The 57,671-nt window shown below is 43.0% G+C and carries 39 protein-coding genes (2 of these 39 cut by a window edge); 21 read left to right on the top strand and 18 right to left on the bottom strand.

What is annotated here, in order from left to right:
* The 3 genes from J4N45_RS24430 to J4N45_RS24420 all read left to right on the top strand — a co-directional run.
* A protein-coding gene (locus tag J4N45_RS24430; RefSeq protein WP_252015081.1) for a beta-galactosidase crosses the window boundary here: on the top strand, window positions 1–1,096 show its final stretch. The gene continues 1,166 nt to the left of window position 1, outside the view; 1,096 of the gene's 2,262 nt are visible here — the last part of the coding sequence; the start codon falls outside the window, past its left edge; it ends in the stop codon at window positions 1,094–1,096.
* A gap of 63 nt (window positions 1,097–1,159) precedes the next feature.
* Window positions 1,160–1,648 (top strand): hypothetical protein, encoded by a 489-nt coding sequence (locus tag J4N45_RS24425; protein WP_252015079.1) that lies wholly within the window; start codon window positions 1,160–1,162, stop codon window positions 1,646–1,648.
* A gap of 347 nt (window positions 1,649–1,995) precedes the next feature.
* On the top strand, window positions 1,996–5,100 hold the full coding sequence (locus J4N45_RS24420) for an FG-GAP-like repeat-containing protein (RefSeq protein WP_252015077.1): 3,105 nt from the start codon (window positions 1,996–1,998) through the stop codon (window positions 5,098–5,100).
* A 160-nt stretch (window positions 5,101–5,260) separates the two neighbouring features.
* On the opposite strand, the gene J4N45_RS24415 is transcribed toward J4N45_RS24420, so the two are convergent.
* The 6 genes from J4N45_RS24415 to J4N45_RS24390 all read right to left on the bottom strand — a co-directional run bounded on the left by J4N45_RS24415 (window position 5,261) and on the right by J4N45_RS24390 (window position 12,890).
* Entirely contained in the window at window positions 5,261–6,505 is a 1,245-nt protein-coding gene (locus J4N45_RS24415; protein ID WP_252015076.1) for a LamG domain-containing protein, read from the bottom strand.
* 92 nt (window positions 6,506–6,597) lie between these two features.
* A complete protein-coding gene (locus J4N45_RS24410; RefSeq protein WP_252015074.1) occupies window positions 6,598–7,863 on the bottom strand; it encodes a LamG domain-containing protein in 1,266 nt (421 codons plus the stop codon).
* Between the two features lie 192 nt (window positions 7,864–8,055).
* Window positions 8,056–9,645, bottom strand: coding sequence for a sugar porter family MFS transporter (locus J4N45_RS24405; protein WP_252015072.1), 1,590 nt, complete (start codon window positions 9,643–9,645; stop codon window positions 8,056–8,058).
* Window positions 9,646–9,812: 167 nt separating this feature from the next.
* Complete coding sequence (locus J4N45_RS24400; RefSeq protein ID WP_252015070.1) at window positions 9,813–10,712, bottom strand: carbohydrate ABC transporter permease; 900 nt, start codon at window positions 10,710–10,712, stop codon at window positions 9,813–9,815.
* Window positions 10,712–11,578, bottom strand: a complete 867-nt coding sequence (locus tag J4N45_RS24395; protein ID WP_252015068.1) for a carbohydrate ABC transporter permease — start codon at window positions 11,576–11,578, stop codon at window positions 10,712–10,714. The genes J4N45_RS24400 and J4N45_RS24395 overlap by 1 nt, the downstream gene beginning before the upstream one ends.
* A 49-nt stretch (window positions 11,579–11,627) precedes the next feature.
* Window positions 11,628–12,890 (bottom strand): ABC transporter substrate-binding protein, encoded by a 1,263-nt coding sequence (locus J4N45_RS24390; protein ID WP_252015067.1) that lies wholly within the window; start codon window positions 12,888–12,890, stop codon window positions 11,628–11,630.
* A gap of 300 nt (window positions 12,891–13,190) precedes the next feature.
* On the opposite strand from J4N45_RS24390, the gene J4N45_RS24385 reads away from it, so the two are divergent.
* Window positions 13,191–14,282: an ABC transporter ATP-binding protein gene (locus J4N45_RS24385; RefSeq protein ID WP_252015065.1), complete on the top strand. Its 1,092-nt coding sequence runs from the start codon at window positions 13,191–13,193 to the stop codon at window positions 14,280–14,282.
* 63 nt (window positions 14,283–14,345) lie between these two features.
* On the opposite strand, the gene aldA (J4N45_RS24380) is transcribed toward J4N45_RS24385, so the two are convergent.
* A complete protein-coding gene (gene aldA / locus J4N45_RS24380) occupies window positions 14,346–15,794 on the bottom strand; it encodes an aldehyde dehydrogenase (protein ID WP_252015063.1) in 1,449 nt (482 codons plus the stop codon).
* A gap of 311 nt (window positions 15,795–16,105) precedes the next feature.
* Here aldA (J4N45_RS24380) and J4N45_RS24375 point away from each other — a divergent pair, with 311 nt between their 5' ends.
* Complete coding sequence (locus J4N45_RS24375) at window positions 16,106–16,879, top strand: FCD domain-containing protein (protein ID WP_252015061.1); 774 nt, start codon at window positions 16,106–16,108, stop codon at window positions 16,877–16,879.
* 238 nt (window positions 16,880–17,117) lie between these two features.
* Here the strand turns inward: J4N45_RS24375 and J4N45_RS24370 are convergent, their stop codons facing one another.
* Window positions 17,118–20,390: an FG-GAP-like repeat-containing protein gene (locus J4N45_RS24370; RefSeq protein WP_252015059.1), complete on the bottom strand. Its 3,273-nt coding sequence runs from the start codon at window positions 20,388–20,390 to the stop codon at window positions 17,118–17,120.
* A 260-nt stretch (window positions 20,391–20,650) separates the two neighbouring features.
* Between J4N45_RS24370 and aldA (J4N45_RS24365) the strand changes: the two genes are divergently transcribed.
* The 6 genes from aldA (J4N45_RS24365) (at window position 20,651) to J4N45_RS24340 (ending at window position 30,710) form a co-directional block, all read left to right on the top strand.
* On the top strand, window positions 20,651–22,093 hold the full coding sequence (gene aldA / locus J4N45_RS24365) for an aldehyde dehydrogenase (RefSeq protein WP_252015057.1): 1,443 nt from the start codon (window positions 20,651–20,653) through the stop codon (window positions 22,091–22,093).
* 514 nt (window positions 22,094–22,607) lie between these two features.
* Window positions 22,608–24,059 (top strand): carbohydrate porin, encoded by a 1,452-nt coding sequence (locus tag J4N45_RS24360; RefSeq protein ID WP_252015055.1) that lies wholly within the window; start codon window positions 22,608–22,610, stop codon window positions 24,057–24,059.
* Between the two features lie 57 nt (window positions 24,060–24,116).
* Window positions 24,117–26,981 carry a beta-galactosidase gene (locus J4N45_RS24355; RefSeq protein ID WP_252015053.1) on the top strand — a complete coding sequence of 955 codons (2,865 nt, stop codon included), beginning with the start codon at window positions 24,117–24,119 and terminating at the stop codon, window positions 26,979–26,981.
* 59 nt (window positions 26,982–27,040) lie between these two features.
* Window positions 27,041–28,216, top strand: a complete 1,176-nt coding sequence (locus J4N45_RS24350; protein WP_252015051.1) for a hypothetical protein — start codon at window positions 27,041–27,043, stop codon at window positions 28,214–28,216.
* Between the two features lie 148 nt (window positions 28,217–28,364).
* Entirely contained in the window at window positions 28,365–29,216 is an 852-nt protein-coding gene (locus tag J4N45_RS24345; RefSeq protein ID WP_252015048.1) for a transporter substrate-binding domain-containing protein, read from the top strand.
* Between the two features lie 15 nt (window positions 29,217–29,231).
* Window positions 29,232–30,710, top strand: coding sequence for a methyl-accepting chemotaxis protein (locus tag J4N45_RS24340; protein WP_252015046.1), 1,479 nt, complete (start codon window positions 29,232–29,234; stop codon window positions 30,708–30,710).
* Between the two features lie 177 nt (window positions 30,711–30,887).
* Here the strand turns inward: J4N45_RS24340 and J4N45_RS24335 are convergent, their stop codons facing one another.
* The 5 genes from J4N45_RS24335 to J4N45_RS24315 form a co-directional block, all read right to left on the bottom strand.
* The gene (locus J4N45_RS24335) at window positions 30,888–32,231 is read right to left on the bottom strand and encodes an RICIN domain-containing protein (protein WP_252015045.1); all 1,344 of its coding nucleotides are present in this window, start codon (window positions 32,229–32,231) and stop codon (window positions 30,888–30,890) included.
* Window positions 32,232–32,588: 357 nt separating this feature from the next.
* Window positions 32,589–34,964, bottom strand: a complete 2,376-nt coding sequence (locus J4N45_RS24330; RefSeq protein WP_252015043.1) for an alkaline phosphatase D family protein — start codon at window positions 34,962–34,964, stop codon at window positions 32,589–32,591.
* Window positions 34,965–35,273: 309 nt separating this feature from the next.
* Window positions 35,274–36,362, bottom strand: coding sequence for a 3,6-anhydro-alpha-L-galactonate cycloisomerase (locus tag J4N45_RS24325; protein ID WP_252015041.1), 1,089 nt, complete (start codon window positions 36,360–36,362; stop codon window positions 35,274–35,276).
* Window positions 36,363–36,386: 24 nt separating this feature from the next.
* Window positions 36,387–37,013: a bifunctional 4-hydroxy-2-oxoglutarate aldolase/2-dehydro-3-deoxy-phosphogluconate aldolase gene (locus J4N45_RS24320; protein WP_252015039.1), complete on the bottom strand. Its 627-nt coding sequence runs from the start codon at window positions 37,011–37,013 to the stop codon at window positions 36,387–36,389.
* Between the two features lie 12 nt (window positions 37,014–37,025).
* On the bottom strand, window positions 37,026–37,973 hold the full coding sequence (locus J4N45_RS24315) for a sugar kinase (RefSeq protein ID WP_252015037.1): 948 nt from the start codon (window positions 37,971–37,973) through the stop codon (window positions 37,026–37,028).
* 369 nt (window positions 37,974–38,342) lie between these two features.
* Between J4N45_RS24315 and J4N45_RS24310 the strand changes: the two genes are divergently transcribed.
* Genes J4N45_RS24310 through J4N45_RS24300 form a run of 3 tightly spaced genes read left to right on the top strand, consistent with a single transcriptional unit; the run spans window position 38,343 to window position 41,855 of the window.
* Window positions 38,343–39,809, top strand: a complete 1,467-nt coding sequence (locus tag J4N45_RS24310; protein WP_252015034.1) for a mannitol dehydrogenase family protein — start codon at window positions 38,343–38,345, stop codon at window positions 39,807–39,809.
* Window positions 39,810–39,819: 10 nt separating this feature from the next.
* Window positions 39,820–40,836 (top strand): zinc-binding alcohol dehydrogenase family protein, encoded by a 1,017-nt coding sequence (locus tag J4N45_RS24305; RefSeq protein WP_252015032.1) that lies wholly within the window; start codon window positions 39,820–39,822, stop codon window positions 40,834–40,836.
* Between the two features lie 11 nt (window positions 40,837–40,847).
* A complete protein-coding gene (locus J4N45_RS24300; protein WP_252015030.1) occupies window positions 40,848–41,855 on the top strand; it encodes an Ldh family oxidoreductase in 1,008 nt (335 codons plus the stop codon).
* A gap of 115 nt (window positions 41,856–41,970) precedes the next feature.
* On the opposite strand, the gene J4N45_RS24295 is transcribed toward J4N45_RS24300, so the two are convergent.
* The 5 genes from J4N45_RS24295 to J4N45_RS24275 form a co-directional block, all read right to left on the bottom strand.
* Window positions 41,971–42,729 (bottom strand): IclR family transcriptional regulator, encoded by a 759-nt coding sequence (locus tag J4N45_RS24295; RefSeq protein WP_252015028.1) that lies wholly within the window; start codon window positions 42,727–42,729, stop codon window positions 41,971–41,973.
* Between the two features lie 102 nt (window positions 42,730–42,831).
* Window positions 42,832–45,201, bottom strand: a complete 2,370-nt coding sequence (locus J4N45_RS24290; RefSeq protein WP_252015026.1) for a glycoside hydrolase family 2 protein — start codon at window positions 45,199–45,201, stop codon at window positions 42,832–42,834.
* Window positions 45,202–45,498: 297 nt separating this feature from the next.
* Complete coding sequence (locus tag J4N45_RS24285; protein ID WP_252015023.1) at window positions 45,499–45,789, bottom strand: DUF2799 domain-containing protein; 291 nt, start codon at window positions 45,787–45,789, stop codon at window positions 45,499–45,501.
* A 425-nt stretch (window positions 45,790–46,214) separates the two neighbouring features.
* A complete protein-coding gene (locus tag J4N45_RS24280) occupies window positions 46,215–48,665 on the bottom strand; it encodes a glycoside hydrolase family 2 TIM barrel-domain containing protein (protein WP_252015022.1) in 2,451 nt (816 codons plus the stop codon).
* 142 nt (window positions 48,666–48,807) lie between these two features.
* Complete coding sequence (locus J4N45_RS24275; RefSeq protein WP_252015020.1) at window positions 48,808–49,890, bottom strand: glycoside hydrolase family 117 protein; 1,083 nt, start codon at window positions 49,888–49,890, stop codon at window positions 48,808–48,810.
* A 450-nt stretch (window positions 49,891–50,340) separates the two neighbouring features.
* Between J4N45_RS24275 and J4N45_RS24270 the strand changes: the two genes are divergently transcribed.
* The 7 genes from J4N45_RS24270 to galM form a co-directional block, all read left to right on the top strand.
* Window positions 50,341–51,348 (top strand): Ldh family oxidoreductase, encoded by a 1,008-nt coding sequence (locus J4N45_RS24270; protein ID WP_252015018.1) that lies wholly within the window; start codon window positions 50,341–50,343, stop codon window positions 51,346–51,348.
* Window positions 51,349–51,698: 350 nt separating this feature from the next.
* Window positions 51,699–52,970 (top strand): oligosaccharide MFS transporter, encoded by a 1,272-nt coding sequence (locus tag J4N45_RS24265; RefSeq protein WP_252015017.1) that lies wholly within the window; start codon window positions 51,699–51,701, stop codon window positions 52,968–52,970.
* A 23-nt stretch (window positions 52,971–52,993) separates the two neighbouring features.
* The gene (locus tag J4N45_RS24260) at window positions 52,994–53,395 is read left to right on the top strand and encodes a hypothetical protein (RefSeq protein ID WP_252015015.1); all 402 of its coding nucleotides are present in this window, start codon (window positions 52,994–52,996) and stop codon (window positions 53,393–53,395) included.
* Window positions 53,396–54,023: 628 nt separating this feature from the next.
* A complete protein-coding gene (gene galE / locus J4N45_RS24255) occupies window positions 54,024–55,034 on the top strand; it encodes a UDP-glucose 4-epimerase GalE (RefSeq protein WP_252015013.1) in 1,011 nt (336 codons plus the stop codon).
* Between the two features lie 49 nt (window positions 55,035–55,083).
* On the top strand, window positions 55,084–56,139 hold the full coding sequence (locus J4N45_RS24250) for a UDP-glucose--hexose-1-phosphate uridylyltransferase (protein WP_252015011.1): 1,056 nt from the start codon (window positions 55,084–55,086) through the stop codon (window positions 56,137–56,139).
* Window positions 56,140–56,198: 59 nt separating this feature from the next.
* On the top strand, window positions 56,199–57,359 hold the full coding sequence (gene galK / locus J4N45_RS24245; RefSeq protein ID WP_252015009.1) for a galactokinase: 1,161 nt from the start codon (window positions 56,199–56,201) through the stop codon (window positions 57,357–57,359).
* An 18-nt stretch (window positions 57,360–57,377) separates the two neighbouring features.
* Window positions 57,378–57,671 carry the start of a galactose-1-epimerase gene (gene galM, locus J4N45_RS24240; RefSeq protein WP_252015007.1) on the top strand. It continues 759 nt past the right edge of the window, so 294 of the gene's 1,053 nt are visible here — the first part of the coding sequence; it begins with the start codon at window positions 57,378–57,380; its stop codon lies beyond the right edge, outside the window.

Below are 57,671 nucleotides of genomic sequence, written 5' to 3'. Positions count from 1 at the left end.
TGCGGCAAACTTGCAGCGTAAATATGGCGAAAATTATTTGCAAAAATGGCGTGAAGTTACCGTCGACAGAATGTTGAACTGGGGCTTTACTTCGTTAGGTAATTGGACAAACCCAGAGTTTTATAGCAATGAAAAAATCCCTTTCTTTGCTAATGGATGGATTATTGGTGACTTTAAGACGGTAAGTAGTGGTGACGATTTCTGGTCAGCACTGCCTGATCCATTTGACCCAGTATTTCGAGAACGAGCTAGGGCCACAGTAACGCAAGTTCGACAAGAGATAAAAGATACACCATGGTGTGTAGGTATTTTCATTGACAATGAGAAGAGCTGGGGACGAATGGGTACGATTGAGGGGCACCATGGGATCGCCATTCACACCTTAGGCCGTGATGTGACCGATTGCCCAACCAAAGCTGTATTCGTTGATACCTTGAAAGAAAAGTATGCCACCATTGATGCGTTGAATGCATGTTGGGGGACTGAGATTGGTTCTTGGGACGTATTGGCTTCAGGTGTTAAGTCACTTGAGCACAATGAAGCGCAACTAGAAGACTATGGAATGTTGCTTGAAGTGTTCGCCTCTGAGTACTTCCGTGTGGTTAACGAAGAGTTAAAAGCACAATTGCCAAATCATTTATATCTAGGTGTGCGATTTGCTGATTGGGGAATGACGCCAGACGTTGTTCGCGCAGCGGCCAAGCATTGTGACGTCATTAGCTACAACTATTACAAGGAAGGCTTACACCCAGAACCATGGTCATTCCTACCGGAAATTGATATGCCAAGTATCATTGGCGAATACCATGTTGGTTCGAGGGATGTTGGTTTCTACCATCCAGGCTTGGTATGTGCGGCGAACCAGCAAGAGCGCAGTGAGATGTATGAGAGCTACATGCATACCGTTATTGATAACCCATATTTTGTTGGGGCACATTGGTTTCAATATATTGATTCGCCAATCGCTGGTCGCTCGTTCGATGGAGAAAACTACAACGTAGGGTTTGTGTCTACTGCTGATGTGCCGTATGAGCCAATGGTTGAAGCTGCACAGAGACTGCATAGTCAAATGTATAAGCGCCGTTATCAAAAATAAACCATACATTTGGTCATAACGATAGGGCTGATAGATTTATCGGCCCTTTATTTGGGGAACACCATGTCATTGATTCGGAAAGCTCTTGTATTTTCATTGGTTAATATGATGCTGTCGCCATCGTTGTTAGCTTGTGCATTCCATGATCTCGATACAGACAACCTAACACAAGAATTGTCGTATACCGTGGGTTACTACATTAAGGCAGGGCGTACCCAAGGCAAGATAGAGCAGCCAAGCAACGACAGTATGGCCATGTACTTATTTTTGAATTCACTGAATACAAGCGCTGTGCAATCCACGACTTTCGACTTTCGCCAACCCATCGATGGCCATATGTCGACGATTGATGTCACGCAGAAAGCAAGGTTACTTGACTATGTTCCCGGGCGCGAGTTGCCAATGTTAATAACTGAAATGGACATATTATTGGGATTAGCGCAGGGACGGTTTTCTTGGAAGTGGGTGAAATCGGAAGGTTTGGCCACGATTAACGGCACAGCTGAGCAACGCTCTGCATTGGATCAAGTATTAAGTGATAAATATATTTAGTCCATCGCGTACATGATGGAAGGTGTTTATCGAAGCAAGTAGCGTAGCAACACTATTTATCGATATATATTTAAGTAAGGATATTATAAGGAACTGCATTGTTATGATTGAGTTCCTTTTTTTGATCCAGAAAGGAGAGTTGATTTTAGATTCATAATCTAGATGATGTGAAGTCGAATGGTTTTATGTCATGGATCCCTATCATTTAGTGGATTGCCTTTTATACGTCGCGACTTCTTTTTCGCAACTTTCACTATTGTTGAATATATATTTTTAGATTGATTTTTCTTATTTTTATAAGAAGAGTTGTTTGTATGTTTTGTCAGTATTTACATATAGGAAGAGTAATGAAGGAAAATAGAATAAGGCCCCGAACTTTACTGGCGCTCAGTTTGGCGTGTGTATTACCCACCGCGTCCCTTGCAAGTGATGATACTGTGCTTGTCGACCCGGCAACGCCAGCATTTTTTAAAGAGAATGTGGATCATACAATTAAACGCATAGTTCTGGACCTTGATAACATCGGTGAGTATGCAACAGTTAGTATCTTTTCTGGTGAAGAGCTAATTGTTGATAATATGAATGTGCCATCAAAAGGAAGACAAACAATATCAGCGTTGGTTAGGTTTTCCGAACTTGGCCCCGTCACATTAAAAGTGAAGTCATCAACATCATCATTAATCATTAATGGTTTAGAGTTAGAAACGGTGGATGACTTGATTGTCCCATATTATGAAGATATTTCAGTAAAAGCTGGGCTTGATAAAGTCAATTCTCTTAAATATGGCGGACCCACGGTTGCTGATATTAATAATGATGGTTTCTACGACTTTGTAGTTAATAACCACAATGAGGAGAGTAGTAAACTCTATTGGAACAATGGTGATGGCACTGTCACAAAGCATCATAAAGATCTATCACGTTGGCATATGCATGATCTACATGGCACGTCGTTTGCGGATTACGATAATGACGGTCAATTAGATATGATATTAGCGCAAGGCGGTGGTAACGGGCGAAATCCATCGAGAAATAACTTTTACCGTAATAATAATGGTGAGTTTGTACTTTATACAGGTGATGTCGGTATTGAGCGAGGGGCTCGCGGTCGAGGTTCTAAATGGGCGGACTTTAATGGTGACGGCAAGCTAGACTTCGTAATGATAAACGAGCGCGGCCTATATAAAGAAACACCGCAACATCATTTCTATGAAAATTTGGGTGATGGTAAGTTTAAACTACGCTCAGTAGAGGGTATCGAAAATGAAGCACCGGAAAGAGCTCTAATTACTGACTTAAATAATGATGGTATTGATGACATCATTCTTTATGGTCATCGCGATACAATGTCGGTATGGCAGGGAAATGGTGATTTTACATTTACAAATATTACTTCAAAGTTTCCAAAAGAACTGCGTGATGCAAAGCAGATTTCCGCCGTTGTAGATCTGGATATAAATAATAATGGAAAAACCGATTTGTACTTTGCTCGTGGCAAGGAGTTCGAGCATGGGCGAGGGGAAGCTCCTTCCGTAGACTTCGATCCAGAAACTAAGCAATTCTCTATTAAACCTCGGCCTTACTTTGGTAAAGAACAGTGGCAATTTACCGCTGATGGTCCTTTAAAACTCGATAACTATTACTTCCTTGGCCAAAATGGATTCAGAAACAAAGATTATCCAATATTTCTAGGCAAAGACAAAAATGCCACAGCAGTGCCTTCTGGTGGCGAATTTGAGTTTTCTGCCGAGGACGCGCAGGGTTGGCCTGATGATATTAGTAAGAGTGGTGTTTACTTCGGGCATGTGGGTAACGGTCAATGGAAGGCCGCACTGGTGCGCAAGGGAGACATATTCTGGGCGTATAAATTCAATCTCACAGGTGTTACTTCATATGAGTTAGATTTTATACCAGAGAACAGAAATCTGAGAGACTTCTTGCTCCGAAATGATGGTGATAAGTTTGTCGATGTTTCGGAAGAATGGCGAATTCCACGCGGGGGTAATGCACAGGGTGTTACTACGGGCGATTTCAACAACAATGGTAGACAAGATCTTTTGGTCTACCGGTGGGGGAATGTGAATCATCGTATTTCTGATTTGATGCTGCTTAATAATAATGGTCATTTCGAAACATTAACCATGCATGGTGCGTCGGATGTCGGTGGTCCAGGCTATGGAGACATGGGGCAAGCATTTGACTTCGATATGAATGGTCGTACCGATATACTTAGTGGTAGTGAGTTTGGTGAGTGGTATTTGTACAGCAATCAAACGAAGGATATTGGTAATTATGTATCCGTTAGAGTGGGTTATTCGCCAAAAGAAAATATTGATCCTATTTCAGCTAGAGTCACGGTGAAAACGTCAGATAAAGCATGGCATAAACGAGTGGGCTCGGCGGGCGAAATCTTCTCTCAAAGCTTATTAAATATTGTTCACTTTGGTGTGGGTGATGCGACAGAAATTGAATCAGTCGTCGTTACATGGCGCAATGGTGAGTCTGTAGAGTTTAATAATAAAGCAGTAAATCAACAGTTATATACTGAACAATTAGACCCGACCCTTTTATCGATTGAGTCTGACTATGAAGCAATTAGGAAAGGTACCGATGCTGCTCTCTCCTTGAAGTTTTTGCCATCTAATTCAAACCAAGCAGTGGTTTGGTCAAGTAGCAACAACAAGGTATTGACCGTCGATCAAGCCGGGTTGGTCTCTGCTGTCGGAGAGGTCGGACAATCAGCAGTGATTACGGCTACTAGTAAAGTGACGGACTTAAGTGCTGATCGTTCATTTGAACTGGTGGACTGGTATCCTAATCCTCTAAAATCATTAGAAATATCAATGCCGAAGCCGTCGTTAATCGTTGGTGATAGCAAGAAACTAGATATCGTAATGGACCCTGCGAGACCGGATGATGCGACACTGACTTGGTCGAGTAGTGACAGTCGGGTAGCCACGGTTACATCAGACGGCGTTGTTAATGCCATCAAAGAGGGTACTGTGGTCATTACGGCAAAATCTGAAGCTAATGAGGCTGTAGAAAGTCGCACAACATTCACAATCGAGCCGAATGTTGCAGGGTTTGTTCGCATCCTCGACAGCGATACTTTTGCGAACAAGCCGATAGTCATTGGTGACAAATTGACGGTCCACATTGATTATCATGCAGGGACCAACAATAAAGTGATCTCCGCAGATGAGGGTGGACTAAGGATCTGGCTTCGCCACTTTCAACGCAAGTGGCTCCCACAGCGTGATATCGTCTTAGTCGAAGAGGAAGCAGTGAACACAGAAGCGGGAGGCTTTAGTTTTTCTGTTCCTTTAGAGGGAGTCATTCCTACAGAAGAATTGCCAGAGGGGCACTTCTACTCATTACGCGCAACATTTACGGCAAGTGACGGTACGATGCACGACCATGAGATCTATCCACTGAACTTTGTTTCAGAGTAAAGGTAGTAAGCACGAGCTAATCAGCTTTATATAGAAAACTGCGTTAAACGAAAGGCCCAAACTGAATATCCAGTTTGGGCCTTTATTTATACTTACTTGATAGCTGGGTGCTTCTTTTCGATGGGCATCTCAAGAATACCCAAGAGGGTTGAAAGGAAAACTAGTTTGCAACAGGTTTAAATACGCGAATCCAATCGACCAGCATAGTTGTTCGACCGGACGTATCGGCTAACTCTTTATCGGTTGGATCGGATGTCCACCAGCTTTGTAGTTCATTGTTAATAATAATGTCCATCGGTTTGTCGAACCCGTTACCATCCTGATAGTTGTATGGGTCGATCACTGACGCGGGTGAACGTTCGCTTGCTTGCTTTAAGAGAGCAAAATCAAAGTCACCTTGCTCTTTTTTGTAGATATCTACCGCTTGGTAACCACTGCCATCGTCCGATAGCTTCTTATTTCCATTTACTTTTGGATAGCTATAAGTCCAAGTCCACTCACCGCGATTGAACATTTTAGTCGCAAACGCATTATTGTATACAACGCGAACTAACTCGCCATTGATATAGTATTCAAAATGAAAAGGGTTGACCCAGTTCACGCCAATCTGAATATATTGTCGCTCACCATTGTTCCATGTGTAGTCACCCCAACTAGCGTGTCCTTCACGGTCACCAAGCCACCAGCTGTTTGTGTCTCTAGGCTGGTAATCAGTAAATGGGTCTCGAATAAATGAATGATGGCTAAGGTGAATATATTGGGAAAAGTGACCGTTATTATTGTCTTTACCAGGATAAGCTTCAAGGATATCAATTTCTTGCGTATCATCAGGGCTCAGCAACCAGACAGCGGTTGCTAAAGAAATATCAGCAAGACTTACGCTCGCTTCAACAAAAACAGGGTATTCAACTTGGGTATTCGATGTAATACAGCCTGCATTTACGCCAGGCTTCCCCTGTTTCTCTGTGCTTGGATTACGTGATAGGTAAAATTCAAGGTTATTGTTCTGTACACCGACATGGTCGTGCTTCCAATATGTTGCTCCGGGACCATCCCAGCTATTATGATAAAAGTTATACCATTTCCCGTCTCCGAAGTCAGAGCGCTCAGAGGTACGATTGAACGTGTACTTAAAGTCATCTGAAACATGTGTTTGCGCTTGCCATTTTTGGCTATCTCCGGCTGATGCTGGTACATCAAGCGCTAAGTAGTCACCTTTTGTAGGGTCAAGTCCAATGGACTTGTAGCCGCCTTTAGAGACTGCTGTTAGATCCGTTTTGCTGTCTGGACCAGGTTTTGGAGCAACAACGCGCTCATAGCCAGTTAATTGAGGTTTGGTCGTTGTCGACGCGCACCCAATTAGAGCGAAAGCGAACGACGTAACTATTAAAGTGTTCTTATTCATTGAAATAACATCTCTATAAATAGGTCATAAATAAAAACGCCAAAGCTTGTTATTTCTTGAACAAAGCTTCGGCGTTTAGTCGTAATAAGTTGTTATTGATTTACTGGTTTGAATACACGAACCCAGTCAACCAGCATAACGTTCTTTCCTGATTCATCAGCCAGATCAGCGTCGGTTGGATCATGAGTCCACCAGCTTTGGAGTTCATTGTTAATGATAATATCCATTGGCTTGTAGAAGCCTTTTCCTTGCTGATAGTTGTAAGGATCAATCACTGAAGCCGGAGACAGTTCGCTCGCCTTTTTCAGGTAGGCGAAGTCGAAATCATCACTGTTTTTCTCGTAGATTTCTACCGCCTGGTAACCTGTGTTGTCATTCACTAAGTCGTTATTACTATCAACTTTTGGATAGCTGTAAGACCAAGTTGGTGAGGTGCCAGAGTACATTTTTGTTGCAAATGCGTTGTTGTATAGCACTCGCACTAACTCGCCATTAATATAGTATTCAAAATGATAAGGGTTTACCCAGTGGACACCAATTTGAATATACTGTCGATCACCATCATTCCAAGTATATTCCCCCCAGCTGTTACGGCCACCCATGTGATGGTCGTCGCTTGACCCTTGCCACCAACTGTTTCTATCGCGAGGTTGATAGTCAGTAAATGGCTGTCGAATAAACGAGTGATGGCTTAGGTGAATAAATTTTGAAAAATACGTATTACCATTCCCACTACCTGCGTATGACTCAAGAATATCAATTTCTTGTGTATCATCCGGGCTGAGTAGCCAGACAGCAGCAGCTAAAGATATATCTGACATGCTAACGCTAGCTTCAACAAAAACAGGGTATTGCACTTGATTATTGGAAGAAATACACGCAGCATTCACGCCCGGTTTATCTTGCTTGTCTGTTCGGTCACTCCGAGAAACGTGAAACTCTGCTTTACCGTTCTTAACCGTGACATGGTCATGTTGCCAATAAGTCGCGCCTGGACCGTCCCAGCTGGATGAATGATAGAAGTTGTACCAACGCCCGTCACCAAAATCCTGTCTTTCTGATGTCGCTTCAAACTCATATTGAAAGTCATCAGACATATCAGTCCGTTCTTGCCATTTTTTTCCAACACCTGCAAATGCGGGCACGCTTAGTCGATGGACGTCTTCAGGGTCTTCGGAAACAGAACCGTAACCAAGAGTGGAAATATCAGTCAATGTGGTTGAACTGTCAGGACCAGCCTGAGGAGGTGCTACGCCATTTTGTCCGCCTGGGTCTGTGGGGCCGTCACCTGAACCACCGCCGCAACCAGCCAAAACAAGAGCTGTCGCTATCGTCGCCAGAGTAAATGTATGTTTCATTCCTTTAATCCCTTCAAAGTACGCTGCTAAACAAAAAGAAGCATACACATTTCAACCAATAGGTTTTGTGATCAACCAATTATATTTAACTGGCAGCCCAATAATTAATGTTATTCGTATCATTAATGTGATTTATGCGACAATTTGTACAGAAAGAAGTAAGGCCAACAATGTGTTGTTGGCCTTAAGTTCCTAATAGCTATTGCTTTGTTCTAATCTCTTTTGGGGTTTTCGATTGGCTGACAACAACACCTCTATCTGTTCAATCGATTTGTCTTTAGTTTCAGGTAGTAGTTTGCCAATCAGCACTAATCCGAGGCCACTGAACACTGCATACATTAAGAACGTGTTTGCTGCGCCAAAGTTGGCCAATTGCCATGGGAAGAATTGTTGAATTAGGTAACTCGCAATACTAGTAACGATGGCACATATAGGGATAGCAGCACTACGGACTGAGTTAGGGAATATTTCTGAAAACAGAACCCACATGATCGGTCCAATGGAAATATGAAACGCTGCGATAAATCCGAGAATACCAAACAGGACTAAGTACGGATTAACTACAATCGTTTTTTCGATAATGGTCGCTTCATATTGAATCAATTCGCTTGTTGAATAGACGGTTGACAGTGCCTCTTTAAACGCTACATCACTTTCAAATACTTTACCCTCGAGTCCTTGGAGAGGCGCGACATTTATGGTTTCCGCGAGTTGCTCAACATTGGCGCTACTCAGTTCATATTTAGCGCTTTGGAAGCCATACCAACAGGCGACATGGCTAAGAACAGCAAATGATAAACCGATTAGTAATAATGGACGACGACCCAATTTGTCGATAAACATAATGGCTAAAACGGTAAAGACCACACTCGTCAAGCCAATGTAGATAGCTTGTTGAAAGGCTGCGTTACCACCGAACCCAACCTGCTCAAAAACAGTAGGTGCGTAAAATAGGATGGCATTCATCCCGGTAATTCCCTGCACTATCGCGATCGTTACTCCAATAATCAATGCGGTACTGTGTTTTGACGTAATAAGACTTTTTAATTGATGACTAAAGGCTGGCTGTTTGTCCTCTTGCATCGTTGCATTAACTTCTTTTACCGTGTCGAGGAGTTCATCAGGGGCATACAATTTGCTGAGTACGTCTTTTGCTTCCTGAACTTTGCCTCTTGTGATCAACCAGCGAGGTGATTCTGGAACGGAAAATAACAGCGCAAACCAAAGAATGGCAGGAACAAGCTCGGAGGCTAGCATGGTTCTCCATACTCCCTCTGATGAGAGTAGGTAGATGCTATCGGAGATGTTGATGACGAGATAGTAGTTGATAAAGTAGGCCATTGATAGGCCAATAACGATATTAAACTGATTACAGGAAACCAACTTACCCCGCAGTTTCGAAGGCGCTACTTCGCCAATGTACATTGATGCCAGAGACAAGGAGCTAAAGGCAAGACCGCCAATAAAGCGAGCACCTACTAACATCTCGTAACTGGTAGCTAACGCAGAGGCGATAGCGGAAAAAATATACAGCCCTGCAATAAGAATGAGTGCTTTTTTGCGCCCCCAAGCGTCGGCAATTTTTCCAGCGAAGAACAAAGCGATTATTGCGCCAAGGCTCGGAGCTCCAACAATAGTGCCTATCTGTAAGTCGGATAGACCGAACTCTAGACTGATAAAACGAATAGTTCCGGATATGATCGCGGCATCGAGGCCGAAGACAAATCCACCGAGCGCGACGATTAGCGCGTATCGAATGGCATTTTTAGTGTGATGGTTCATTGGATAGTACCTACTTCATAAAGATTATCCAATACTTGCCTATAGGTGAGCCAAAGTATGCATAATCGATCACAATTGGATGATCAATTATGTATTTTTAGGTTTTTTAGTTAACCAATTTGAGGTGCCTCGCAAAAATCGCCACTAGGGCGATTTTTGCGAGGGGGTTATTTTACTGCTCCGGCGGTCATGCCAGAAACGATTTGCTTGGAAAGTGCAAAAAAGACGCAGAGTAGAGGAAGTGACGCTAGAACTGCAGCGGGGAATAGTTGAGTCGGATCGACGGAGTAAGTACCCAGAAATCTGAGTACTGCGGGCATAATCGTCAGTTTGCTTTCTGTTGTGATGAATAGAAGTGGATTCACAACGTCATTCCAGACGGATAATGTAACGAAAATAGCAAGTGTACCTGTGATGGGTTTAAGCATAGGAAAAATGATATACCAATAGGTTTTTAGAAACGATGCACCATCGAGCCTAGCCGCTTCTTCGAGTTCTTTGGGTATCGCTTTCATAAAGCTCGTGTAAAAAAATACGCCAAGCGGAAGGTTGCCCACAGTGTAGACCAAAATAAGACCAATATAAGAATCAAGCAACCCCAAGTCTCGCATAAATAGATAAAGAGGTGTGAGTGCTGCAAAGGGCGGAATTATCATACCGATAACAAAAAAGATATAGACTATGCTGGTTATTCGATTTCGTATCCTAGCAAGTGGATAGGCAGCCAGGGATGAAATTAATGACACACATAAGATAGAGGCGATAGTTATCCCTATCGTGTTCAGAACAGTACCATAATAATTCATGTCTTCGATAACACCCGCGTAATTGGACAGGTGCAAGGTGGTTGGGAGCCCAAGTGGGTCGAGCATGATTTCTTTTCGAGAGCGAAAGGACATCGCTATCATATAAAATACAGGTGATAGTATTAGGACGACGACGGCAATCATAAAACTACTGAGAAGTGTTTTATTGAGCTTTCGCATCGGGAATCGTCTCAATTGTCTATGTTTTTGAGAACGATTCATTTGTGGACTATTGGCGTCATTTACGATCAACTTTTCCATTATATCCGGTCCTCCCTAGACCTTAAGTAACTGTTTTGAATGATTGTGATGAGTGCTACCAAGATGATCATCACAACGGAAAGAGCCGCTGCCATACCGTATTTAAAATCCTGAAAAATAAGCGTAAATATTTTCAAACCTAGCGTCATCGTCGCATAGTCTGGACCGCCTAAGGTCATGATGTAAGGGAATTCAAATGACTTAAGAGTCCCTATGGTTGCGAGAGTCATATTCACGGTAATGGCTGGTGCGAGTAATGGAATATCGATGTAGAAGAAAGACTTAATTGGTGACACGCCATCCACACGTGCCGCATCTTTGATCTCTGAAGAAATGCCGGCATAGCCCGCTAGAAATATTGCAGTAGAGTACCCAACAAACATCCAAACATGCACAGCTGCAACTGAAAAAAGGGCAATGTTTGAATCCCCTAACCATACCTGTTGTAAGTTTGATAGCCCTAACAAAGACAATAGTTCGTTAAGTCCGCCGCCCATTGGAGCATAGAGGTATTGCCACACATATCCCGCTATGACCAGAGATAGCATTGAAGGAACGAGAAGAGCAGTTCGCAACATGTTTCGTATTTGTGGCAAGCTATTGAGCAGCGCAGCAAATATTAAGCCAATACCATTTTGAAAGATGACTACGAATAAACCGTACATCAAGGTATTTTTAAGTACCTTTAAATAACGATGATCAGAAAAAATCTCATGATAGTTATCAAAACCAACCCATGAACTCTCGCCAACTCCTGCATACTCAGTCAAAGACAAGGAGATGCCTTTAAATAGTGGATAGATTGAAAAAAGAATGTATATGATTAGTGCAGGTAAAATAAAATACAAGCGTCTATCTAGTCTCATTATAGTACTCCAATAAAGGTCCACTTAAGACAAGTGGACCTTGGTCTTGTTACTTTTTAGCTCTTTCTTTTTCCATAATCGCATCCCAGCTTGCCAGTATAGGAGCGTAGTCTTGATCCGAATTTAACATGAATGCGGTAATATCATTTCGCATGTCTGGCGTTAGACTGACAGGAAAAGAACCGTCTGGGTAGGTGACAAAGTGGCCACTTTCTCTTGCCTCAATATAGCTAGATGCAATGTTGAGCGGCAATCCTGAATCACCGTTGACAAGTGGTGAAATCGCAGTGTCTGCTTCAAGAAATAGCTTCAAGTTTTCATTTACCGTCCAGAAATCGATCCACTTCATTGCCGCTTCTTTGTGAGTGGCATCGTTAGGAATCGCCCACCCTGGGCCAATATAATCAACAACGACACCATGATTGCCGTTCGCAGACGGAAAAGGATGCAGAGTGAACTTTTCTGGTAGTTCGTCGTTCACGAAGGGGGTGATATTCCACAGACCCTGTGGAAGCATTGCTATTCGTCCAGACTGGAATGTTGTTAATGCGACAGACCAAGGGTCGGTACCGGCACTAATTTTAGGGTTGAAGCAGTTTGCATCGATCATCTTGCGGAATGATTCAAATGCGTTCTTAACATATTTATCATCGCTAAATTTCAATTCGCCGGAGTTAAACTTCGAAATCCTATCTTGGCTAGGTTTGTCACCATCGGTAAGAGCCAAACTGATAAAGAAAAGATATGGGCCCCAGTCACCGTTATTCCCTGGTAATACCGTTGGAATAATGCCCTGTTCATTTAGGGTACGGCATGTTTCAGTGAACTCTTCTAGCGTATTTGGAAAGTCAGTGATACCAGCCTTGGCAAGTAGGGCGTCATTCGCATACATGCCCATCCCCGAGACTTGAAGCATCGAGTAATACACATCATCACCTAGGCCTAAATAGGGTTGCAAAGCAGGCTGGAATTGATTGATAAATGGTTGTTCGTTCAGTTTCATTAACTGACCATTTTCGCCCCAATGGGTCATAAACTCACGGTCAACCATAACAACATCGGGTGGAGAGCCTGCTTGAAATCGAGCTGGAATACTCGTCACCATGTCATTCCTTGCCATAAAGTTCAGTTTAACTTTAATGTTTGGGTTCTCTTTTTCAAATCGCTCGATGATGGTGGGGAAGTTAGCTATTTCAGTTCCGGAACCTTTCCAGCTTGCGACTTCGAGCTCGACAATATTATCTGCGAGCGCACTACCGAAAGTGAGAGACATTGCTAGCCCGGTACAGAGTGATAGTGTTGTTTTTTTCATAACTCGGATCTCTTTGTATTTTTATTTTTACACATGTTGATCAATTCCGATGTAAAGAAGCACCACTTAGAAGACTTGAAACAGAATTGGACAACCAGGATGATTAAAAATGTAGCAACTGGTTTGCTGAATGTATGTGATTGGCCTCAAATACAAACAATGATACATAATTGTTAATGGTGTTAATGCTATTTTTTAGACAATGGTCACATACCCGTGTAAACCTCTGAATTTTTGATTAACCAATGGTGTGGAATTGAGTTACTTTGGTTGATAAATGTCCAATGGGGATGGAATGGCATGTCGGCGATTAAATTAAAAGGTGTGAAAAAAAGGTTTGGTAAGGTTCAGACAATCCATGGGGTAGATTTAGACATTGCACACGGTGAGTTTGTTGTTTTTGTTGGCCCTTCTGGGTGCGGAAAGTCGACGCTACTTCGGCTAATTGCTGGACTTGAGGATATTTCTGAGGGTGATATTTACATTGACCAACAGCAAGTCAATGATGTTGAGCCAGCGGAGCGGGGAATATCCATGGTCTTTCAGTCTTATGCTCTCTATCCGCATATGACGGTTGAACAAAACATGGGATTTAGCCTCAAGATGAGTGGTGTTGGTAAGTCCGAAGTCAGCCGGCTCGTGAGCCTAGCGGCGAAGAGCTTACAACTCGAGCACTTATTAAAAAGAAGGCCAAAAGAGCTGTCTGGTGGTCAGCGACAGCGGGTGGCGATTGGTCGCGCGATTGTTCGTAACCCAAATGCATTCTTATTTGATGAACCACTTTCTAACCTTGATGCTGAACTTCGCGTTGAAATGCGACTGCAAATCGCAAAGCTGCACCAAGAAATTGACACCACGATGATCTATGTTACGCATGACCAAGTTGAAGCAATGACACTGGCAGATAAAATCGTAGTACTTAAAGATGGAAGCATTGAACAAGTTGGAACGCCATTGGATCTCTATAACAAACCCGCGAATATGTTTGTGGCTGGGTTTATTGGTTCGCCAAAAATGAATTTTTTTGATGTCGACGTCGTCGAGTGCAAAGAAGATACCTTGAGAATAAGATTGGCCGATAACCAAGAGATTCAACTACAATGCCAAAATGATAGTTCGGTTAGGGTGGGACAAACCCTTAAACTAGGAGTGCGGCCTGAGCATTTGTATATGGAAAAGGGAGTCGGTGATATTACTTTTAGCTTTCAAAGCGAAGTTGTTGAGCGACTTGGTAATAGTACATATATGTTTGGCCAAGTGTCGGGACAAGATAGAGTCGTTGTTCATTGTCCTGGCGACAAAGAGGTTGGGCCGTTTGAAAAAATCGCTGTGACCGCGAACTTGAATGACTGTCACCTTTTCGGTGAAAATGGCACCAGAATTAGTCACTAAAAAAATAGCATCGCAGTAGCGATGCTATTGAATTAATGCTTGGCTTAATGGCCGACCCAATATTTATTGGTAATTAACGTACACGGTCTTTTTCTGAAGGTAACCTTCTAGGCCGTGTTTGCCATCTTCTCCACCGATTCCCGAACGTTTAAAACCAGTGTGGAAGCCGTTGAATAACTCACCATTCGGACGGTTGACATATATTTCGCCGACTTCAAGCTCGTTGACCGCCTGCATGATCTTGCGCATATCGTTGGTATAAACGTAACCAGAAAGGCCCAGGTCGATATCATTGGCGTACTCAAGTGCTTGCTCAAAGCTCTTAACTGGCATCGCTGCGACAATCGGTCCAAATGTTTCTTCTTTCATGATGTCCATGTCATTGGTTACATTCGTGATGACCGTAGGTGCAAACCAAAAACCTTGGTCAAACTCTTCCCCATCAGGTCTTCCGCCGCCAAGTTCAATCACCGCGCCTTGTTCTTTTGCACGCTCAACCATACGTGTGAGGTTTTGAATCTCTCTTGCGTTAACTTTAGGGCCAATATCGGTGTCATCTAGAAGCGGGTTACCAACTTTTAGTTGCTTTGTTTTCGCAATGAATTTTGTCATAAACTCATCGTAAATTGCTTCATGAATGTACATACGCTCGTTAGATGTACAAATTTGACCGCAATTTCCAAAACCAGACTTCACGGCTAGGTCGACGACATGATCAACATCGACATCGTCAAGCACAATAAATGGCGCCTTACCACCAAGTTCTAAATTCAGCGCGGTGATATTCTCAGAGGCTGAACGATAAAGTATTGAGCCAACCTCAGAGCTTCCTGTTAGCGTTACTAACTTGGTTAATGGGTTTCGAACTAATTCGTCACCGACAACGCCACCTTCACCTGAAATAATGTTAACGACACCTTTAGGGAAATCACACTCAGCGATGAGCTTTGAAAACTCTAAAACCGCTAGTGGCGTATCTGCAGGAGGCATAATCACCATGGTATTGCCCGCAACTAATGCATTGCCGAGTTTTCTCGCTGCAAGTGCTAACGGATAGTTCCATGCAAGTAGACCAACAGTAACACCAAAAGGCACACGTTGAATCCAGATTTGCTCATTTGGGTTTTCGCTTGTCACTATCTCTCCCTCGATACGACGAGCTGATTCAGCTGCGTAACGAAGAAAACCAACTGAACCTGCGACCTCACCACGAGCGTCCGAAAGTGTTTTCCCTTGTTCGGTGGTTAACAGCTTTGCGAATGATTCTGTGTTCGCTTCGAGTTTGTCGGCGAGTTTAGAGACATAGTTAGCACGAGTCTGGGCAGGAAGCTTTGCCCATGCCTTTGACGCTTTATCACTCGACACAAGTGCTTTTTGAGCATCTTCTCTCGTCGCTTTTGGTGCATAACCCACGATGGTTTCATTACTCGGGTTAATAACTTCAATAGTCTCTGAGCTAGAGGCTGTTAGCCATTGACCATCGATGTAAAGATTGCTGTGTAAAGTAGACATAGTTTCCTCAGCGAGTACATATAATATGGCCTTAATATAACCCAATTAGCTTCATTGGCAAACCAAAATGTTGCATTGGTGAATGTATGTGTGATTTGGTCTGCGTATTTGTATTTTTTAATTATCTAATGATACGGCATGATTATTTGTCAGGCTTTTATCACAAACTCTGAATATTCAACACTGTAACCTTATTGTATTGCAAAAATCGTGATACTGATAGCATAGCTATGCTGTATTTGGTGGTAAAATTGGTTACATTAAAGTAAAATCGGTTGACCGAATTATGCCGACCACCTCTGGAAGACTGAATGATTGAATCAAATAACACTAAACGACGATACTATGACATTGGGCTTCAAATCGAAGAGCTGCTCCACTCTGGAGTATTTAAAGCTGGCGAACGGTTACCCTCTGAACGCGAACTGAGTGACCGCTTTGAGACGAGTCGCGCGACGATCCGTGAAGCTATCATCATGCTTGAGCTCAAAGGTCTAGTGATTGTACGACAAGGCGCAGGTATCTATTTCATTGATTCTCCTGATAAAGCGTCTAGTAGTGCATTTATCCCTAAAAGTGATATTGGTCCTTTTGAGCTTCTTCAGGCTAGACAGATCATTGAAAGTAACATCGCAGGGTTCGCCGCGACGCAGATCAAGTTCAATGAACTTAGAGACCTTAAAAAGGTGCTTATCCAGCAAGAGAATGAAATTAACGGTGATAGTGAAAAGTTCGAACAACTTGATGAGCAGTTTCACCACTTGATCTCTGAGTCGACCCAAAATCGTGTATTGATTCGTCAAGCGGCAGAGATGTGGAACACGGTACGTATTAAAAACCCTCTTTGGCGTGAGTTAAACCACAAGTATCTTCATGAAGAGCGACTACAAACTCAGTGGATTAACGACCACAAACGTATTTTGATGGCTTTACAAAAACGCTCTGCGGAAGAAGCGAAGCAGGCCGTTTGGCAGCACATTGAGAACAGTAAGGTCGAGTTGTTAAAGATAGCATCGTCAGAAGGGGTTGATGAGGAACTCGATGACTTTTTCTTCGCTCTTGATTTAGATATCGAGAACAGTTGATATAAGGCTAGTCCAAATAGCTTATTGTCATTAAAAATAAGTATGAATGAGACATTTCCTGACTCTCTAGAAAAAATCGGATACCTGTTTTAGGTTCCGATTTTTTCGTTTTGAACGCTTTCATTTTGAACGCTATTGTCTAGCCAAACCAATGTCGCGCCAAACCAAGTTCATCAAAAAAAAACCGGAAACCTATGGGTAGGTTTCCGGTTGCTTGGTACTACGATTTAATTACTATTTAGCATGGATTATTATCGCCAGCTTCTGTAATACAGACTGGTTGAGTCCCCCAATCACTCTTCTCACCTCGATCATTTAAGAACTCTACGTACAAGTAGTAGAAATCACCATTTTCCAAGTGTTTCGTTGGTACCAATCCATTATCTTGGTAAGACGGAAGATCAAGAGAGTAAGTTGCCGTTCCACTTTGACTACCTACTGTTCCAGGTACGATATCGTACTGATTACCTGTTCCCTGACCAGCAAAATCATAGACAAGGCCCCAGCTTGGGCTTTGGAGACGACGCAAGTAAATTTTCACGCCTTCGGGTATAACGCTATTAGAACCAGCGTGATAGTCGAATGTAACCTCCATTGGGGTGTCGATTGGGTTTGCACGAGTTTTGTATTTCCAATCGTTGTCAAACTTAATGCTATTTCCTACAAAATCCTCGGAGTCAAAAGTAATCGAGTCTTGAACAGCATCTGGTGTTTCACTTCCATTTGCAGTCGCGGTAATCGTGACTTCACCAACGCCAGTACCTGATACGACACCCATCTCAGTTACGGTTGCGACGGCTGAGTCAGAAGTCGTCCACGTGATGGATACATCGTCGGGTTTTTCAGTTGGGTCGCTTGATTCCAATGTGGTGTCTAGCGTTACCTCCTGACCAACGTATAGGGGAGTACCATCATGTTCTATCGTGATATCAGTGACATAGATTGGGTCAAAGTCTCCTACTGAAATATCGATTGTTTGGCTTACGCTACTTGCTATTGAAGAAGTCACGGTAATGACGGCATCACCGTTTGCTTCAGCAGTGATAACACCAGAGGTATTGACACTGGCAACCGCTTCATTGCTACTGGTGTATACAACATCCGGTGTAGCGTTTAATGGAGTGAAGGTAGGTGTCAACTCATAGGTCTCATCAACACGAAGCTTTTTATCTTCACGATCCAATGTAATGCCAGTTGGTGTTGGCGCCATGCCGTCTTCAGAGTCCAAAGTGCCATTAAGCGCTGGTTTATCAAACGAGACCGTTTCACCATTTCGCCAGATGATGGTTGCTTTGTTTACTTGCTCACTGTTACCCAAACCGAAATGGGTTAGGTTCATGACGCCTTGGGAAAACGCTTCACCACGAGAACCAACTCGGTGCGAAGGTTTGGTACCGGACGCTGTTTCTAAAACAATGCGAGCGCCCAGTGGATCAATGTTTGCAAATGGGCTGTAGCCAACATCGACATTGAGGTAGTTGTTCGAACTCGTGGTTGTGTTTTTATACAAGTACCACTTACCTTCTTCATTACTACCATTGAGCAAGTCAACTTGACCGTTGCGGTCAAAGTCGAATGCTTGTCCCATATCCCCGTGTCCCGGGTCCGTTACATCGTGTGCACCATGAATCGTAGTGGTTTCAAATTGCCCTTTGCCGTTGTTAACCAACAAAAGGTCAGAAACACGTTCTGTTAAGAAGCCATAACGATGGATAAATAGATCATTCCAACCGCTGTTGTTAAAGTCTCCAAACGTAACACCCCAGTGGTTACCACCTGCAGGTACATTCCACTCTTGTGTTGCATCAACAAACTTATCGCCCTCGTTGATAAGAAGCATATCACTAACGTTGCGGTTCGTTGGCGGCCAATCCGTTTCAACCCCTGAAACGTTTTCTAGAGAGAACGAAACGTTCCAGTAAACATCTTGAGTTCTTACCCACTCAACTTTCCATTTTCCGTTGCCAGTGTAGCCAATATAAATACCATTTTGATCTCGGTTTTCTGGGAAACCAGTGGCATCTTCTGGCTTAATATCAAGCTCGTGTGGTGCATCTTTCATATCTGGGTGAAGTTGGCTGTCTTGGAAGCCTGTGGCATAAACCCATTTTTTCTCTTTTGCATCACCAAGGTAAATTGGATAACCATCATCATACTGACGATAGGTAAGGTTTAGTTCATTGAGTGTTAACGTTGCCCCTTCTTCTGTCATAATATCGACGAGTGTCTCACCTTTCTCACCATCATCACGGACATCAAATTTTTCTGTGACCGGGTTGTAATCGTAAGACTTACGAGACATCTGATATTCAGGGAGGCCACGTGATAGGTAGATATCGAATAGCCCATCATTGTTTAAGTCCACCTCTGCAGCTGCTTGAACCTGGTATAGGTTTTGAGCGCTGGCAGGCAAACGTTCACTCGTCACGTTGGTAAAAGAGAAGTTACCATTGTTTTTCCATAGAGAAAGAGGGGAAAACAACAGCAGATCTTGTTGGCCATCGTTGTCAAAATCAACAATCAACACGCGTTCAGATGGCGTCGACTCAATGCCAGGGATACGCACTTGCTCGAAGGTACCATCGCCATTATTGCGATAAAACAGCTGAATAGGACCATCGTAATTAGGTGTCGTCGCGTTAATGAGTACCAGATCTAATAGACCGTTATTGTTTAGGTCAACCCAACGTGGAGCACGTCCGCGAGCGGGGGTATTGATACCACCGTTGTTGTCAACTTGAACATATCCACCTTTACCGTCGTTTTTGAAGAGGATGTAGGAAGATGGACTTGTACCGTTAGCTCCACCCATAGCAAGCATAAGATCTAGGTTACCATCGTTGGTGAAATCACCGAGCGCGGTACCGTGATAATCTTGAGCATAAGGGAAAATAGGTTCAACAGTAACGGTTGCACCTGAGGTGTTAGTTACTACTTGCGGAGCGATGAAGTTGTGGTTGTTTAGAATAGCATCGTAGAAGCCATTGCCCTCAATATCACCAATGGAAGGACCACCGTATTTAAACGTGACCTCCGTTTCTAATCCAACGTCTTGAGAGGCATCTGTAAATTGAGGTAAAGCGACATCAACCAGTGGTGCAGCGGTCATCGACTTGACCCTTACCGAACCAGTTCTGACAGCGATGGTAAAAGGTACATCGCTATCAGATTGTGCAGCAGTATCATTTAGCTGAGTAATCAATCGCAAAGAATGTTCGCCGGAACTTGGAATATCGACCTGATCTAAAAGTACTTGTTTTCCCTGCAATACAGAAATAGATGCGTAAGCAGAGTCAATAGTAACTTCTAGCTCAATAGCTTGAAGTGAATCTGGCGAAGTAATATCAACATCAACATCAATATTTTTGCCCACTTCAACAGTAGCGGGTAATGGCGTGGTTGGGTTTTGGCCTCCTGGAGGGATTTCACCGCTATCTGAGCTACTGTTGCATCCGACTGCGGTGGCAATAGCTAAAGCTAAGACGCTGTAGCCTATTTTACTTAATGACATACTGTTTCCTTTTTGGTGTCATACAATTTTCAGCAGATAGATTAGCGCTTAGTTTTAAAACGATTTGTGATCCTTGCTTTTTGGTTGTCCAAATCTTCAATTTACTTTCCAATTTTATGAAATAGATCAACCTATTTGACTCGTGGTTCATTTTTTTTAAGGTATTTTCGGTAATGTGACTTAGATTATTTGGAATTGGCAAAGGTGCTGTTATCTTTTGTTCAACCAATTTTATTATTTAATTTAGAGGTAAGGCCAAGATGAAACGTTATCAAATGTATGTCGGTGGTGAGTGGGTTGATGCGAAAAGCAAGCAAATAGAGAGTGTGATTAGTCCATCAACGGAAGAAGTGATCGCGGAAATCCAAAATGCTGACGAGAGTGATGCTGACTGGGTTTTAGACGTAGCGAAAAAAGCCCAAGCCTCTTGGGCTCGCAAGCCTGCCAGACAACGCGCAGACATCATGCGTACCTTTGCACAACTAATTAGAGACAATAAAGAACACTTAGCCGAGTTAATCGTTAAAGAACAAGGGAAACTGCATCGCGTTGCACTGGGTGAGGTAGAGGTAACCAGTTCATTTATCGAATATGCATGTGATTGGGCGAGGCAGATGGATGGCGATATCGTTCAGTCTGATAATGAGAATGAACAAATTATGATCCATAAAGTGCCGCGCGGCGTCGTAGTTGCGATAACCGCATGGAACTTTCCACTCGCGTTAGCAGGTCGCAAAATTGGGCCTGCGTTGGTTGCTGGTAATGCCATCGTGGTAAAACCGACGTCAGAAACGCCTTTAGCAACACTTGAGTTAGGTTATCTAGCCGAGCAGGCGGGTATTCCCGCGGGCATATTGAACATTGTAACGGGTGGGGGAAGAACACTCGGGAATGCGTTAGTTGGACATAGATCAACCAATATGGTCTCGATGACAGGAAGTACTCCAGCAGGCCAGTCGATTATTAAAGCGTCTGCCAATAATATGGCGCACGTTCAGCTTGAATTAGGCGGTAAGGCACCTTTTATTGTTATGGAAGATGCAGATCTTAACCAGGCAGCAGCGGCTGCCTTGCATTCTCGTTTCGATAACTGTGGGCAAGTATGTACTTGTAACGAAAGGATGTATGTACACAGTAAGGTTTATGACGACTTTATGCGCATATTCCTAGATAAAGTAGCGTCGATTCGAGTGGGAGACCCTATGGACCCAACGAGTGACATGGGGCCTAAAGTGAACGCACGTGAACTGCTTCATATGGAAGAGCTTGTTCAACAAGCCGTCGAAGAAGGCGCGACTATCGCCTATGGCGGTCAACGTGTTCAAGGGCCAGGGTTTGAAAAAGGCTTTTGGTTCCAACCGACCGTACTGACAGACGTTACACAAACGATGACGATTGTTCATGAAGAGGCGTTTGGACCGATTCTGCCTGTTATTCGATTCGATTCATTTGAGGAAGTCATCGAGTATGCGAATGACAGTGACTATGGCCTCGCTGCGATGATATGCACTAAAAACATGAAATACATTAACAGATTACTTTCTGAATTGGAGTCTGGCGAAATTTACATTAATCGCGGTCATGGCGAGCAACACCAAGGCTTCCACAATGGTTATAAGTTGAGTGGTACCGGTGGAGAAGATGGTAAATATGGCTTTGAGCAATACTTAGAGAAAAAGACGTTCTATGTGAACTTTGATTAACAACACCGTTCCTGCATAACTAATGAACCGATTATGATGATTCAATTGTAATCGGTTCACTCTTCTTAAATCCCCACTCATTTATGGCACAAAAATCACGGTTGCATAAAATTTGGTCTAAACAATCATGGGTTTTGTTACACCTTTGTGCAAACGTGATCCTCTGAGTCATGCTATAACGTGTGCTACAAAACTGTTTAAAATTAAAATACCTAAAATTCAACTAGTTGTATGGTTTTTTTGATTGGTTTGAGTTTCTTTTTTTGTGATTTGTGGCGCTTTTTGTATGGCATTTTTTTATAAAAAACGGCTTTTGATCAAGTTTTTACCTCAAAAATAGATTGTGAAAGCGAAATGCTACATTCATCACGTTAAATTGGGCAACCAATCTTTAAACTTATCAACATCAAAGCTCCATTGGTTAAGCAAAGTTGGGGATTGTTTAACGCAAAGTTCTATTTGTTTCTACTTTCAGTAATTGATGAATTAACGACTTAAACGGGTAAATAAAAAAATGAAAAGGAAAATTCTTTCACTCTCTCTTGTTGCTGCTGCAGTAAGCAGTGTATGCGCACCAGCCATTGCGGCAGATGCTACTTATCTCGATGGTTTCAAGTTTTCGGGTTATGGTCGCGGTGTTGTAGGTGTGACTCAGGACCAGTTAGTGAGTAAAGAGGCAGAGCGTGCTCATAACGGTGTCAACATTATTCAAACAGCAGGTAACCCGTACAAACCAACGGGTAAACTAGGAAACCAAGGCAGTCAGGCCGAGCTCCATTTAGATTATGGTGTGAGCCAGAATGACATGAACTGGGTAACTCACGTTAACTTGTTTACTGGTGCGAGCGATTACAACGATCCATCAAAACCACCTTCAAGTTATGTTTATCTGGACGAATGGTGGGTACATGGTACGGGTATTTTTGATAGCAATCCTAACGCCGCAGTGTGGATGGGTAAGCGCTACTACGGCCGTTATGAAGCGTCACTCAACTCATACCAACACGTAAACCAAGATGGCATTGGTGGTGGTGTTGATAACTATGATGTTGGCTTCGGCATGTTGGACCTTGGTGCGGTGAAAGATGGGTTTGGTGGTACGACGCATGAGTTCTGTGAAAAAGACTCATCAAATCAGTGCAAGCCTGATTCGGTTCAGGGTTACAGCGGCGGTAACGTTTCATTCCACGCTAAATTGCATAGCATGCCAATCGTTGACAACGTGAAGGGCGACGTGTTTGTTAACTATGGCCGTTATTTCGGCTCTGATGCAGATATGAAATCACACATTTCAAATGGTGATTACAGTCGCTCCGCACGTGATGATAACCCAGACTCTTACCAAGTTGGTTTCTCTATTAAGCAAGGTGAGTGGGCTGACTTTAATCGACTACTTGTTCGTTACAGCAGCAAAACCAGTTCTTCAATGACACAATCTTGGCTGCACCGTCCTAGCTACCAGGTAGGTGGTTTCTTTGACGGCATGCAAGAGATTACAGATTCAATCCGTTTAGAGTACTTGCTTTCTCACGAGACCGCGTCTTATGGCGATGATGTTAAAGATCTAGCGATCAACTGGGATCTACCTTACGAAAAAACCACTTGGAACCAAGCAGTGGTTCGAGGCACCTATAAGTGGAACAACAAGTTCTCAACCAAGCTTGAAATGGCTTATGACCAAATGGACTTCGAAGTTAATGGCTTGGGTAGCATGAGCGGTTCAGATGGCACGAACTCTTCTGCAAAAATCACTCTTGCTCAAGACATCCATCTAGGTAGTGGTTACTGGGACCGTCCTACTATTCGTTTGTTTGTTACCTACGGTCAGCTAGACACCAATACACTAGCATTCCAAAGCTTTGACAATGGTTACAGTGACTGGCAGGCAGGTTACAACCCATACATTACTGAACTGGGCAAGAAGAATGCGACAACCTTTGGTCTGATGTTTGAAACTTGGTGGTAATTTTTTGTGTGGCAGTCTCTTTAGATTGCCACCATTTTTCTTTTTAGGATTATAACGATGAATACAAATAAAACGAAAATAGCAGTATTGCTATCTACGGTTTTAATTGCGGGTTACGGTTGTAAATCAACACCAACCGGCGATGTCAATACGGGTGACAATGCCGCAGAAGTCGCGGCGGTTTATCCTGATTTTGAATCGGATAGTTTCTTTAACTCTGCACGTGCAGAGCATGCCAAAACAAAAATCACCAGCGAAAGCGGTGTAACAGCTGGAAGCAAGGCATTACAAATCGACTTTGATGCCGTTTCAGATGCCAACAAATACAAGTACTGGCCAAACGTGAAATTCTTCCCTGCATCCGGTGAGTGGAACTGGAATGCAAAAGGTAGTTTTAAGGTTGATGTAACTAACCCTCTAGACACGCCAGCGAACGTGATTTTTAAATTGGTTGATAACGTCGGTCAAATGGGCGCGGAAACTAATCAGTTAAATTACGCGGTCAATATTGGTGCGGGCGAAACTCAAACTATTGAAATGTTATTTAATGGTGGTGTCCGTAAGCTAGATGGTTACTGGAATGGTGATAACCTTAACCTAAGAAAATTAGTTGAACTTCAAGTGTTTGTTCAAGGGCCAGCAGATGCCCAAAGCATTATTTTAGACAATTTAGAGTTGGTGAATTCCACCGGTGATTTTGTTGCAGCTGAAGAAAAAATTGTTGCAGCTGGTCCGGTACCAACCGTTGCTGCTATCACCAGTTTCGAAAGTGGTGAAGAGACGTTTGTGAGTGCAGAGCGCAGTAACTCGACTCAAACGCGCGTTGTTGACACCGCTGATGGAAAGGGTTTGGAGGTTAAGTTCTCGGCGACAAACGCGTACCCAAATGTAACGTTTATGCCGAAAACACCATGGAATTGGTCTGATAAAGGGGACTTTAACTTAGCGTTTGATATTGAGAACCCAACAGACGACGCTATTCAAATGTTTGTCCGTGTCGACCAAGCTGAAAATGCAAACTGGGGCGGTACTGCGGACGGCGTTACTGACAGTATGTCTAGTTATATGACAATCCTTCCTGGCAAGAAGTCTACGTACTACATGTCTTTGCGCGAGCTTGAAGGTCACGTTGTCTCTGGTATGAGAAGTGAACCGCCAAAGTTATCTTATGATGCGCAGGCCATCAGTTATGGTTGGGGTGAAACGGGTCTTGATGTCTCAAACATTGATAATGTTCAGCTGTACCTACAAAACCCGACTAAGGATGCAAAAATCGTTGTCGATTCCATTCGACTAGTTCCAAACCTTGATGCAGATACGTCGCGCTATTCCGGTATCGTTGACCAATATGGTCAGTTCACGGGTGATGAATGGGAAGAAAAAGTCCATACCGATGAAGAGCTAAGAGAGGCCGGTAAAGAAGCGTTAGCCCAACTTGGTAATGTTAAGCCAATGGCAGATCGCTGTAAATTCGGTGGTTGGAAAGACGGTCCACGTCTTGAAGCGACAGGCTTTTTCCGTACAGAAAAAGTGGATGGCAAATGGACGATGGTTGACCCTGAGGGATGTATGTTCTTCATGACAGGGCTTGATAACGTTCGAATGGATGACACAGTAACAATTACCGGTATTGATTTTGCCAATGTTGATACTAAAGAAGGCCGTGTTGTTGCTTCTGAACTGCGCAACTCGATGTTTGAGTGGTTACCAGAAGAAAACGATCCTTTGGCGGTCAATTACGATTATGCGGGATGGATTCACTCTGGCGCATTGAAAAAAGGCGAAGTGTTCAGTTTCTATCGTGCGAACCTAATGCGTAAGTACGATACAGACCAAGCCGAAGCAATGAAGATCTGGAAAGATGTGACGCTTGACAGAATGGTTGACTGGGGTTTCACCACACTTGGAAACTGGATTGATCCAATGTTCTTTGGTTCAGATCGTGTTGCTTATGAAGCGCATGGTTGGATTCATGGTGATCATAAACGAATCAGCACTGGTAACGATTACTGGGGACCGATTCACGACCCATTCGATCCTGAGTTCAAAAACAGCGCTCGTGACATGGCAGACGAAGTCGCTTCACGAGTAAAAGACGATGATCAATGGCTTGTGGGTGTTTTCGTTGATAACGAAATCAGCTGGGGTAATGTCATGAACGAAGCAAATCACTATGGTTTAGTCGTCAATGCACTGGCTTATGACGCGAAAGATAGCCCAGCGAAAAAAGTGTTTGCTGACCATCTAAAAGCGAAATACAAGACAGTAGAAAAGCTTAACTCTGCTTGGGGTAGTAAGGTTGCGTCTTGGGATTCATTCAATCGCTCTTTTGACCACCGTTCAGCATTGACTGCGGGAATGAAAACGGATTACTCCGAGTTGCTGCAAATGCTGTCTGAGAAGTACTTCTCAGTAGTACGTGGAGAAGTGAAACGTGTCCTACCTAACCACCTTTACCTGGGTGCGCGTTTTGCCGATTGGGGTGTTACACCAGAGATCGCACGAGGTGCAGCGAAGTATGTTGACGTAATGAGCTACAACCTGTACGCCAACGATCTTAATGACGGCAAAAAAGCGCATTGGAAGAAACTACTTCCTGAGCTAGATAAGCCAAGTGTCATTGGTGAATTCCATTTCGGCGCGACAGACACTGGCCTGTTCCATGGCGGTATTGTAACGGTATCGAATCAAACTGAGCGTGCAGAAATGTACACCCAATATATGGATAGCATTGTTAAAGACCCATATTTTGTTGGTGCACATTGGTTCCAATATTTGGATTCGCCAGCGACAGGAAGAGCTTGGGATGGTGAGAACTATAACATTGGTTTTGTAACGATTGCCGATGAGCCGTATGTCGAACTTATCGATGCAGCTAAGCAATTCAACGCAGATCTTTACAATAAGAGATTTGGGAAATAATGAGATAGGACCCGCGATGTTGTGTCGCGGGTTCTACTCAAAGTAGAAGGATTTATAGAATGAAAAAACTAGTATTAGCCACATTGGTTGCGAGCGTGTTTTCAGCTCAGGCCCTTGCGGTAGATGTCTTAATTAATGGTTTTGAAGGTACTCTTGAAAACCCAGAAGATTCGGTTGCATATTACGCAAACGAAGGGGCAGTACATGACTTGGTGACGAGTGACTTTGCGTCTTCAGATGGCGGCAAAGTATGGGATATTGCATTCGCACCCAGCGGAGCAGCTGACTACGAGAAAGTATCTTTCGGTGGTCCTGATGGAACTGCACTCGACTTAAGCGATTACCATACTATTAAATATAGCGTTCAAAATACAGGCGATAATGCGGCTGTGTATGCGATGCGCTTAGAAGATAGTACAGGTGCCGCCTGCGATTTCTACCAAGAAGATCTTGCTACAGCAACGGACAGAACCGATACGCTAGATATGACGACGTGTGCTGACAAAATTGATGCGTCCGATGTGATGTATTTTGCGATGTTTGCTCGTCCTTGGGACACAACCAATGCAATCAATGTTCAGGTTGAAGATGTCATAGGTGTAAAAGAAGACACGACTGAGCCGCCGGTTGGTGATGTGACGGTGGTGGAATCTTTCAGTGATATCGATGTTGGTACGGTTATTGACAACGACGCTGCGTCGTTAAGCAATATGGTGTCTAGTGACTATTCCAGTGATGGTGATGGTAAGTCGTGGAAGATTGATTTCGATGCTAGCCATCAAGGTACGAGTCTGTGGGGAGAGTGGGACTGGAGTGCTCGCGACACCTTTGAATTCGATGTTATCAACAACTCTGGACAAGACCTTGCTATTACGGTGAAATTGATCGCTCAGAATACAGATTGGGGCGAGAGCTATAACCTATATGGTGGAGAGACTCTTCCTTCATCTGAAGAGCCTCAGACGATCAAAGTAGACCTAGATTCTTCTGAAGCAGGTGCTAACTTTACCAAAGGCGCAGTTGGCGGAATCCAGTTTATGCTTGATATTAATCCAACGGCTGATGTGGCTGTTTACTTCGATAACATTCTTGTTTCAGGTCAGGATAGCGGAACGACTCCTCCAAACCCAGGTCCAGATCCAGAATACCCAGAGATCATCGGTGAAGGTGGTAGCTTTGGTAGCTTAGGTCTATTCATTGTTTCTGCACTGGCATTCTGGCGTCGCAGAAAGTAGTACTCGATAAGGCAGTCGTACGGCTGCCTTTTTCCAATACGCCAATTCAAAGCGCCAATTGACTCAGTACGTTCGTGTATTAATGACTTTGTTGTTCGTTGGTGTCTAAAAATCGCATTCTTCAAGAAGTATAAAAGCGGTGCGTTACATGAAGATATATCAAAGCAAAAACATATTCTTAATGCTTGTTGCCATCAGTACGACATTCATGGCTCATGCAGAGATAAAAACACCGATGGTATTTCCGGGGCGAGATACTCTCATTCTCGAGTTGATTGATTTAGCGCTTGAAAAAAGTGCAGCATCTCACGATATTACTCATGCCGATGAATATTTATCTGATGCGAGACTTGTAGAAGAAGTCCGAAATGGAAATATCGATGTTATGTGGGCTGGTGCTTCTCAAGATCTACAAAATCAACTTGAAGCAATTAAAATTCCCATTTTTAAAGGCCTTGCCGGTTACCGTACTTTTGTGATTGAAAAAAACAGTCAAAACAAGTTCTTTGGTGTTAAAAATATTGATGATCTTCGGAAACTAAAAGCAGGTCTAGGCCGGTTCTGGTCTGATACAAAGATTCTAGAATCAGCGAATTTAGACGTCGTGAAACCGGTGAAGGCAGAGAGTCTTTTTCATATGGTCGAGGGAGATCGCTTTGACTACTTACCTCTCGGTGTTCATGAATCCCATGGTGTCGTTCGAGACCAGCATGAGCTTGAGCTAGCGGTTGAAGAAAATATTCTTCTTGTTTACCCATCAGCCATGTATTTCTATGTGTCTAAAGAAAATAAGCAGCTGTACCATTCATTGAACTCCGGATTAGAAATGGCGATAGCCGATGGCAGTTTTGATGAGGCTTTCTATAACTCTCAGCTTATTAAAGAGACATTTAAATCAAGCCGAATAGCTGAAAGAAACATCATTAACATTAAAAACCCATATTTACCTCTAGATGCACCAATTAATAGAAAAGAGCTTTGGCTTGATATTAATCGATAGAATAGGTTCGAGAAAATGAATAATAGTTTAAGTAAATCACTCTCAATTTTCCTTATCTTAGTCGGGCTTGTTGGGATCGCTATCGGTGGTGGCGTCAGCTATTTCACGGTTAAAGACCGACTGAACACGGCGTACACGCAAGATCTAGAATCTACAATCGGCTTGGCAGATGCAGCATTAGTAGAGGCAATATTTGCCTATGATTTTGAACAAGCTCAGGCGGTTACGGATGCATTGTTAAACTCTGAAATACTGCATTCTGTCACAGTCGTCGACCAGCGTGGTAAAGCGATAGCGAGTTCGGGTACTCAACACACAGAACTAAGTACAAGAACGCATTCGGTAGAACGCGGTGGTTCTATGATTGGTACGATCACCTTCCAGTTTGACCCTGCAATTATTGCTCAAAGTATGCAAAATGAAATGCTGCTGATGATGTTTGGCATAGTGTTGGTTTTGGTACTCGTTATTGTCAGTGTCTATTTCTTCATGCGCAAACTTGTTATTCAGCCTATCGATGACGTTACGGTGTCACTCTATCGCTTGTCAAAAGGTGATGCAGACTTGTCGCAGCGTATTGCTGTTAAAAGTGAGAATGAAATTGGACGGTTGACCAAGAACTTTAATAACTTGATGGATAACTTAATGGATATGATTGCTGGTGTTGTGAATAATAGCAATCATATAAGAGAGATATCGAATACGCTGACTACTGCGGCACAGCAATCGCAGGATGATTCTCACGCTCAGCAAATTTCAATGCAAACCGCTGCTTCATCGTTAGAGGAGATCAGTGTCTCTGCTGAAGATGTTTACCGAAACGCAGAAACGACATTGGCCAAAACTCAAGATGCAATCGAATGTGTTGAGGAAGGTGGCCGTCTGGTTGAGCAAAACGGGACATTGGCTACGAATCTATCTGACCAAATTAGTGAAACATCCCGAAGAATTGATAATCTGATTCAGTCCTCGTCTGATATAGGTTCAATCGTAGAGGTGATTTTAAATATTGCAGAGCAAACGAATTTATTAGCACTAAATGCAGCGATAGAAGCGGCTAGGGCAGGCGATCAAGGACGCGGTTTTGCGGTGGTCGCTGATGAGGTAAGAGCGCTGGCACAGAAAACCCAGAATTCAACATCGGAAATTGAGAGTATTGTTTCGGGCTTACAAGCAAATGCTAAAAGCGCTGCGGATTCTATGGTGGCGAGTTTAGGGTCATCTCAGGAGGTCACTGCAGCAGCAAATAGCCTATCTCAAAATTTGAAGCAGATTTCTGCGAATATTGATTCAATCAACAGCATGAATAGTGAAGTTGCTGTTTCGACCAAGCAACAAAGTGAAGTGACAAAGACGATTGCAGTGAATATCGATGAGCTAAATCAGTTAGCTGCATCTTTATCAGCAAATGCAACGGAAGTAAATGCCAAAGTAGAAGAGCTTCAGGGAGTGAATCATAGTTTAACGGCGAATGTCGGACGTTTTAATATGTAGCGTTGATAACTGATCGATATAGTTGTTTCTAGAAGGTGGCGTTTACGCCACTTTTTTACTAGGTGTTCTATTGGAGTGGTATATTGAAGCGAAGGAGCCGATGAACAAGAAAGATGTACATTCATTTAATAAAAAGTAATTAAATGAATGTACTAATTAGATTAGGTTGCAAGCTATTTATTTGAACTTAATCCGTTGGTTGTTTCCTCCATCACAAGACGCTTGAACAATGCTACCGCCGTTAGTTGCTTGGTTATTAGCAACCTCAAGACACTTACCCGTCTTCTTATTTCGTAATTCAAAAGTGTTACTACCCTTGTCGAATAACGTCCACAGCTGATTTTCTTCTGCCGAATTACAAATATACTGCTGGATAGTAGCGCCATCTTTCCATTGAGATGCGTCTGGTTTTAACTCAACACAGAGTTGACTTTTATCTGATTGAATTAAATACTCACTGTTTGATACTGGAGTGAAAGTGAAACGTTGATTACTATTTGACGTGTTGCAACTCCATTGTTGATAGGTACTACCATTCCACGTTGCTCCATCTTTTACATCGAGGCATCTATTACTATGAATAAACTGTAAACTAGTTGCATCACTTGGAGGGACAACGCCGTTATTATCGTTGTCTCGAACTGGTTTATAAACACGGATCCAGTCAACGTACATTTTATTTTTCGAGCTATCGGCTAGATCCGCATCAGAAGCAACGATACCAGCCTCTGAGCGCCACGAATGATCTTCAGTGTCAAGTATAATGAACATCTCTTCATCCATGTTAAACTGGCTCTTATCTAGAGTTTGTCCAGTGTAATCCTTGTCTTTCATCAACACTTGTTCCCACGAACCTTTCGGTGTCTTTACACCATCGATATAGAACGTCACTTCTGTAGGACTTTTCCAATAGGCAGCAAAGCGGTGGAAACCATCTCTCCAATACGTCCCCCAACTTGGTTCGTTGTGTGTCTGGTCGTTGAAATCACTTTTAATGGTGTTATCAGAGTTTCTAAAGAAAACATGGAAGTTAGTCGACATGTTTTTCGCAAACCAGGTGTCCTTCGCTCCACCATAAACCTCTAGAATATCAATCTCGCGCTGATCATTTTCACTCAATAACCAAAAATTTGATGAAAGCTCTAGATTACTAACTTTAATTCTAGCTTCCATGAAAATTGGATATTTTACTTTCGTCTTAGAGGTTACAACGCCAGCATTAACTTGTTCTGTACCTTGACGACGAGATGCGCTGATAATTAGGTTTCCATCCGAAACCCATGACTCGTTCGACTGCCAATAAGTTAAACCTGGACCGGTCCATCCATGAAAATAGGTGTCGTTCCACTTGCTCGTGAAAGTGGTACTTTTACCCGAGTAGTTAAAAGAGTCGGAATAAGCTTCTTGTAACTCCCACTGTTGACCGTCGTCTAACTCTGCAGGAATTGGAATAGAATCCCAGTCATTCGCGAAAGCAGGATTTATGGCAATGGTGAGTAGAGAGAGTATTGATGATTTCATTATTTATCCTTAAGTGTGTGGATATTAAAAATAGTTTGGGTGTAGTGCAAGTCTTGTGTTTGCACTGTAATAATATAGTTCAATGAATGTTATTGTTCATTGCTGTTTTAGTGAATTTGGTAAATATTCTGCTATCGATTAGTATTTATTATAAAAGTGAGACATGGCGCTTGTGATATTGTGGTTGTTAATATAGTTCAGGCAATTTACTGGAAGTTGATTTTTGTTGGTTGGCTTATTTTGTTGAAACGGTTATGAGAGGGTTTGTTCGGAGGTGAGAGGTGGTACAAACTATTAAAATAGATATGAGAGCTCATCAACAAGGTGAGCTCTCATATGGTTTTTTATATCCCTTACTTAGCTAATGATATTTTCTCCACGGTTTTCTTTTTGTTCTATTGTTACAGGCCAGCCTTCATAAATATTATCGAGGTTAGGATTATTGACATCAGCCAAGAAACGATAGGCAGTACAACGATAAGTAAGATTATCGGTATCAAACTCGATAACGCCAAATCCACTACCTTTTTCTTGTGCTCTGACATATCGGTTGTCAGATTGGCCTACAACGGGATTTGCGACCGCATAGACGTAGTTTTTTGTTCCAAATGCATCCAGAGATTCTCCTGTATGAGGAAGCCCATGTGAGGGACGGTTATCCGTAGCAATTCCAACAGACTCGGGGATCCAAAATCGTTGCCATCCGGCAGCAATTGCAGGCACTGCGAAAGCCCAGTTTGCATCACGTTGTTTCTCAACACCATATTGAGATATGGAAGCGAGGTGTGTGTCGCCACAAATATGAAGTGCCATGGAGTCTTTGATAATGTTGACGGCTCGGTCTCTACTTGATGCAGGCCATCCGTTACTATCAAAATCATACTTGAGATACTTATCTGGACCTCCATTGTGAGTCGCTAGACTTGCAAACACAGTCTGACTGAGTACTGCTTTTAACGCGTGCTGATCCCACTGTTGAGTCCATTCTGTTAGGAATGCCTCTTGTGTTGCTCCTAGCATTTCGAGTTTTTCGTTGTCGAGTGAAGGGTTGAAATAAAGAGGTTCTTCATCTCGTCCTGTGATGCCAACTAGTGCGTCTACACGATCAGGACCGCTTTTAAACTGTCTGTCAGAGAGCACAGCAAAGCTTACATTGCCATACAGTATTTCACCGAAGTAGGCTTTAATGCCATTTTGAGCCTCTGCAGGTGCAACGTTGTAAGGTGCCGGATGGTGGGAGGTGTGAGTGTCATGTACAACGTTAACAAATCGCGGTGATTGAATGTATCCAGTCAACACTGAAGCACTTGGGTCTTTTTCAGGGTTAGCCATAATCGCGCCACCTTCACCCCACATATTTCCTTGTAGGATATCGTGGTCATCTGGGATACAAATTGTGGGCGCGCGACTCATTGATTCTCTAAACACCCAGCCAAACTGATAGTATTTTCTCAAGTAGTTGAGAATCGCTTTGTCGTCGGGAGATCGAATGACACCAAACCCACCGTGGCTTTCATAAAGCTGATCACCCGAAAAGAACAGTAGGTCAGGGTTCAGACTTTCGACGTTCTTTCTCAATGGCTCATAAGGGTAAGCGTAGTCATTCTGGCAAGTAAATGCCGCCATATTTAACTGACGTCCCTTGGGCTCAGCTTGAATCTCACCTGGCCAAACATCAAGTGTTTCCGTTCCGTCTTTATGTTGCTCAGCGTATACGACACGGTAAGATGTAGATTTGCTTGCATCCCAGTTTTCTATTTCGAACGTAGCGAACCAACTTTCTTGGTTTAGAGGTGCTTTAGCCGCGGTTTTCCACTCATTGTCAACAAACAGTTGAAGGGTCGCGTTTTGTTCGTCTTTGTTCCCCATTGGGCCGACGAATGCCGTCATCTTCATCACATGTCCACGGTCGCTTCGGGAGTTGTTGACCGTATACATAGTCCACAATATAGGTCCAAAGCGATGAGTATCATCAACAGAGAACGCCGCGCCTTTTACTTGCCATTTCTCGAAACGATAGCGACAACCCTGGTCCTCTTTTGCAATGATATTGCCATATGTGGACTCTATATTCGCGTTGCTAACGACGGCAATATTACCCAGTAATTCATCATTAGATGCAATAGCATTTATTGTACCGAGTACTTTTTTGCTCTTAAGCTCGGTAGCCGTTAACGTCACCGTTACTGCACCTGCGACAGCCGTTGCCTTCAGGTATAACTGGATGCGCTCATCAGTCGTCGATGAACTCATTTTTACGGACTTATTACCCAGAATGAGAGTGTCTTTAGTATATAAAGCATCAAAGCCGCGCTGTACGAAACAGTTGCTTCGGTAGTCATTTAGTTCGCTTCGAGCACCGAGACGAAGGCCTGCGCCACCATCCTGTGGTTGTATATCGATACGCTTTACAACAACCGACATCTCAAATCCTGCAGTCGGGTTGGTTATTTGATGAGTTAGTAGATGAACGCTTCTGTTACCGCCGAGGCTTAACACCTCAACACCACCATCTTTTATCATCCAGTCTTCCATTGGATTAGCCCAGTAATTGCCGCCAATCCAAATTCGGTCATGAGTATTTTGCCAACTATCATTTAGGTCAACCAAAATATTGTCGCTAGTGTCCAATGTAGAAGCAAAGCTACTACTGCTTTGTCCATAAAGGCCACCAACCACCAATCCGGCACCTGCTGCTTTGAGAATATTGCGCCTTGAGACCCCAATGCTCATATTAAACAATCCTTTTGGTAAATATGTTTTCATGATTACATTAACCAATATTTACTTTGGTGGATATGCTGAAAAATGGATTTTGTGACTGAAGAGGAGTGCTAAATGATAAGAATTGCAGATATGTGATCTTGCTTGAATAATGTACGAACTGAGTCAGTGCGTTTGCTGCCTGTCGAGACTAAGAAAAGAGTTCACTGGTAACGGCATCTATATGAAATGCTGGCAGAATCAAAAAAAAGGCCCCTCAGTATTGAGGGGCAAAGGTCTTTAAGGTCAATGAAAAACTAGATACTGGAGCGAGCCAGATTAAACTTGATACTGAGCAATCTTATCCCAATCGAATTCAACTCCGATCCCCGGAGTTTCTGGGGCAACAGCGCGATGGTTATCGACAACAAGTGGGCGTTTTGTATATTGGTCAATAGGAAAACTATGAACTTCCAGCCATCCGGTATCAAAAGCCGAGACCAAACTTACATGCAGTTCTTGCATCCCATGAGTACAAACTGGTACACCATGTTTAGTCGCTAGGTTTGCTGCTTGCAGCCAGCCTGTAATGCCGCCGCAGTTTGATGCATCTGGTTGGACGAAGCCTAATTTCGCTTGGTCCATCGCATAACCAAATTCATGAATGGTGTGCAGGTTTTCGCCCATAGCAAGTGGGATAGAGGTATTATCAGCAATCTCTGCATAACCCAGGTAGTTATCAGGTATCGTTGGTTCTTCAAACCACGTGATGTCGTATTGTTCAACGGCTTTCGACAATGTTATCGCTTGCTCGACTGATAATGAGTAGTTTGCATCAATCATAAAGGTGACGTCAGGACCGATAAACTCACGTACGGCTTTGATGCGGTCAATATCTTCCTGCATGTTTTCTCGGCCGATTTTTATTTTAACGGCGTTGAACCCATCTGAAAGATAGCCTTTGATATTGTTTAGCAGTTTTTCTAACGGAAACTGAAGATCGATACCACCACAATAGGCTTGGCAAGTATGATTTTTGCCACCAGCCATTTTCCAAAGTGGTTGGTTTTCGCGTTTACCTTTTAAATCCCAAAGTGCAATGTCAACACATGACATCGCAAAACTAGAGATACCACCGCGGCCTACGTAATGAATGTGCCATTCCATGAAATCATAAATTTCATCAATTTTAGATCCATCTTTGCCTAGTAGAGCGGGTTGGATATCATGTTCAAGCATCGCTTTGATAGAAAAACCGCCTTTACCACCAGTGTATGTGTAACCGGTACCTTGGCTTCCGTCTTCTAGAGTTACTGTAGTGGTAACCAATTCAAAGTGGTCGTGATCGCCATGTTTAGCGTCAGAAAGCACTTCTGCTAGAGGGATCTTAAACAACTTTGTTTCAATATTTTTAATTGCCGTATTCATACTGTTTTCTATTCCTGTTTGTGCTTAAGCGACAGATCTTACAACGTCTTGAACTAGTCTGCCGATTTCAGTCCAGTTACCAGCATTGACCAGTTCTTTATCTACCATCCACGTTCCTCCACAGGCGAGTACTGCCGATAGTGATAAGTAATCGTGAACGTTATCTGGGTTAATGCCCCCAGTTGGCATTACTTTAATTTGTTGATAGGGACCAAGCAGCGACTTGAGCATATTCAATCCACCAGACGCCTCAGCTGGGAAAAACTTAAGTGTGGTAATGCCAAGCTCGAGGGCTTGCTCGACCAATGATGGGTTATTCACGCCTGGAATGATATCAATATTGTGTTTTATGCAAGCTTTGACTGTCGTCGGGTTTAGTCCAGGTGAGACGATAAAGTCAGCGCCAGCTTGTTTTGCCGCAATGACTTGGTCTTCATTCAAGATTGTCCCTGCACCGATTAACATGTCTGGATACGCTGAGCGAAGCAATCTAATTGCTTCTTCTGCCGCATCGGATCGGAAGGTAATCTCAGCCACTGGGAGACCATTGACCACCAATTGCTCACCCAGTGGCAAAATATCTTCCGCTCGATCAATCGCTATTACAGGGATAACTTTATATTGAGCCAATCGCTCGTTTAGTAATGACATTATTATTCCCTTTTATTTAGAGCCAAGGCGAGATTTTACCTGCGCAAGAGTAGGCAATGGTGCAACAGCACCGTAACCAGTGATTGTGATTGAAGCGGTAGCATTAGCGTGAGCAAGACATACTTCCAGGCTTAGTCCATTCACATAATGAGTACAGAAAGAACCTGCAAAAGAATCGCCTGCCGCCGTAGCATCAACAGGGGTTACTTGATGAGGTTTTATATGATGACGAGTGTGTTCGTTTGCCACGGTTGCACCGTCACTACCTTGTTTCAAGACCACAACCTTCGCGCCTAGTTTAAGGTAGTGGTCGATGATGTCGTCGGGTTGTTCAAGCCCTGTAAGCAACTGTGCTTCGTCAACACTAGGGAAGCAAATGTCGACGCTTGAGATTGTTTCTTCGATAATCGCTTTTGCTCTTTTCAGAGACCAGAGTTTAAGACGTAAGTTTGTGTCAAATGATACTAATGTGTCATTGCTTTTGGCAATGTCGATTGCACTAAATACCGAGTCGCAACTGGTGGAGCTTATTGCTTGGGTTATGGCTGTCGTGTGTAATAATTTGGCGTGGCGAATCGCCTCTACAGGCAAGCGTGCGGGCGTGATTAATGATGCGGCTGAGCCCTTTCTCATAAATGAAAAATGATGACCTTCTTGGTCATGAGTAATAAAGTAAACGCCAGTGTGAGCGTCCGGATTTGAAACAACATGGTCGGCAGACACTTGTTCTTGTTTCCACAAGTCTAGGAATCGCTTACCAAATTCATCATCGCCTAGATGCGTTAGCATACCTACGTCGGCACCTTGCCTAGCTGCTGCGATGGCGAAGTTAGACGCATCACCACCATAACCACTCAAAAAGTCCCCCTGTGTATTATCTACTTCCTTTAGTTGACTAAACTCGAACATTGGTTCACCAAAGCTCAATATTTTAGGGTATTTTGGACTGTTGTCTTTCATTTTTACACTCACAGATTGAATTTAGGTAACAGATAGAGGGCGGTTTGCCATATCACGTAGAATTGGTTTAACTTGTCCCTATACTAAATGCAGTCTCTTTTCTGGTCAACCAATCTATTGACCATTTAAAAGCGTAATATCACAGTTCCAACAATTGTATGTATATTACCGTATAGTCAGTTGTAGTGGGGGTTTGAGGGTGGTTCTAGGTATGATTGATACTAAAATATGTTATTTTAATCACTATTTTTTATCAAAATTGGTTGTCCAATGGTCTTGTATTGGTTCTTTGTTTGTGTCTATAATTGTTTAGGGACGGCAGGATTAGGCCGATTCTTCACATAATGGTCAATCAATCGGGCTTGAAATATGACATCAACAACAAAAATTTCTGACGCTAAATATACGTCTCAAACTACTTACGATAGAGCTGAGTTAAAAACAGATATTGTTCACCTTGGTTTTGGCGCATTCCATAGAGGACACCAAGCGGTTTACAACGACCTTAGCAATGAAGCTACAGGCAAGCTTTGGGGAATCTGCGAGGTCAATCTATTTGGTCCTGAAGACCTTATTGGTAACCTTCAGCAGCAAAAAGGGTTGTTCACTGTTGTTGAGAAGTCTGCAAGCAACACACATACCCGATTGATCAGAACGATCTCAGAGTCGATTCATACGCCAGTCGATGGTATTGAGCGTGCAATTGCTAAAATGGTGGAACCTCAGGTAAAAATAGTTTCCTTGACGATCACGGAAAAGGGCTACTGCACAGACCCGCAATCCGGTCGCCTAGATTTAAGCAATGACTTGATTCAATTTGATTTAAAGAACCCTCGTTTACCAAAATCTGCGATAGGGTGCATCACCGAAGCACTACGTCAGCGTCGTGAACTTAGCTTGATGCCTTTTAGTGTGTTGTCGTGTGACAACATTCCAGAGAATGGCTTGCTGACGAAGGATGCGGTCGTTTCATTTGCTCAAGCGTTAGATCCGGTACTTGCACACTGGATTGAAGAGCACGTGACGTTCCCAAGTACTATGGTCGACAGAATCGTCCCAGCTATGACTGACGATCAATTCGATGTTATTGAACAAGAAACTGGCTATCGAGATCCTTGCGGAATTGTCTGTGAAGACTTTAGGCAGTGGGTTGTAGAAGACAATTTTGTTGCAGGCCGCCCGGATTGGGATGCTGCTGGGGCGATGTTCGTCGGTGATGTGTTGCCTTACGAAGAAATGAAACTTCGTATGTTGAATGGTAGCCACTCATTCCTTGCTTACAACGGTAGCCTAGCGGGCCACGAATTTATCTACGAATGTATGCAAGATGAAGCACTGAAAGCGGCAACGCTTCGTTTAATGACCCAAGAGCAGGCCAAATCATTACAAGAAGGGTTAGAGGTCAATCTAGAAACCTATGCCAACCTTTTGATTCAACGTTTTAGTAATACCAATATCAAACATAAAACAGGTCAAATTGCGATGGACGGTTCTCAAAAACTGCCACAACGCTCGATCGACCCATTTATGACACTGCAACGCCGCGGTATCGACAGAGTTTGTCTACCGGTCGCGATTGCGGGTTGGATGCACTACACCATTAACCAAGCGCTGCGTGGTGAAACAATTTTTGATCCACTTGAGGCTATCTATAAAGAAATTGCCTTGAGTGACGCTCCTTCAGTGGAGAAAGCGAATGCACTGCTATCAATCGAAAAAATCTTTGGCTCACACAAATCAGAGAACCCAGAGTTTCACGAAAAAGTGATTGAAGCATTTATGTCTATTGAATCTAAAGGAATCAATGCTGTCATTGATTCTATTGCCAAGAATTAAGGAAACACCCATGAAAACACTTATTTGCCATGAACCAAATAGCATCGAATATATCGAACGTGATATTCCGTCGATCTTAGATAATGAAGTACTTATTAAGATTAACTCTGTAGGTATTTGTGGTACTGACATTCACGCGTACGCGGGCAGACAGCCATTTTTTTCCTACCCAAGAGTACTTGGACATGAGATCTGTGGTACAGCGGAAAAAGTAGGTCAAGCTTGTCAGTCGGTAACGCCGGGTAAGCGTTATTCTGTAATCCCTTGCGTACCTTGTGGGACGTGTTCTGCATGTAATGAAGGCAAAACAAACTGTTGTGAAAATGTATCGCTATATGGTGTTCATCGTGATGGTGGCTTTTCTGAATATTTAGCGGTTTACGAAGATAACTTAGTTGAACTTCCTGAGAATGTTAGCAGCTCAGAGGGCGCTCTGGTTGAGTGCTTCGCTATCAGTGCTCACGCTGTGCGTCGTGCTGAGATTAACGCTCGCAACAATGTCGTTGTAGTGGGTGCTGGTCCGATTGGCCTTGCCGCTGCGGCAATTGCAAAAGCGGAAGGTGCTAATGTCGTTGTGGTTGATGTTGATGCTGGCCGACGCGACCAAGTGGTTACCAAGTTAGGCGTTCAATCTCTCAACCCGCTTGAGGACGATTACGTTCAAAACTTGAAAGCAGCTTTTGGCGGTGAGTTAGCGTGTGTGTTAATGGATGCAACCGGTAATAAAGGTTCTATGTCACGCAGTGTAGATTTGATTCGCCATGGCGGAAAAATTGTATTTATCGGCCTTTATATCGGTGACTTAGTTCTAGATGATCCAACATTCCATAAAAAAGAAACAACACTGTTGAGCAGTCGCAACGCAACTCGAGTGGATTTTGAACGCGTTATTGAATTGATGGCTTCAGGCGCTATTAACCAAGATATCATGAAAAATAAAGACTATGACTTCCACACCTTCGGCAATAACTACAAGCAAGATGTTGTTGAGAATAAAGAGCTAGTCAAAGGCGTAATCAATTTTTAAAGGGAAGTAATATGTCTACAATCAACGTTAAATCAGAAGAGCTTAAATCTCTCGCGCTTGGCAAACTCCTTGCAGCAGGACTCGATGAAAAAACGGCAAATGAAGTGACGGATGTGTTAGTTCATGCCGACATCACAGGCGTGCACTCACATGGTGTGATGCGAGTTGAACACTATTGCAATAGACTTGCTGCTGGTGGTCTTAACGCAAACGCGAAGTTTACTATTGAACAAGTGTCTCCTTCGGTAGCCATTTTAGACTCCGATGATGGTATGGGGCATTCAGGTCTTATCGCGGCAACCAATCATGGTATTGAACTTGCCAAAGAGACTGGATTAGGTTTTGTCAGTGTTAAGAATACCTCTCATTGTGGCGCGTTGTCTTACTTCATGGAGCAAGCGACCAGTCAAGGTATGATTGCGATTGGCATGACTCAAACTGATACTTGTGTAGCGCCTCACGGTGGAGCAGAACGATTTTTGGGCACTAACCCAATAGCGTTTGGTTTCCCTGTTGAGGGTGGCACGCCAATGATCTTAGACATGGCAACCAGTGCAACCGCTTTTGGCAAACTATTGCACGCAAAAGAGACCAACCAATCAATAGGCGAAGGCCTAGCAATCGATGTCGAAGGCAATGTGACAACAGACCCTCATAAAGTTGAAAACCTGTTGACGTTTGGTGGTCACAAAGGGTCTGGTATAGCATTGGCAATTGATGCTTTGACTGGAGCATTGATGGGAGCAAACTTCAGCAATCACGTCGTACGCATGTACGGTGACTACGACAAGATGCGTAAACTGGCTAGCTTGGTGATTGTGATTAACCCTGAGAAGCTAGGTAATGCATTGTTCGCAGTGACTATGGCGGCGATGGTGTCTGAGTTGAGAGCTGTCGCACCAGTACCAGGTACAGAAAAAGTACTCGCGCCAAACGACCCACAAGTTGCTTACAAAGCTAAGTGTGAAGTTGAGGGCATCCCAGTCGCGAAAAGCGTCTATGCATACTTAACAAGTTAAAATAGTTCTCCAAAGTAGTGTTAACCGCCTTTTGATTTGATAGTCTCATTAGGCGGTTTTTTTATGGGCGCTATTTTGGTGTACAAAATTGCTTGATGGTCTCGAGACAGCCACGCTATCCATGAGTTATTTCTAGTGAAATCTGTCTCGCCGTGTTCATCATGGCATTTTTAAGTGCTTCACTTGATTCTTCTTTTGCTTTGGTTGGCAACACTGGAACCGTCAGTGCTCCGATTACTTCCCCCTCAGACTCCCCGATTAATGTTGAAATCTCTGTTATTCCGGGAAGGAAAGGGGACTCTGCTGTAGAAAATTGGCGTTGTTTAGTTTGCGTCAGCATTGCTCGAAAAGCGCTTTTTTTTCCTTTTTTTAGTGCGCTAAAATCTTCATCTCTATCTAAAATCATCGTTTGGACGGACGCTTTACTGTTGGCTAGAAGTATATGACCTGCTGCGGATTGAGAGGGGGTTGAAAGAACACCTTCCGCGACAGCGAGAGTGATAGGACCATGGTTGTTTGCATTGACGATAACCATAGACTGGCTTTGATACAACATAGACAGGTAACAAGACTGCCCACAGCTAAACGCCAAGTCTTCCATTAGAGGCAGGGCACGCCTTCGAATTCGATCTAACGGTGATATCTGCCTAGACAGAGTATAAAGCTTAAGAGACATCAGGTACTTACCTGAATCAGGATCTCGATTAAGATAACCGCGAGCCTCAAGTCCTATCAGTACGCGATAGATTTCGTTGCTACTACGATCAAGGGCAGAGGCAATTTCTGCCTGAGACAGTGGGGATTCTTGGGTAGCAAGAAACTCAAGAATATCCAATCCTTTATCTAATGCCGGAACCGCATATTTGTTCGTCATCTTTGACACTTAGTTAGGTTAATTACACTTTATGTACTTTACTGTATTGGGATAAAAATGAGGAGCTTGAAAGCTCCTCAATCTACAACCCTTTGTCTTAAGTTAATCTATATGCCACATTTCTGGCCAATATCGATACACTCCGTGACCGTGCTTTTCGAGTCTTTTATTCGCGTCAGCTAAGTAACTCAGGCTTTGTTTTTTAGCTTGGTCTTGATTGCCGACGAGAAGCTTGTAGCTATTTGTTGAAACTGTGTCTCCGTTTTCGTTACGAATGATACATTCGACGTCAAATGTGCCATCAGCATCCTGTGGCAACACCCAGCTTACGTTAGTAAAGAACGCCGATGAATCTGGGTCTACAGTGATTTGTATCTGATCTTCTCTGCCTGTCGGCTGTCCTTGATAATTGACCTGCCACTCTAAAACCAAATTACTGAACTCATGTTGATAGTCATTGACAACCCACAGCTCTGCGTTGAATTCCTCACCAGCTTCCCAGCGTCTCTTTTTAAAAGCAAGACTTGGCAAAAGCGGCTGATAGGTGCGTTTTAGATATTCAAATGAGCGTTTCTTCTCACCATAATAGTCAACCACACCCCATTTGATATCAGGCACATGGGTAATAAAGTGACAAATCGCGACACCGCTCATTTTTGGCTTTTGTCGGCGATAGTGTTCTAGGGCAAATTGAATCACGGTACCCTGTGCAATTTGTGTCGCTTCGACAAACTGCTCAAGTGAGTCCATTTTGTAATCGTTGAAGACTTCAAAGTTGAGATTTTTTAGAATATCAATATCAGCCCAATGATAGGCCCAGCTAGGTCCCATTGGCCATAGTTCTTGTTGCGGAATAAACCGTTTTAAGCTGCTGACATTTGGCGCTGACGCTGCAGTTAGTTCTGGGATGATCGCACAGTCAAGTGACGGATAATACTCTTCCATGAACTCCGCGCCACCCTGGTAGTAATGTTCGTTTGCATGCATCGACTCTTTGGGTTTGAACCCCATATTGATTGCTGACTCTGAGCTCAACGGAGACGCAAGTCCGTAGGGAATATTAGTGGCCGCATTGACCACTTCACCGATTCGCTCCATCAATATTTTATTGCCACTTTCTTCATGCGCACCAGAGAAGAAGACTTCTTCTCCACCCATCCAAAAAATTTGTGACGGATGATTTCTGCGTTGCGTAACGGTTTGATGGCACTCGTGTAGGACACCCTCTATAAACTCTTCATCCTTTGGATAGGCTTGTGTTGCAAGAGAGAAGTTTGTCCATACTGTGATTCCGAGTTCATCGCAAAGACGATAAAATTCAGGCACTTCTGGCGGATGCCAGCCAAAGATTCGCAAGTTATTGATATTGGCGTCTTTGACGAGGTTCAATCGATGCTGGTATTTCTCGTTATTATTGCGTCCATAGAAGAACGAGGGCTGACCACCCCAACAAGCTGAGCGAAGAAAGTGGCGTTTACCATTGATCTTGAATGTCCATGGGAACTCAACTTCTTCAGCTGTGAACCCTGGATTCATTTCCATCTCGACTTCTCTTAGTCCTATGGTTTCCGAAAAAGTATCCAGAGTAGAAGTGTCGGCTTCTAACAAAGATACGTCCAGCTGATAGAGGTTAGGTTTCCCCATATCCCACGGCCACCATAGTTGAGCATCTTCTACGACGATGGTGGTTTTTATTATGTTCTGGCCCGGAGAGAGTGAAACTGATAGCAGGTCAGTGTATGTCGCAGTCTCACAGTTTTTTCCGTTCACTACGGATGACAAAGACAGGCTTTTGAGATCTTTACTGCCATTTTTAATAACAGCTTCGATGTGTACTGTGGCGGTGTTGTCATCCAGCAAAGTTACATCGGTACGAACGTCATCAATGTGGACCGGATTCGTAGCCACTATTTTTACGGGGCGCCAGATACCAAAGGGAATTAAACCGGAGAAGTAATCCCCGGAAAAATTGACTTTTTTACCACCACAATTACGGTAGTTTTTTGGTGGTGGATCCAATTTAATCATCAGGTTATTAGAACCGTCTCTCCAATCTTCGTAACTTACGATGTCAGTAATATCAAAGTCGAAAGATGAGAACATACCTTCGTGCCTACCGAGAAACTGGCCGTTGAGCCAAACTTCACAACTGTAATCTACACCTTCAAAAATTAGCCTTATTTGCTGACCTTTCATCGCGCTATCGATAGCGAAGCGGCGTTGATACCACCATTCGTATTCTTGAACCCACTTAGCTCGATGCATGTTTCGGCCAAAATTAGGGTCTTCAAGTTCGCCAACTCGATAAAGATCAGTGTAAACATCTCCGGGTACAGATGCGAAATTCCAACTAAAAGTCGTACCTTGGTACTCGGCAGGCAAAAGATGCAACCCTTCCTCTTTACCTTGTCCAGGTCTCATTCGCTCCATTTGCCATCGGCATCCGCTTAGGTCTTGAACTCGTCTAGTCATTAGTTTTCCTTCATATATAAATTATTCATTTAAATATAAATGTCGGAGTGTGCAAAGGTAGGTTTTTTTGATGGTTATGTGAGGAGTAGCAAAATAAAAGATCAACAGAGTGGTTGGGGTTGATCTTTGGATCCTAAAAACGATTAAAGTCAGGTTATGAAAAAGATATTGCCGGTATTGTAATTAGGGGGGAATGTGCTGAAATCTGGGAAAGCGGGTATGGATGAGCATACATCACGCCAGAATGGCTTGCTGCATCCAATGAATGGGATTACCTATAACTATTGTGTTCGATGATCATAGTTTTTGGTATTGAGAGCAGATCCTTCCGTAGTGGTCGTTCATGTACTTTCTTTTCACTACGGGCGCGTAACTACAGTAGTCTGTACGTCCAATGTTGTACCCTTCTTTGTAAGCTGCCTTGTTAGCCTCTGAAAGCGTGCTTATCTGTTCGCTTGACATAGGATAGAGCCCTACAACAGATTGGTCATATCCGTATTGCTTCCATGTCTCTTCGTTCGCAGCCATATCAGGTGATGCTGAGCACCCACCAAGGACCAAAGCAGCAAATAGCCATGTTATTCTCATTGTGACACTCCAATTGTTTTGCTCACCTGTGGTCGGGTACGACCCGTAGGTGACTAATGACAGGCCTAGATAATGTCTATGGACAAAACTCCCGAGCCTCTAAAACCACTGCGAAAACTATTTATTTTTGGTATGACTAAAGTATCGAACAAAAATATGATAGTTCAAGTTGTTGATTAATATGTACTTTAGTTCGATATTGATGCGCCAAAACGATTGATGGTGCGAACAAGTTGGTAAGAGTTATTAAACTATCAATAAAAGAGGAAAACCAGTAACTTGGATTTATGCAGGTACTAGGTGAAAGGCGAATGCTACGTGTGGAGATAATCTATCGTTAATTCAGGACGTTGCGAAAATGCGAAAAAGTTGGTGGATGAATATAGTCAAGTAGCAAGAGTCTTGAGTACTTTTCCGCATGTTCTTTAGTGATTGTTTTTTGTTGATGAGTTTGAATGATAAGTAAAACGACCAAGAACTGGATGTCGTACTGACAAGGACCAATCTTCGTTTGGATCTTGAGTGCGTACTAATAACAACGTTTTACCTTGATAGGTGTTTAGTTTTTTATCCGAGAAGCACGTCTGACTCTGTACATTACCATTATCACTGCCTAACCAATCGAGGTTATTTGTTTGGTCGAGTGTACAGCTCGTATCTTTATGCACAATCGGCACACCGTTTTGATCAATGAGTGAGACCACTAGGTGTTTTACTTGATCGCTGCTGGAAACCACGTCTTCTTTGATTTTAATGGAATGCGGTTCATGAGCCGTGGCGATGGTGTTAACGCATATCGAGTTGTCACTGTTTTTGCCGATCGCTTTAATAACGCCAGACGAGAAAGGTACAGCCCAACGCAACATGCGATCATTCTGTTTGTCTAAGTGACGTACACCATATGAGATATCGTTCACCCAAAGCTCAACACTAGGACAGTTGGAAATAACTTCAATAATGACCCATTCATTGTCATCGTAATTCCAGTGTTGTTTTACTTCATGCCACGACCATAATTTTTGCTCCCACTGATGGGGATCACCTTCATACGCCGAGTAACTCGCCTTATCTATCTCAAGGTGGCTGTCTTTGTATCGGTGTGTGTAAATTTTGGTTAGAGGTGTCTTGGTCCAGAGCGATTGAAACAAAAAGTAACCTGGTTTTTTAAATCCCGCAGTATCAAGCAATCCACTGTTAGTCGTTGTTGTTGGCCATTGATTGTGTGACTCGCCTAAGTAATTAATTCCTGTCCATAGAAAAAGCCCGGAAACAAATGGACGTTCAATAACAGCTTTCCATTCATGCCATTGTGGTAGGTTTTCGTTACCAATAATTGGTAGGTGAGGGTAGTGCTGGTGACCATAATCATAAATGACACGTCGATAGCTATAGCCTATTACATCGAGAGCATCAGCATAGCCAGAAAGGTAACTGACTGATGGGAGAATACAGTTGGCGGTGATTGGTCGATTAGGGTCTATTGCTTTAACCCAACGAGCAAGACGCTGAGCGGTCTGACCAATGTCATATTGATGCTTGGGTAACGTGTTTAGCTCATGCGCGATCTGAGATGGAGAGTTCGGTGGAAGACTCCAAAAGTAGTTACCATCCCATTTTGGATCGAAAAATCCTGTTGCTTCAACATTTCTAGGGTATGTCCATTCAATTTCGTTGCCGATACTCCACATAAACACGGATGGATGGTTGTGGTGGCATAATATAGTGTTCTCTACATCCTTTTTTGCATCTTCTTGAAAATACTCATAGGAGCCGCGAGAATAATAGTCACTGTGTTGTTCGCCCATGTTGAGGCGTTTATCTTTCGGGTAATCCCACTCATCGAAGAGCTCATCTTGTACGAGTAAACCTAGTTCGTCACAGAGATTTAGCAGTTCATTGGATGCGGGGTTATGCGCAATTCGGATAGCATTAACACCTGCACTTTTGAGAGTGAGCAATCTACGATGCCAGACTTCTCGTGGTACAGCTGCTCCTACAATACCGCCATCATGATGCAAGCATACTCCCTGAATTTTCATTGGTTTCGTGTTGAATGAAAACCCTTCAACCGGGTCAAAGTTGAAGCTTCGTATGCCGAATCTTTCTTCGGTGGTATCGCGCAAGACACCATCAACATAAAGCTTTGATAACACGGTGTAGAGATAGGGCGATTCTGTACTCCAGAGTCTAGATCTCTCTACGGGTAGGGTGAGATTGTATTCTTCGGACTCGGTTTCAATAATCGCTTCGTATCTGCACACCGATACGGGTTCTTGTCCGTCTACAGCGAATACTTTTGAGACCAATGTCGCCGTTTTATTAACGTCTGATAATGAAAAATCAATCGTGACATTTTGATTAATTTCAGCATATTCATGTTTAATTAATGGCGTCGTGATTTTATTTTGCCATAAAGCGATATGAGACTCTTCAGTGACTACTAAATGTACATCTCTGTATATGCCTGATCCGGTATACCAACGGCTGTCGATGTAACGCGTTCGGTCAACTTTTATTAGTAACTCATTATCACCTTCTAAGTGTTTTGTGATGTCGATAATAAACGGAGAATAACCGTAGCGTTGAGTATGCAGATGTGTACCATTTAACCATAATTGTGAATGGTTGTAGATCCCGTCGAAAACTAGGAAGGCTTTTTGTTGTTGGATTGATTTTGGATTTATGAACTGTTTTTTGTACCAACCAATTCCACCGGGAAGATAGCCTGTTGCCCCATCTAATTCCGTTGAAAATGGTAAGGTAATACTCCAATCGTGTGGTAATCGAACCGATTGCCAGTCATCTGCTAAGAAGTTTGGTGTACTCTTTAAGAGAAACTGCCAATCATCATTAAATAAAACTTCATTCCTTGGCATAATAATAGCCTTATATTTGGTCGATATTCCCTTTACGCTTGGAGTAAGCGTAATAATATTAGATAGTTAATGGCAATTGACAAAAAACGTATCATCTCCAAGCTGTCAGAGATGATACGATGTAGTTGCTATAATTTTTAGGTTAATTGCTGTTCTGGAATGTGCCTGCGTCGAGTATTTGTCGTTTAACACGGTAACGGCAAATGAAATTCCAATTCCATGATGGATCGTACTTATGGCACAAGCCCCATTCGAGTCCAGGCGTCAAGGCATCTTCTTGTTCTTCTGGGCGGAAAATACCTAATGCTTCAGGTGCTCCCTTTATATAAGACATGATTTCGAAGTTAATACCGTCTTTTGCCCATTGAATCGTGTTTTTCTCTGGACCGTCTGTCGTAATCAAAGAAGCGATTCCGCCATTATGATGCCATACCGCGACTTCGTGACCACTATTCGTTATTGGGTTGTACTCTGACTTAATATATGGACCTAGAATATGGTCTGCAATCGCAACACCATGCTTTATCTCTCGCCCACCCATATTCATCTCTTCACCCATTGTTTCACCCTTGTAATATAGGTAAAACTTATCGTTGAAGAACATTAAACACGGATCGTGAACTTTATGACTATCAAAACTTCCCTTTGACTTCACGATAAATCGATTATCTTCGTCACCGAGCCACTCGCCATCTTTCGAAGGGCTCAGAATCGGCGCTTCAGACTTAGTCCAAGGACCAAATGGACTGTCTGACCAGGCCATTGCAATCTCTTCGTATTGACGATTGGTATAAGGCGATTTTACAGTTTGATATACGAGATAGTATTTATTGTCGTGGACAAGCACTTCTGGCGTAAACACGGCGCGGTCGTCGTACTGACCGGCTTCTCCCGCTTGTATGGCAGGTCCTTGCTCTTTCCACGTGATGCCATCTTCAGACGTTGCATGCCAGACTTCCGTGAGATCCCATGGGAACACTTTATCGGCGATATTGCCTGTGAAACCGAGTGTTTCGCCTTCGCCCTTCGTGTACCAGCAGTGGTATAGTTCGTCAGCTTTAATGACGGCCGTTGGGTCACGTCTAATCACACCATCTTCAAACTCAAAGTCACCTTTCAAATCGATAACGTCGAACTCTACCATCCATTCCGGGCCTTTCTTGTCATAGCCCAATTCGATAGCGCGACGGCTAGCGAGGCTGAGCTTTTTCCCTGAATTGTCCATTTTTACCTCTGAGAATCATGTTATTTTCTAGAAAGGTAAACCAATTTTAATTTTGGTGCAATAAGTCGTATCTTAAACTGATGCATTGCGTGACAGTGCGCACGAAATTTGTGTTTTAGAAAGTGATAGGCAGCAGCCTATGATTCGCAAGGGATTTAAAGTGCATGGCGGCTATAAAAGGGCAGGTAGCGGCTTATTCCAGACTAGCGTTACCCCGCAAAAAATGCCTACGCTTCGATGCTTGTATAAAGTGTTGAACATATTTCGATCGATTGGTTGGCCATCTGCGTTGCATTCTTGTTGTTTGTGATTGTTATCACTGAAATTAGTTCAACTATTCATTATAAATAGAGGGTATTGGTCAACCAGAGGTGGGTTTGGCCCGTGGAAAGACAATGAATAGTTCTGAAAACGTTTAGGCGATTCTAACATCAGGTTTAAGAGGTGAATATGACGACAGTTAGGGTAAAAGAAAAAGAGTTGAGAGCAATGGCAACTCAAAAACTTTTAGAAGCAGGTTTTACCGCTGCGGACGCACGTTGCGTTGTGGATGTGTTGATATATGCTGACCTAACAGGTGTTCATTCTCATGGTGTAATGCGTGTAGAGCATTACTGCCAGCGAGTTAACGCTGGTGGCTTAAACCCAATGACGACTCATCATTTTGAAAAAATTTCACCTTCTGTTGGTATATTCGATGCCGACGATGGGTTAGGGCATCCTGCACTCGCTGCTGCCACGCAATACGCCATCGATATGGCCAGGGATACTGGGCTTGGGTTCGTCAGTATTAAAAAAGCCTCACATTGTGGTGCACTTTCTTATTTTATGAATATGGCAACTGAAGCAGGAATGATTGGCATTGGCATGACCCAAACGGATGCTTGTATGGCCCCTCATGGTGGCGTTGGTCGGTTTCTTGGAACTAACCCAATAGCGTTTGGTTTTCCCGTTCAGGATAGTCATCCCATGATTATTGACATGGCGACCAGCGCCACTGCCTTTGGTAAATTGTTACATGCAAAAGAAACGGGTAGTTCAATTCCGTTAGGTGTCGCGATTGATGCTGAAGGTAATCAAACAACTGATCCGCACAAGGTGGAAAACTTACTGCCTTTTGGTGGTCACAAAGGCTCCGGTATTGCTTTAGCTATTGATGCATTAACTGGGATCCTTATGGGCGCTAAATACGGTAACAACATTACTGGAATGTATAGTGATTACGATAAGATGCGCGAGTTAGCGAGTTTGGTTATTGTGATCAATCCTGAACAATTTGGAACGCCTTTGTTTGCTCAATCGATGGCCTCTATGGTGAGTGAGTTAAGACAAGTTAAGCCAGCACCGGGATTTGACAAGGTGCTTGCGCCAAACGATCCGCAAGTTGAATACAAATCTGAATGTCTGGAGAGTGGAATTCCTGTCGCACCGGGGGTATACGAGTTTCTCAATAGTTAGAATCCGTTATTATTGCGACGAGGCGAACTTTGTATTTCATGGTTCGCCTTTTTTTTATGTAATGTCATTAGTGTTCGGCCTTTCAATTCTTCCATGGTGCGTCGGCTACCAATACAAAACGGTCACCCGTTGAGCTGGCTATAAATTGTCTTTTCTCGAGTTTCTCTCAATAAATTCGAAACAGGTTAACTTTTCAATCTGTTTGGTTCACCAAATTTGAGTTTAGTGTGGTCCAATAGCCCAAAGTGTTACACCTGTCACTGTCTGCTTTTGTTTAACACTATAAAATTGGCTTTAGAAATTTTGGACAAGTCGAAGTAGTGACTGTTTGGGTATATGACGGAGTAAATATGAAAACCGATTCGAATAAAGTAGCAATGGGCAAAGTTTGTCTTATGTACTTTTTTTACAACTTTTTTTGGTCTTTGAGTTCAGGTTCGCTATTCGCGGTATGGCTGAATGATAGAGTTGGTATTGATGGTTCACAAATAGGTGTATTATTTGGACTACAAACAGGTATAGCTGTTTTATTTAAACCTGCCATGGGTTATATCATGGATAAACTAGGTCTTAAGAAAAACCTACTGTACTTTATTTCAGTTCTCAGTGTTTTAATTGGGCCATTCTATATCTATGTATATGGTCCACTATTAAGTAATGAAGCTACGTTTGTACCTGGGATTATCGTTGGTTCGATTTATCTAGGAATGTTGTTCCAAGCAGGTAGTGGGGTTATTGCTTCTTATTCAGACCGATTTGCACGTTGTCACAACAATGACTTTGGTTTGGTAAATGGTTTTGGTATTGCTGCTTGGGGTGCATCTGCGATTCTAGCGGGCTACCTATATAACATTAACCCAGACCTTATCTTTGTTGCATGTAGTGTTGCGGCATTGCTAATGTTGTTCTTTGCTTTCTCATTGCGAGTGCGTCACTTGGACGAAGTCGACAATGACGTTCTATCGGCTGAGAAAATCAAGAAAGAAGATGTTATTAAGCTTCTGAAAAACAAAAAGATGTGGGCATTCATGACTTATGCCGGAACGATTTCTGTTGTTTTTTGGACATCAATGTCACAATTTACTCGCTACTTCATCAGTTTCTTCCCAACGCAAGAAGAGGGTATTACGTTTAGCTCAAATATGGATGGTATTACGGCAATATTCTTGTTTGCAGTTAGTGCTGGCGTACCATTTATTATTAAGAAAATCGGTGCAAAAGGAAGCTTAATACTAACTGCGGTTGGTATCACTTCATTCTTGTTGATGATTGGCTTCGCTGGCTTAGGTGAGAAAAATCTCTACCTCGCTATAGTAGCAAAACTACTGTTTGGTATTGTCAATCCGCTACTTATCGTGTCAGTTTTTGCTTATATTGCGGAACAGTTTGATAAGAAAGTTAACTCCTTCACCTATATGTTCGGTTTCCAAGTAATCAATAACTTAATGACTGCGATTGCTGCACCAGTGATGGGCACGATGTACGACTCGCATGGCTTCCCAATGAGTTATATCTACTTTGGTGTATTCTCTGCTGCCGCGACTATTCTTGCACTATTTACATTAAGTGGGTCGAAGAAAGCAAAAAATCAAGAAGCAAATGAAGAACCTATCACAGCGTAAATCATAATCATGGAGGAGTAATTATGAAAATTCTATATATTGTTCGCGGTCCATTTGGTACCGGTAAAACTGAGTTTGCCAATACGATTAGTGATAATGTTGTTTCTTGTTGGGATTATTATGCAAGATATGGTCAAAACAAATATGACGAGAAACTAAAAGTTCATGCTGATGAGTATTGTAGGGAGTCAGTGTTGAATTTAATGCGAGATGGTATAGAAACTATCGCTGTAACCAACTCGTTTTCAAAAAATAGTGATTTGGATTATTTTTATCAAGCAGCTACAAATCATGGGTATGAAGTGTTTAGTCTGTTTATGGATGCAAAAGATTCAGTTAAATATAAGAGAGATGCTCCAGAAGATGTTGTTCTGAAACAGATAATTAATCTTAAAAACAACGTTGCATTTCATCAAAGTTTCTAACTTGTTCATAACTGGGGACACGAATCCCCTTTTATTGTCATTCCTAAACAACCGCCTATGGCGGCTGCCTCTTGAACACTAGTCTTGTCCATGAGGCAGAGCGAGCTCTTTCAAAAATTGCTCGCAACGCTAAGAATCCCAACCAGAGCGTCTTCATTGACGCTCTTTTTTTACTGTTTTTTTCAGTGCATGCTTCATATCCCAATTTGAGTTTTCGAACTCAGTGAAGATCTATGTTGTGACACTGAATTTGACTCTGCGCCACATGCCTAACCCCGTTTTGATTGAACTATGGTCGCAGCTTTACGTTGTAGAGTTTTACTATGGCGAAAATGACGGAGAAGGGATTGTTACTTAATCATTTCCATTTGAATGTAAACGTTATCACTTTATTCTAGGGGTATTCATACTTTTGTAATGAAAAGCACTTAAAGGCCCAGTGAACGCTGTTTTTAGCTTCATAATTTTGCATGCTAACGTGTAAACGTTTACACTGGTGTGCGGTAGATCACGGAATGACAGATGGTTCAACGGTAAGATTAGACCTAGTTTGAACATGGTCGTTTAAGAGTTGGCTCTATTGTGGCCTTGTAATAGTTTAAGCATATTGATGTGTCGGAGGTGGAAAATGAAAGTACTAGTCACGGGTGGTTTAGGTTATATCGGGAGTCATACCTGTGTACAAATGATTAAATCGGGATTTGAGCCGATAATAATTGACAATTTGTGTAACTCAAAATTGAATGTGTTAGACAGAATAGAAGAGTTAACGAGCTGTAAGCCTATTTTTTATCAAGGTGATGTACGTGACGAATCGGTTCTTAAGTCTATTTTTACTGACCATAATATCCATGCCGTAATTCACTTCGCTGGTTTAAAAGCAGTGGGAGAATCTGTAGCTAAACCTCTAGATTATTATGACAATAACGTTAACGGTTCTATTGCACTGGCTCGCTGTATGCGTGAAGCTGGTGTGAAAAAGTTGGTATTTAGTTCATCTGCAACTGTTTACGGTGATCCAGAGACTGTGCCAATTACAGAGAAGAGCCCAACAGGAAAAACGACCAATCCATATGGTCGTAGTAAATATATGGTTGAAGAGTGCTTAGCCGATCTTTTCCACTCCGATAATGACTGGAGCATCACACTATTACGATATTTCAATCCGGTAGGTGCACATCCATCTGGTTTAATTGGTGAGGATCCGCAAGGTATTCCTAATAATTTAATGCCATTTATTGCCCAAGTTGCGGTAGGTCGTCGTGACAAGCTCTCTGTATATGGCAGTAATTATCCAACGAAAGATGGGACAGGCGTACGTGATTATATTCATGTTATGGATCTCGCCGATGGTCATATTGCAGCACTTAATTCAGCTAGCCCTAAAAATGGTTTGCATGTCTATAACCTTGGTACCGGTAAAGGTTCAAGTGTTTTAGAAATGATTGAAGCATTTGGGAATGCTTGTGGTAACCCAATCCCATATCAACTGTGCGAACGTCGTGATGGTGATATTGCTGAGTGTTGGTCTAGTTCTGAAAAAGCAGAGTTAGAGCTTGGATGGAAGGCAAAATTCAGTGTTTCTGATATGGCAATTGATACCTGGAATTGGCAATCAAAGAACCCTCAAGGTTACTAACTAATTAGTTAGAACAAAGCCCCTCTATTAATAAGATATGAGTATAAAAATGTCAAACGTTGAATTTAATCCCGTAGATCACCCACATCGTCGTTATAACCCTTTGACCGGGCAGTGGGTTTTAGTCTCTCCTCATCGTGCCAAACGTCCTTGGAGTGGCGCAGATGAAAAACCGTCGACGGAATCATTAGCACACTATGACGAAGGGTGTTTTCTTTGTCCAGAAAATGAGCGTATTTCCGGGGATGTTAATCCCGATTACAAAGGAACATACGTATTCGAAAATGACTTTGCAGCGCTAAAGACCAATTCACCTGATGCGCCTGAGAGTGAGAACCCTCTGTTCAGAACTCAGGGAGTTCGTGGACTTAGTCGTGTGATCTGCTTTTCCCCAGATCATAGTAAGACGTTGCCAGAATTATCAGTGAATCAGATCCGTGGTGTCGTAGACACATGGAATGAGCAAATTGAGGCTCTAGGTAAGGAGTACGTTTGGGTTCAAGCTTTCGAAAATAAAGGCGAAGCAATGGGCTGTTCACAACCTCACCCACATGGGCAGGTTTGGGCTAACAGTTTCTTACCGAACGAGATCGAAAGGAAAGAAGCGAATTTAAAGGCTTATTACCAAGAACATGGACGTAACTTACTGGTCGACTATGTCGATGCAGAGTTGAAAGATGGTTCTCGCATCGTAGTAGAGACTGAGCATTGGGTTGCTCTCGTACCGTACTGGGCTGCATGGCCATTTGAAACAATGTTGTTGCCTAAAAAACACATCCGTCGAATGGACGAATTGGACGATGAACAGCGAGATGACCTAGCGATTGCTATTAAAAAGCTGACGAGTCGTTATGACAATCTTTTTAAGTGTTCATTCCCATATTCCATGGGCTGGCACTATGCACCATTTTTTGAACAAGGCACTGACATCGAACATTGGCAGCTTCACGCATTGTTCTACCCACCATTGTTGCGCAGTGCAACGGTACGTAAGTTCATGGTCGGGTACGAAATGCTTGCAGAAAGTCAACGCGATTTAACTGCTGAGCAAGCCGCACAGCGCCTACGTGATTTAAGTGATATCCACTATAAAGAGCAACCGTAATTTTTGGCTCTTAGGGTTGTAAACCCTTTGCAATATATTGAATAAACAAGGAATACCTCATGTCAGAACTCGTACAAAACGTTATGACTTCATTTGAAGCGGTTCTAGGTTACAAGCCGAGCCACATTATCCAAGCTCCAGGACGTGTTAACCTTATTGGTGAGCATACAGACTATAACGATGGCTTTGTTCTACCGTGTGCTATTGATTATCAGGCTGTTGTGGCGGCAACCAAACGTGACGACAACTTAGTGCGTGTTGTCTCGGCTGATTATGGTAATGCCATCGATGAATTTGACCTAAGCCAAGCCATCACCTTCCAACAAGATAAGATGTGGGCTAATTACATCAGAGGCGTAGTTAGTTGTTTGATTACAAGAGGCTACGAGTTCACCGGCGCAGATATAGCAGTTAGTGGAAACGTACCTCAGGGAGCGGGTTTAAGCTCTTCCGCTGCGCTTGAAGTTGTAATTGGACAAACATTTAAGGTTCTACACAACCTGGAAATTAGCCAGGCAGATATTGCTTTAATCGGTCAGCAGGCAGAGAATGATTTTGTTGGCTGTAAGTGTGGAATTATGGATCAGATGATTTCGGCGGAAGGTCGCGAGAATCATGCGATGTTGCTTGATTGCCGAACGCTTGAAACCGAGTTGGTATCAATGCCAGAAGATATGTCGGTAATGATCATCAACTCGAACAAGAAGCGTGGATTGGTTGACAGTGAATACAACACACGTCGTGAGCAGTGTGAGGAAGCGGCACGCCTATTTGGTGTCAGTGCACTTCGTGATGTCACCATTGAGCAGTTTAATGATAAGCGCTCGACGTTAGATGACATGGTGGCTAAACGCGCTCGACATGTGATTACCGAAAATGATCGTACTTTACAAGCTGCTAAAGCACTTCGCGATCATGACATGAAACGCATGGGGGAGTTGATGGCAGCGTCTCATGCCTCGATGCGTGATGATTTTGAAATCACAGTGACTGAAATCGATCTTTTAGTAGAGATGGTCAAAGAGGTGATTGGTGAAGAGGGCGGCGTACGCATGACTGGCGGCGGCTTCGGAGGTTGTATTGTTGCGTTAGTACCGCCAACATTGGTGGAACGGGTTACTGCCGTGGTGCAAGAAAAATATCAACGCGAGACCGGTCTGAAAGAGTCTATTTATGTCTGCAAAGCGAAAGATGGTGCAGGATTGGTTGAGGCTCTATAAACAACAATTGGTGTAGTTATGAAGGAATCTCTAGAAGCAAGGATAACTCAACAGGTTGCGGCTGATGGTATGCCGGCTAAGTTTGTCGAGTTACAGAATAGCCACGGCATGACGGTGAGCTTTATGGATATCGGTGCAACTTGGTTGAGTTGTCGATTGCCATTACCTGAGGGGGAATTGCGCGAGGTGCTGTTGGGCGTTGGTACCATGGCGCAGTTTAACGAACACACCAGCTATATGGGCGCGACGGTTGGCCGTTATGCAAATCGAATTGCCAACGGTCAGGTTTCGATTGCCGGAAAAACCTATCAG

The organism is Vibrio sp. SCSIO 43140 (genome assembly GCF_023716585.1).
Lineage (GTDB): Bacteria > Pseudomonadota > Gammaproteobacteria > Enterobacterales > Vibrionaceae > Vibrio > Vibrio maritimus_B.
Note: the sequence above shows the minus strand (reverse complement) of the source record. Positions and strands in the feature narration are given on the sequence as shown.

What these genes read in the sequence shown, in the direction of transcription:
- J4N45_RS24425 (WP_252015079.1), top strand. Translation starts at nt 1,160, where the DNA reads ATGTCATTGATTCGGAAAGCTCTTGTATTTTCATTGGTTAATATGATG.
- J4N45_RS24420 (WP_252015077.1), top strand. Translation starts at nt 1,996, where the DNA reads ATGAAGGAAAATAGAATAAGGCCCCGAACTTTACTGGCGCTCAGTTTG.
- J4N45_RS24415 (WP_252015076.1), bottom strand. Translation starts at nt 6,505, where the DNA reads ATGAATAAGAACACTTTAATAGTTACGTCGTTCGCTTTCGCTCTAATT.
- J4N45_RS24410 (WP_252015074.1), bottom strand. Translation starts at nt 7,863, where the DNA reads ATGAAACATACATTTACTCTGGCGACGATAGCGACAGCTCTTGTTTTG.
- J4N45_RS24405 (WP_252015072.1), bottom strand. Translation starts at nt 9,645, where the DNA reads ATGAACCATCACACTAAAAATGCCATTCGATACGCGCTAATCGTCGCG.
- J4N45_RS24400 (WP_252015070.1), bottom strand. Translation starts at nt 10,712, where the DNA reads ATGGAAAAGTTGATCGTAAATGACGCCAATAGTCCACAAATGAATCGT.
- J4N45_RS24395 (WP_252015068.1), bottom strand. Translation starts at nt 11,578, where the DNA reads ATGAGACTAGATAGACGCTTGTATTTTATTTTACCTGCACTAATCATA.
- J4N45_RS24390 (WP_252015067.1), bottom strand. Translation starts at nt 12,890, where the DNA reads ATGAAAAAAACAACACTATCACTCTGTACCGGGCTAGCAATGTCTCTC.
- J4N45_RS24385 (WP_252015065.1), top strand. Translation starts at nt 13,191, where the DNA reads ATGTCGGCGATTAAATTAAAAGGTGTGAAAAAAAGGTTTGGTAAGGTT.
- aldA (WP_252015063.1), bottom strand. Translation starts at nt 15,794, where the DNA reads ATGTCTACTTTACACAGCAATCTTTACATCGATGGTCAATGGCTAACA.
- J4N45_RS24375 (WP_252015061.1), top strand. Translation starts at nt 16,106, where the DNA reads ATGATTGAATCAAATAACACTAAACGACGATACTATGACATTGGGCTT.
- J4N45_RS24370 (WP_252015059.1), bottom strand. Translation starts at nt 20,390, where the DNA reads ATGTCATTAAGTAAAATAGGCTACAGCGTCTTAGCTTTAGCTATTGCC.
- aldA (WP_252015057.1), top strand. Translation starts at nt 20,651, where the DNA reads ATGAAACGTTATCAAATGTATGTCGGTGGTGAGTGGGTTGATGCGAAA.
- J4N45_RS24360 (WP_252015055.1), top strand. Translation starts at nt 22,608, where the DNA reads ATGAAAAGGAAAATTCTTTCACTCTCTCTTGTTGCTGCTGCAGTAAGC.
- J4N45_RS24355 (WP_252015053.1), top strand. Translation starts at nt 24,117, where the DNA reads ATGAATACAAATAAAACGAAAATAGCAGTATTGCTATCTACGGTTTTA.
- J4N45_RS24350 (WP_252015051.1), top strand. Translation starts at nt 27,041, where the DNA reads ATGAAAAAACTAGTATTAGCCACATTGGTTGCGAGCGTGTTTTCAGCT.
- J4N45_RS24345 (WP_252015048.1), top strand. Translation starts at nt 28,365, where the DNA reads ATGAAGATATATCAAAGCAAAAACATATTCTTAATGCTTGTTGCCATC.
- J4N45_RS24340 (WP_252015046.1), top strand. Translation starts at nt 29,232, where the DNA reads ATGAATAATAGTTTAAGTAAATCACTCTCAATTTTCCTTATCTTAGTC.
- J4N45_RS24335 (WP_252015045.1), bottom strand. Translation starts at nt 32,231, where the DNA reads ATGAAATCATCAATACTCTCTCTACTCACCATTGCCATAAATCCTGCT.
- J4N45_RS24330 (WP_252015043.1), bottom strand. Translation starts at nt 34,964, where the DNA reads ATGAGCATTGGGGTCTCAAGGCGCAATATTCTCAAAGCAGCAGGTGCC.
- J4N45_RS24325 (WP_252015041.1), bottom strand. Translation starts at nt 36,362, where the DNA reads ATGAATACGGCAATTAAAAATATTGAAACAAAGTTGTTTAAGATCCCT.
- J4N45_RS24320 (WP_252015039.1), bottom strand. Translation starts at nt 37,013, where the DNA reads ATGTCATTACTAAACGAGCGATTGGCTCAATATAAAGTTATCCCTGTA.
- J4N45_RS24315 (WP_252015037.1), bottom strand. Translation starts at nt 37,973, where the DNA reads ATGAAAGACAACAGTCCAAAATACCCTAAAATATTGAGCTTTGGTGAA.
- J4N45_RS24310 (WP_252015034.1), top strand. Translation starts at nt 38,343, where the DNA reads ATGACATCAACAACAAAAATTTCTGACGCTAAATATACGTCTCAAACT.
- J4N45_RS24305 (WP_252015032.1), top strand. Translation starts at nt 39,820, where the DNA reads ATGAAAACACTTATTTGCCATGAACCAAATAGCATCGAATATATCGAA.
- J4N45_RS24300 (WP_252015030.1), top strand. Translation starts at nt 40,848, where the DNA reads ATGTCTACAATCAACGTTAAATCAGAAGAGCTTAAATCTCTCGCGCTT.
- J4N45_RS24295 (WP_252015028.1), bottom strand. Translation starts at nt 42,729, where the DNA reads ATGACGAACAAATATGCGGTTCCGGCATTAGATAAAGGATTGGATATT.
- J4N45_RS24290 (WP_252015026.1), bottom strand. Translation starts at nt 45,201, where the DNA reads ATGACTAGACGAGTTCAAGACCTAAGCGGATGCCGATGGCAAATGGAG.
- J4N45_RS24285 (WP_252015023.1), bottom strand. Translation starts at nt 45,789, where the DNA reads ATGAGAATAACATGGCTATTTGCTGCTTTGGTCCTTGGTGGGTGCTCA.
- J4N45_RS24280 (WP_252015022.1), bottom strand. Translation starts at nt 48,665, where the DNA reads ATGCCAAGGAATGAAGTTTTATTTAATGATGATTGGCAGTTTCTCTTA.
- J4N45_RS24275 (WP_252015020.1), bottom strand. Translation starts at nt 49,890, where the DNA reads ATGGACAATTCAGGGAAAAAGCTCAGCCTCGCTAGCCGTCGCGCTATC.
- J4N45_RS24270 (WP_252015018.1), top strand. Translation starts at nt 50,341, where the DNA reads ATGACGACAGTTAGGGTAAAAGAAAAAGAGTTGAGAGCAATGGCAACT.
- J4N45_RS24265 (WP_252015017.1), top strand. Translation starts at nt 51,699, where the DNA reads ATGAAAACCGATTCGAATAAAGTAGCAATGGGCAAAGTTTGTCTTATG.
- J4N45_RS24260 (WP_252015015.1), top strand. Translation starts at nt 52,994, where the DNA reads ATGAAAATTCTATATATTGTTCGCGGTCCATTTGGTACCGGTAAAACT.
- galE (WP_252015013.1), top strand. Translation starts at nt 54,024, where the DNA reads ATGAAAGTACTAGTCACGGGTGGTTTAGGTTATATCGGGAGTCATACC.
- J4N45_RS24250 (WP_252015011.1), top strand. Translation starts at nt 55,084, where the DNA reads ATGTCAAACGTTGAATTTAATCCCGTAGATCACCCACATCGTCGTTAT.
- galK (WP_252015009.1), top strand. Translation starts at nt 56,199, where the DNA reads ATGTCAGAACTCGTACAAAACGTTATGACTTCATTTGAAGCGGTTCTA.